Source organism: Massilia sp. BGA-UO-ETr-WB1 (assembly GCF_059567845.1).
The window spans coordinates 1-56766 of the sequence record NZ_JCAQOT010000026.1 but is presented as its reverse complement, the minus strand read 5'-3'; the positions used below and the strand labels follow the sequence as shown (position 1 = coordinate 56766).

The 56766-nt window shown below is 64.9% G+C and carries 51 protein-coding genes and 1 rRNA gene (1 of these 52 only partly in view); 29 read left to right on the top strand and 23 right to left on the bottom strand.

Annotated features, from left to right (window positions below):
• From AC56DV_RS22670 to AC56DV_RS22650, 5 genes are all read left to right on the top strand, one after another.
• A protein-coding gene (locus tag AC56DV_RS22670; RefSeq protein ID WP_496316488.1) for a secretin GspD/PilQ domain-containing protein crosses the window boundary here: on the top strand, positions 1-1099 show its 3' portion. The gene continues 974 nt to the left of window position 1, outside the view; only the last 1099 of its 2073 coding nucleotides appear in the window; its start codon lies beyond the left edge, outside the window; the stop codon is at positions 1097-1099.
• Positions 1096-1572: a type II secretion system protein gene (locus AC56DV_RS22665; protein ID WP_496316487.1), complete on the top strand. Its 477-nt coding sequence runs from the start codon at positions 1096-1098 to the stop codon at positions 1570-1572. The genes AC56DV_RS22670 and AC56DV_RS22665 overlap by 4 nt, the downstream gene beginning before the upstream one ends.
• The gene (locus AC56DV_RS22660; RefSeq protein ID WP_496316486.1) at positions 1566-1952 is read left to right on the top strand and encodes a type II secretion system protein; all 387 of its coding nucleotides are present in this window, start codon (positions 1566-1568) and stop codon (positions 1950-1952) included. The genes AC56DV_RS22665 and AC56DV_RS22660 overlap by 7 nt, the downstream gene beginning before the upstream one ends.
• Positions 1927-2703: a type II secretion system protein gene (locus AC56DV_RS22655; protein WP_496316485.1), complete on the top strand. Its 777-nt coding sequence runs from the start codon at positions 1927-1929 to the stop codon at positions 2701-2703. The genes AC56DV_RS22660 and AC56DV_RS22655 overlap by 26 nt, the downstream gene beginning before the upstream one ends.
• A 232-nt stretch (positions 2704-2935) precedes the next feature.
• Positions 2936-3424 (top strand): FxDxF family PEP-CTERM protein, encoded by a 489-nt coding sequence (locus AC56DV_RS22650; protein ID WP_496316484.1) that lies wholly within the window; start codon positions 2936-2938, stop codon positions 3422-3424.
• Between the two features lie 61 nt (positions 3425-3485).
• Here the strand turns inward: AC56DV_RS22650 and murJ are convergent, their stop codons facing one another.
• Positions 3486-5036: a murein biosynthesis integral membrane protein MurJ gene (gene murJ, locus AC56DV_RS22645; RefSeq protein ID WP_496316483.1), complete on the bottom strand. Its 1551-nt coding sequence runs from the start codon at positions 5034-5036 to the stop codon at positions 3486-3488.
• Positions 5037-5299: 263 nt separating this feature from the next.
• Here murJ and rpsT point away from each other — a divergent pair, with 263 nt between their 5' ends.
• Positions 5300-5566: a 30S ribosomal protein S20 gene (gene rpsT, locus AC56DV_RS22640; protein ID WP_056402684.1), complete on the top strand. Its 267-nt coding sequence runs from the start codon at positions 5300-5302 to the stop codon at positions 5564-5566.
• Between the two features lie 100 nt (positions 5567-5666).
• Here the strand turns inward: rpsT and AC56DV_RS22635 are convergent, their stop codons facing one another.
• Positions 5667-6107, bottom strand: a complete 441-nt coding sequence (locus AC56DV_RS22635; protein WP_496316482.1) for a DUF192 domain-containing protein — start codon at positions 6105-6107, stop codon at positions 5667-5669.
• Positions 6108-6115: 8 nt separating this feature from the next.
• Positions 6116-6679 (bottom strand): pseudouridine synthase, encoded by a 564-nt coding sequence (locus AC56DV_RS22630; RefSeq protein ID WP_496316481.1) that lies wholly within the window; start codon positions 6677-6679, stop codon positions 6116-6118.
• Positions 6680-6778: 99 nt separating this feature from the next.
• Between AC56DV_RS22630 and icd the strand changes: the two genes are divergently transcribed.
• Positions 6779-8032 carry an NADP-dependent isocitrate dehydrogenase gene (gene icd, locus AC56DV_RS22625; RefSeq protein WP_496316480.1) on the top strand — a complete coding sequence of 418 codons (1254 nt, stop codon included), beginning with the start codon at positions 6779-6781 and terminating at the stop codon, positions 8030-8032.
• A gap of 129 nt (positions 8033-8161) precedes the next feature.
• Positions 8162-8377: a type II toxin-antitoxin system MqsA family antitoxin gene (locus AC56DV_RS22620; RefSeq protein WP_496316479.1), complete on the top strand. Its 216-nt coding sequence runs from the start codon at positions 8162-8164 to the stop codon at positions 8375-8377.
• A gap of 67 nt (positions 8378-8444) precedes the next feature.
• Here the strand turns inward: AC56DV_RS22620 and cspE are convergent, their stop codons facing one another.
• On the bottom strand, positions 8445-8648 hold the full coding sequence (gene cspE, locus AC56DV_RS22615) for a transcription antiterminator/RNA stability regulator CspE (protein WP_056403455.1): 204 nt from the start codon (positions 8646-8648) through the stop codon (positions 8445-8447).
• Positions 8649-8981: 333 nt separating this feature from the next.
• Between cspE and clpS the strand changes: the two genes are divergently transcribed.
• Positions 8982-9284 (top strand): ATP-dependent Clp protease adapter ClpS, encoded by a 303-nt coding sequence (gene clpS, locus AC56DV_RS22610; RefSeq protein WP_056402670.1) that lies wholly within the window; start codon positions 8982-8984, stop codon positions 9282-9284.
• Complete coding sequence (gene clpA / locus AC56DV_RS22605; RefSeq protein WP_496316478.1) at positions 9281-11584, top strand: ATP-dependent Clp protease ATP-binding subunit ClpA; 2304 nt, start codon at positions 9281-9283, stop codon at positions 11582-11584. The genes clpS and clpA overlap by 4 nt, the downstream gene beginning before the upstream one ends.
• A gap of 41 nt (positions 11585-11625) precedes the next feature.
• Here the strand turns inward: clpA and AC56DV_RS22600 are convergent, their stop codons facing one another.
• From AC56DV_RS22600 to AC56DV_RS22585, 4 genes are read right to left on the bottom strand one after another with little or no spacing between them, the layout of a single operon-like run.
• A complete protein-coding gene (locus tag AC56DV_RS22600) occupies positions 11626-12315 on the bottom strand; it encodes an alpha/beta fold hydrolase (protein WP_496316477.1) in 690 nt (229 codons plus the stop codon).
• Positions 12312-13043, bottom strand: coding sequence for a LytR/AlgR family response regulator transcription factor (locus AC56DV_RS22595; protein WP_496317271.1), 732 nt, complete (start codon positions 13041-13043; stop codon positions 12312-12314). Before AC56DV_RS22595 ends, AC56DV_RS22600 begins: the two co-directional genes overlap by 4 nt.
• Complete coding sequence (locus AC56DV_RS22590; protein WP_496316476.1) at positions 13043-14080, bottom strand: sensor histidine kinase; 1038 nt, start codon at positions 14078-14080, stop codon at positions 13043-13045. Before AC56DV_RS22590 ends, AC56DV_RS22595 begins: the two co-directional genes overlap by 1 nt.
• A complete protein-coding gene (locus AC56DV_RS22585) occupies positions 14080-14961 on the bottom strand; it encodes an alpha/beta fold hydrolase (RefSeq protein WP_496316475.1) in 882 nt (293 codons plus the stop codon). Before AC56DV_RS22585 ends, AC56DV_RS22590 begins: the two co-directional genes overlap by 1 nt.
• Before the next feature lie 167 nt (positions 14962-15128).
• Here AC56DV_RS22585 and AC56DV_RS22580 point away from each other — a divergent pair, with 167 nt between their 5' ends.
• On the top strand, positions 15129-18485 hold the full coding sequence (locus tag AC56DV_RS22580) for a S41 family peptidase (protein ID WP_496316474.1): 3357 nt from the start codon (positions 15129-15131) through the stop codon (positions 18483-18485).
• 1 nt (position 18486) lies between these two features.
• Here AC56DV_RS22580 and prpR read toward each other — a convergent pair whose 3' ends face one another.
• Positions 18487-20154, bottom strand: coding sequence for a propionate catabolism operon regulatory protein PrpR (gene prpR / locus AC56DV_RS22575; RefSeq protein WP_496316473.1), 1668 nt, complete (start codon positions 20152-20154; stop codon positions 18487-18489).
• Positions 20155-20314: 160 nt separating this feature from the next.
• On the opposite strand from prpR, the gene prpB reads away from it, so the two are divergent.
• From prpB to AC56DV_RS22540, 7 genes are all read left to right on the top strand, one after another.
• Positions 20315-21205 carry a methylisocitrate lyase gene (gene prpB / locus AC56DV_RS22570; RefSeq protein ID WP_496316472.1) on the top strand — a complete coding sequence of 297 codons (891 nt, stop codon included), beginning with the start codon at positions 20315-20317 and terminating at the stop codon, positions 21203-21205.
• A 28-nt stretch (positions 21206-21233) separates the two neighbouring features.
• The gene (prpC, locus tag AC56DV_RS22565; RefSeq protein ID WP_496316471.1) at positions 21234-22385 is read left to right on the top strand and encodes a bifunctional 2-methylcitrate synthase/citrate synthase; all 1152 of its coding nucleotides are present in this window, start codon (positions 21234-21236) and stop codon (positions 22383-22385) included.
• 14 nt (positions 22386-22399) lie between these two features.
• Positions 22400-24994, top strand: coding sequence for a Fe/S-dependent 2-methylisocitrate dehydratase AcnD (gene acnD / locus AC56DV_RS22560; protein WP_496316470.1), 2595 nt, complete (start codon positions 22400-22402; stop codon positions 24992-24994).
• 2 nt (positions 24995-24996) lie between these two features.
• Complete coding sequence (gene prpF, locus AC56DV_RS22555; RefSeq protein ID WP_496316469.1) at positions 24997-26187, top strand: 2-methylaconitate cis-trans isomerase PrpF; 1191 nt, start codon at positions 24997-24999, stop codon at positions 26185-26187.
• Positions 26188-26292: 105 nt separating this feature from the next.
• Positions 26293-26601, top strand: coding sequence for a DUF485 domain-containing protein (locus AC56DV_RS22550; RefSeq protein WP_496316468.1), 309 nt, complete (start codon positions 26293-26295; stop codon positions 26599-26601).
• Complete coding sequence (locus AC56DV_RS22545; RefSeq protein WP_496316467.1) at positions 26598-28271, top strand: cation acetate symporter; 1674 nt, start codon at positions 26598-26600, stop codon at positions 28269-28271. The genes AC56DV_RS22550 and AC56DV_RS22545 overlap by 4 nt, the downstream gene beginning before the upstream one ends.
• 178 nt (positions 28272-28449) lie before the next feature.
• Positions 28450-31734, top strand: a complete 3285-nt coding sequence (locus tag AC56DV_RS22540; RefSeq protein WP_496316466.1) for a sensor domain-containing protein — start codon at positions 28450-28452, stop codon at positions 31732-31734.
• A gap of 1 nt (position 31735) precedes the next feature.
• Here the strand turns inward: AC56DV_RS22540 and xth are convergent, their stop codons facing one another.
• The gene (gene xth / locus AC56DV_RS22535) at positions 31736-32503 is read right to left on the bottom strand and encodes an exodeoxyribonuclease III (RefSeq protein WP_496316465.1); all 768 of its coding nucleotides are present in this window, start codon (positions 32501-32503) and stop codon (positions 31736-31738) included.
• Between the two features lie 36 nt (positions 32504-32539).
• Entirely contained in the window at positions 32540-33430 is an 891-nt protein-coding gene (locus AC56DV_RS22530; protein ID WP_496316464.1) for a LysR family transcriptional regulator, read from the bottom strand.
• A gap of 124 nt (positions 33431-33554) precedes the next feature.
• Between AC56DV_RS22530 and AC56DV_RS22525 the strand changes: the two genes are divergently transcribed.
• From AC56DV_RS22525 to AC56DV_RS22510, 4 genes are all read left to right on the top strand, one after another.
• Entirely contained in the window at positions 33555-34235 is a 681-nt protein-coding gene (locus AC56DV_RS22525) for a type 1 glutamine amidotransferase domain-containing protein (RefSeq protein WP_496316463.1), read from the top strand.
• Positions 34232-34525, top strand: coding sequence for a putative quinol monooxygenase (locus AC56DV_RS22520; RefSeq protein WP_496316462.1), 294 nt, complete (start codon positions 34232-34234; stop codon positions 34523-34525). The genes AC56DV_RS22525 and AC56DV_RS22520 overlap by 4 nt, the downstream gene beginning before the upstream one ends.
• Before the next feature lie 408 nt (positions 34526-34933).
• Positions 34934-35347, top strand: a complete 414-nt coding sequence (locus AC56DV_RS22515) for a phiTE_015 family protein (protein WP_496316461.1) — start codon at positions 34934-34936, stop codon at positions 35345-35347.
• 79 nt (positions 35348-35426) lie between these two features.
• Positions 35427-35879: a hypothetical protein gene (locus AC56DV_RS22510; RefSeq protein WP_496316460.1), complete on the top strand. Its 453-nt coding sequence runs from the start codon at positions 35427-35429 to the stop codon at positions 35877-35879.
• Between the two features lie 82 nt (positions 35880-35961).
• On the opposite strand, the gene AC56DV_RS22505 is transcribed toward AC56DV_RS22510, so the two are convergent.
• Complete coding sequence (locus tag AC56DV_RS22505; RefSeq protein ID WP_496316459.1) at positions 35962-37455, bottom strand: leucyl aminopeptidase; 1494 nt, start codon at positions 37453-37455, stop codon at positions 35962-35964.
• A 60-nt stretch (positions 37456-37515) separates the two neighbouring features.
• Between AC56DV_RS22505 and lptF the strand changes: the two genes are divergently transcribed.
• From lptF to AC56DV_RS22490, 3 genes are read left to right on the top strand one after another with little or no spacing between them, the layout of a single operon-like run.
• The gene (gene lptF / locus AC56DV_RS22500; RefSeq protein ID WP_496316458.1) at positions 37516-38658 is read left to right on the top strand and encodes an LPS export ABC transporter permease LptF; all 1143 of its coding nucleotides are present in this window, start codon (positions 37516-37518) and stop codon (positions 38656-38658) included.
• Positions 38658-39827, top strand: a complete 1170-nt coding sequence (gene lptG / locus AC56DV_RS22495; RefSeq protein ID WP_496316457.1) for an LPS export ABC transporter permease LptG — start codon at positions 38658-38660, stop codon at positions 39825-39827. The genes lptF and lptG overlap by 1 nt, the downstream gene beginning before the upstream one ends.
• Positions 39827-40243, top strand: coding sequence for a sirohydrochlorin chelatase (locus AC56DV_RS22490; protein ID WP_496316456.1), 417 nt, complete (start codon positions 39827-39829; stop codon positions 40241-40243). The genes lptG and AC56DV_RS22490 overlap by 1 nt, the downstream gene beginning before the upstream one ends.
• A 15-nt stretch (positions 40244-40258) precedes the next feature.
• Here AC56DV_RS22490 and AC56DV_RS22485 read toward each other — a convergent pair whose 3' ends face one another.
• From AC56DV_RS22485 to AC56DV_RS22450, 8 genes are all read right to left on the bottom strand, one after another.
• On the bottom strand, positions 40259-40999 hold the full coding sequence (locus AC56DV_RS22485) for a hypothetical protein (protein ID WP_496316455.1): 741 nt from the start codon (positions 40997-40999) through the stop codon (positions 40259-40261).
• A gap of 52 nt (positions 41000-41051) precedes the next feature.
• Complete coding sequence (locus AC56DV_RS22480) at positions 41052-43115, bottom strand: M13 family metallopeptidase (protein WP_496316454.1); 2064 nt, start codon at positions 43113-43115, stop codon at positions 41052-41054.
• A 70-nt stretch (positions 43116-43185) separates the two neighbouring features.
• Complete coding sequence (cobA, locus tag AC56DV_RS22475; protein ID WP_496316453.1) at positions 43186-43920, bottom strand: uroporphyrinogen-III C-methyltransferase; 735 nt, start codon at positions 43918-43920, stop codon at positions 43186-43188.
• Positions 43921-43923: 3 nt separating this feature from the next.
• Entirely contained in the window at positions 43924-45231 is a 1308-nt protein-coding gene (locus tag AC56DV_RS22470; RefSeq protein WP_496316452.1) for a sulfate adenylyltransferase subunit 1, read from the bottom strand.
• Positions 45231-46178, bottom strand: a complete 948-nt coding sequence (cysD, locus tag AC56DV_RS22465; RefSeq protein ID WP_496316451.1) for a sulfate adenylyltransferase subunit CysD — start codon at positions 46176-46178, stop codon at positions 45231-45233. Before cysD ends, AC56DV_RS22470 begins: the two co-directional genes overlap by 1 nt.
• A 38-nt stretch (positions 46179-46216) precedes the next feature.
• A complete protein-coding gene (locus AC56DV_RS22460) occupies positions 46217-46933 on the bottom strand; it encodes a phosphoadenylyl-sulfate reductase (protein WP_496316450.1) in 717 nt (238 codons plus the stop codon).
• 16 nt (positions 46934-46949) lie between these two features.
• Positions 46950-47525, bottom strand: coding sequence for a DUF934 domain-containing protein (locus AC56DV_RS22455; protein WP_496316449.1), 576 nt, complete (start codon positions 47523-47525; stop codon positions 46950-46952).
• Entirely contained in the window at positions 47518-49209 is a 1692-nt protein-coding gene (locus AC56DV_RS22450) for a nitrite/sulfite reductase (protein WP_496316448.1), read from the bottom strand. The genes AC56DV_RS22455 and AC56DV_RS22450 overlap by 8 nt, the downstream gene beginning before the upstream one ends.
• A 178-nt stretch (positions 49210-49387) precedes the next feature.
• Between AC56DV_RS22450 and AC56DV_RS22445 the strand changes: the two genes are divergently transcribed.
• The 3 genes from AC56DV_RS22445 to AC56DV_RS22435 all read left to right on the top strand — a co-directional run bounded on the left by AC56DV_RS22445 (position 49388) and on the right by AC56DV_RS22435 (position 52174).
• Complete coding sequence (locus AC56DV_RS22445; RefSeq protein WP_496316447.1) at positions 49388-50329, top strand: CysB family HTH-type transcriptional regulator; 942 nt, start codon at positions 49388-49390, stop codon at positions 50327-50329.
• Between the two features lie 2 nt (positions 50330-50331).
• Entirely contained in the window at positions 50332-50982 is a 651-nt protein-coding gene (locus AC56DV_RS22440; RefSeq protein ID WP_496316446.1) for a class I SAM-dependent methyltransferase, read from the top strand.
• A gap of 220 nt (positions 50983-51202) precedes the next feature.
• Entirely contained in the window at positions 51203-52174 is a 972-nt protein-coding gene (locus tag AC56DV_RS22435; protein WP_496316445.1) for a porin, read from the top strand.
• Positions 52175-52238: 64 nt separating this feature from the next.
• Here AC56DV_RS22435 and AC56DV_RS22430 read toward each other — a convergent pair whose 3' ends face one another.
• The 3 genes from AC56DV_RS22430 to AC56DV_RS22420 all read right to left on the bottom strand — a co-directional run bounded on the left by AC56DV_RS22430 (position 52239) and on the right by AC56DV_RS22420 (position 55305).
• Entirely contained in the window at positions 52239-53012 is a 774-nt protein-coding gene (locus AC56DV_RS22430; protein WP_496316444.1) for a sensor histidine kinase, read from the bottom strand.
• A 91-nt stretch (positions 53013-53103) separates the two neighbouring features.
• Entirely contained in the window at positions 53104-53880 is a 777-nt protein-coding gene (locus AC56DV_RS22425; protein ID WP_496316443.1) for a LytR/AlgR family response regulator transcription factor, read from the bottom strand.
• Between the two features lie 63 nt (positions 53881-53943).
• Positions 53944-55305: a sensor histidine kinase gene (locus AC56DV_RS22420; protein WP_496316442.1), complete on the bottom strand. Its 1362-nt coding sequence runs from the start codon at positions 55303-55305 to the stop codon at positions 53944-53946.
• A 460-nt stretch (positions 55306-55765) separates the two neighbouring features.
• Between AC56DV_RS22420 and AC56DV_RS22415 the strand changes: the two genes are divergently transcribed.
• A 16S ribosomal RNA gene (locus tag AC56DV_RS22415) occupies positions 55766-56766 on the top strand; the annotation flags it as partial.

Sequence of the window (56766 nt, the reverse complement as noted above, 5' to 3'; positions counted from 1 at the left end):
GGCGCTGCAGGACGTGGCCGAGCCGGAAGTGATGCTGGAAGTGGAGATCCTGGAAGTGAAGCGCACGCGCCTGATGGAGCTGGGCGTGGCCTGGCCGTCCAGCGTCACCTTCGGCCCGCTGATTTCCTCCGGCGGCACGGTGCTGACGATTAACGATTTGAACCACCTGAACCAGCGCAGCATCGGCGTGTCCGCCGTCAACCTGACCGCCAACGCCAACAAGACCGACGGCGACAGCAAGCTGCTGGCCAATCCGCGCATCCGCGTGCGCAACAAGGAAAAGGCCAAGATCCTGATCGGCGACAAGGTGCCGGTGATCACCACCACCATTTCGCCCGGCACCGGCGGCTTCGCCAGCGAGTCGGTCAGCTACGTGGACGTGGGCCTGACCCTGAACGCCGAGCCCACCATCTACCTGAACAACGAAGTGGCGATCCGGGTGGCGCTCGAGGTCAGCAACCTGGTGAGCCAGGTGGAGACCAAGTCCGGGACCAAGGCTTACCAGATCGGCACGCGCCAGGCCACCACCATGCTGCAGCTGAAGGACGGCGAGAACCAGGTGCTGGCCGGCCTGATCAACAATGAAGACCGCAGCAACGGCAGCAAGGTGCCGCTGTTCGGCGACGTGCCCATCCTGGGCCGCCTGTTCGGCAGCACCACCGACGACAAGCAGAAGACGGAAATCGTGCTGTCGATCACGCCGCGCCTGATCCGCAACATCCAGCGCCCTGAAGCGGCCAGCGCCGAGTTCTCGGCCGGCACCGAGGGCAACTTCCGCCGCCGTCCCGATCCGGCCGTGCGCACCACGGTGACGCTGCCGCTGGGCGCGCCCAGCGTGCCCGCTGCGCCGGTGCGTCCCGGCGCGCCGCAACTGCCGCCGCAGCCTGGCCAGCAAGGGCAGGGCGCCCAGCCGCTGACGGTGCCCGCGCCCGGCCAGCCGGTGGCCCCTGGCGCGGAGGCCGGCGCCGCGCCGACGCCGCCGGCCTCCGCGCCGGCCGGCGTGCCGCTGTCCACCTCGCAGCCCGGCCCCGCCACCAGCGTGGCCCAGCCCGAACCCGCCGCGCCGATCCCGGCGCCGCCGCAGCCGCCCGCAAAATGAACGCACGGCGCCGTGGCTTCACGCTGATCGAACTGCTGGTGACGCTGGCCATCCTGGGCCTGCTGGGCACGCTCGTGGTGCCGGTGGCCCAGGTGACCATACAGCGCCGCAACGAGCAGGAGCTGCGCCGCTCGCTGCACGAGATCCGCCAGGCCATCGACGCCTACAAGCAAGCCTACGACGACGGCCGGGTGGCCCGGAGCACCGTCAGCACCGGCTACCCGAAGAACCTGGAGCTGCTGGTGGAGGGCGTGCAGGACCAGAAAAACCCCAAGCGCAGCAAGATCTATTTCTTGCGCCGCATCCCGCGCGACCCGTTCAGCGCCGAGCCGGACGCCTCCGACGCGCAAACCTGGGGCATGCGCAGCTACGCCAGCGACGCCGACCAGCCGCGCGAAGGGGAGGATGTGTACGATGTCTATTCCCTGTCCGAGAAAACCGGCCTGAACGGCGTGCCCTACAAAAAATGGTAACGATGACCAAAGCCCAACGAGGATTCACGCTGATCGAACTGCTGGTGGTGCTGGGCATCGTCGCGCTGTTGCTGACGCTGGCCGTGCCGCGCTATTTCCCCAGCGTCGACAGCGCCAAGGAAACCATCCTGGCCGACAACCTGCGCAGCACCCGCGCCACCATCGACCAGTACTATGGCGACACCGGCCGCTACCCCGATACGCTGGAACAGCTGGTGGAGAAGAAATACTTGCGCGCCGCGCCGGTCGACCCCATCACCGAAAGCAGCACCACCTGGATCCTGGTGCCGCCGGAAGACGGCAGCAAGGGCGGGGTGGCGGACCTGAAGAGCGGAGCGCCCGGCAATGACCGCCATGGCAAGCCCTACGCGGACTGGTAGGCCGTCCGGCCGCCGCCGCGCGTGGCACGGCCGCGCCGGCTTCACTTATATCAGCCTGATCATCCTGGTGGCCATCATCGGCCTGGTGGGCGCCACCGCCGTCAAGCTGGGCGCGGTGATGCAGCGCAGCGCAGCCGAGCGCGAGCTGCTCAACATCGGCGCCCAGTTCAGCGACGCGCTGCAAAGCTACGCCAAGGCCACGCCGCCCGGCCAGCCGACCCAGCCGCCCTCGCTCAAGGAGCTGCTGCTCGATCCGCGTTTCCCGGCCGTGCGCCGCCACCTGCGCAAGATCTTCGTCGACCCCATGACCGGCAAGGCCGAGTGGGGCGTCTCCTACGTGTCGGGCACCACCGGCGTGGTGGCGGTATACAGCCTGTCGGACGCCAAGCCGGTCAAGATCGGCAACTTCCCGGCCCGCTTCCAGGGCTTCGAGGGCAAGCAGCGCATCGCCGACTGGAAATTCGTCAGCGCCGGGGACGCGCAGCCGCTGCCGGGGCAGCCGCCCACCAGGCCGCCGCCGGGCCAGCAGCCGGGCCAGCCTTTACAGCCGGGCCAGATGCCGCCCGGCGCTCCGCCCGCGCCCGGCGCCGGCACGCCGCCGGCGATGCCTGTGCCGCCGGCCGAGCCGCCCGCCGAACCGGCCGAGCCGCCGGAGCCGCCCGCACCGCCCGAATCGGCTACGCGGCCCGAGCCGGCTGCCGACGAGGCTAAAACGGACGACTCCAAGCCCGATCCGGAACCGCCGCCCTAAGCTCAAAAGTCAATAAAAAAGCCCGGATGCCTCTGCATTGCGGGCTTTTTTATTTATGGAAATATTGCTGTGCAACATAATAAATATACTTGCATAAATTACTTTATTGCTGGAAATTAAATATAATCAAAAGAACAAGACTTTTAATGGTTTTATGCTATCCTGCTTTCGCAGTCCCGATCAACGTTGGTTGGCTCCTCGACCAATAACATCAACTTTTTAAGGATAACCTATGAAATTGAAACTTATTGTTGCGAGCCTGTTGGCCGCAGCATCCTTCGGCGCCACGGCGGCTGATCAGCTGGTAATTCTGGATGACAACCCGCTGGCGAACAACTTCTTCCAATCCGTCAAATCCCCGGTCGATGATGTACTGTCGGGCGGTTCCGACGTGATCACTTTTGGCGGCCTGGCACCAGGCCTGTACGAGATCGTTGTGACGATCAGCGGCCAGAACCTGACCTTCGACGGCACCCTGTCGAACCTGAACGGCACCACCGGCAGCGTCTTCAGTGACGGCAAGCTGCGCTTCTTCGGCGTTGAACACAGCGGTGCTGCACCATTCGTGCTGAACCTGTTCGGCACCGGTGCAGTGGGCGCCAAGTACAGCGGCGAAGTGAGCGTGACGGCCGTACCGGAACCAGCTACCTACGGCATGCTGCTGGGTGGCCTGGGTATCCTGGCCTTCCTGGCTCGCCGCAAGAAAAATACCGACGCCTGAGGCGGGATCAAGCATAAAAAAAACCCGCGCAAGCGGGTTTTTTTATTTTGGAAAGCAGGTTTTACTTTCCGCGGCGCTTGAAGTCGCGGAAGCGGAAGCCCATAATAAATAACGCCAGGAAATAAATTGCAGCGCAAATAGTTATTAATAGAAATAATGCGCCTGCCCGCAGGAAAGGTTGCTGGCCCATTGCAAGCCAGTCGATTTTTGTTGCACCGAACCATGCCGCCGCGCCCATGAAACCGACAGCAACCAATAGTTTCAAATAAAACTTCCCCCAGCCAGCTTTCGGCTGGTACGCGCCGCGCTGGCGCAAGCCCCGGTACAGGAAAGCGGCGTTGATGCAGGCCCCCAGTCCGATGGAAAGCGCCAGTCCGGACACGGCGATGTAGGGAACAAACAACAGGTTCATCAGCTGCGTGGCGATCAGCACGCCGATCGCAATTTTCACCGGCGTGCGGATGTCTTGCTTGGCGTAAAACGCCGGCGCCAGCGTTTTCACCAGGATGATGCCGATCAGGCCGGCGCTGTAGGCCATCAGCGGCTGGGCCGACATGACGGCCGCCTCGGCGGTGAATTTACCGTAATGGAACAGGGTGCTGATCAGCGGCACGGCCAGGGTCGCCATGCCCACCGCCGCCGGCAGCGCCAGCAGGAAGGTCAGGCGCAGGCCCCAGTCCAGCAAGTCCGAATATTCCTCGTGGTCGGCGTCGGCATTGGCCTTGGCCAGGCTGGGCAGCAGGATGGTGCCCAGCGCCACGCCCAGCATGGCGGTCGGGAATTCCATCAGCCGGTCCGCGTAGGACAGCCAGGAAATGCTGCCCTCGGCCAGGCGCGAGGCGATGCTGGTATTGATCATCAGGCTGATCTGCGCCGCCGACACGGCGAACACGGCCGGTCCCATTTTCTTCAGCACGCGCCGCACGCCGCCGTCGCGCAAGCCCACCATGGGGTTCAGGTACAGGCGCGGCAGCATGCCGATGCGGACCAGCGCCGGCACCTGGATCGCCACCTGCAGGATGCCGCCCACGAACACGGCGATGGCCATGGCGTAGATCGGCTGTTCCAGGTGCTGCGCCAGGAACAGCGAGGCGGCGATGAAGCTCAGGTTCAGCAGCACCGGCGTGAACGCCGGGATCTTGAACTGGCGCCAGGTATTCAATATGCCGCCGGCCAGCGCCACGAAGGACATGAAGGCGATATAGGGGAACATCAGCCGCGTCATCCATACCGAGGCGTCGAACGCTTCCGGCGTGGTGCGCAGGCCGGTGGCGATCAGGTAGACGAACAGCGGAGCGCCTATAATACCGAGCGCGCTCACCAGCACGGTGGCCCACACCAAGGTGGTGGCCACGTGGTCGGCCAGCTGCTTGCTGGCTTCCTGCCCGTGCTGGTTCTTGTATTCGGCCAGAATGGGCACGAAGGCTTGCGAGAAGGCGCCCTCGGCGAACAGCCGGCGCAGCAGGTTGGGGATGCGGAAGGCGACAATGAAGGCGTCGGTGTAGGCGCCGGCGCCGAAAGCGCGCGCGAACAGGCTTTCGCGCAGCAGGCCGGTGACGCGGGACAGCATGGTCATGCTGGAAATGGCGGCGAGGGTTTTGAGCAGGTTCATGGGCGGCGATTATAGCGGGCGCGTCCGCCGCGCAGGCTTAAGGGCCCGTGAAAGTGCTGCAAAAAGAGCAATTTGCCATTTTGGGAATTGCCCTGTCGCCAAAAGCCCGCTATAATTTAAGGCTGTACAGATTTCAGTATCGCAGACACTAATGTTTTGCCAGCGTCCCTTGGCTTACATGGTTAGGCAGACAGACTGAACAAACACCTGTTTGGCAAACGCTATTGTTTGCAAACGAACTTTGACAACGATTAGGAACCACCATGGCAAATACCGCACAAGCGCGCAAACGCGCTCGTCAAGCAGTCAAGCAAAACGCTCACAACTCGGCTCAGCGTTCGACCCTGCGCACCGCAATCAAGGCAGTACGTAAAGCGATCCAGGGCGGCGACAAAGCTGCTGCTACCGCAATCTTCCAGGCGTCCGTGTCGACCATCGACAGCATCGCCGACAAGAAGATCATCCACAAAAACAAGGCAGCTCGCCACAAGAGCCGTCTGGCCGCTGCTCTGAAAGCACTGGCAGCCTAATTGTGCTGGCGGCGCTTGCGCCGCCGCGTAGTAAGGCAGGATGTAAGCAGGAAACCCGCATGGCGCAAGCCATCGCGGGTTTTTGTGTTTTCTGCGCGCCTCAGCGCTGCGGCTGCGGCAGGTGCTCCACCTTCATGCCGGGCTTGATGTGGCGCTGCCGGAACCAGCCCACGTTCATCTGCAGCGCGTAGCGCACCGCCGCGCCGCCGGCCGAGCAGTGGCTGTCCAGCGTGTTGGCGCGCATATTCTCGATATTGACGATGCGCCCGTCGGCGTCGATGAAGGCCACCGACAGCGGCAGCGGCGTGTTTTTCATCCACAGGCAGTGCGCGCCGGCCTTGTCGAACACCAGCAGCATGCCGCTGTTGGACGGCATGGCCTCGCGGTGCATCAAGCCTTGCCGGCGCTGTTCCTCGCTGGCGGCCACTTCCGCGCTGACGCGCTGCCCGCCCACGCTCAGCTGGGCGCTGCCGAACTGCTGGCCCTGCGCCGGGACGGCAGCCGCCGCCAGCAGGGCGGCGCAACTCAAGATAGTCTTCATGCGGCCGCTCAGCGAACTTTCAGGTCCTGCGGCCGCACTTCCATCCACTCGCCCGGCATCAGGGGATGGCTGGCCAGCGAAATGCCGCCGATGGCGCTGCGCACCAGCCGCAGGGTAGGGTGGCCGATGGCGGCCGTCATGCGCCGCACCTGGCGGTTCTTGCCTTCCTGGAGCGTGATGGCGAGCCACGCGGTGGGCGCATCCGCACGGCTGCGGATGGGCGGATTGCGCGGCCACAGCCAGCCCGGCTCGGCGATGCGCACCGCCTGGCACGGCTTGGTGGTGAAGTCGCCCAGGTCGAGCGGCGCCTGCAGGCGCGCCAGCGCGTCCGCGTCCGGCACGCCTTCCACCTGCACCAGGTAGACCTTGGCCTCCTTGCGCTCGGGGTGGGCGATCTCGTGCTGCAGCTTGCCGTCGTCGGTGAGCAGCAGCAGGCCTTCGCTGTCGGCGTCCAGCCGGCCGGCCGGATAGACGTTGGGCACCTTGACGTAGTCCGCCAGCGTTTCGCGCTCCGGCTGCGGGGAAAACTGGCACAATACCTGGAATGGTTTATTGAATAAGATTAGCGGCATAGACGAATTGTACCGTGCGCCCGGCAAAATACTGGTGCATAATGCGTAACACACGTCTTATGTCTTATAGAAGACCTGCTCACCCACTCGGAGATCACGATGTTTCAACATATCAAAGTTCCAGCTGACGGCCAGAAAATCACCGTCAACGCCGATTTTTCCCTGACCGTACCCGACAATCCCATCATCCCCTTCATTGAAGGCGACGGCACCGGCGTGGACATCAGCCCGGTCATGATCAAGGTGGTGGACGCGGCGGTGGCCAAGGCCTACGGCGGCCGGCGCAAGATCAGCTGGATGGAAATCTACGCCGGCGAAAAGTCGACCAGCGTGTACGGCCCGGACGTGTGGCTGCCGGAAGAGACGCTGAAAGTGCTGAAGGACTACGTGGTCTCCATCAAGGGCCCGCTGACCACCCCGGTCGGCGGCGGCATCCGCTCGCTCAACGTGGCGCTGCGCCAGGAGCTGGACCTGTACGTCTGCCTGCGCCCGGTGCGCTACTTCAAGGGCGTGCCGTCGCCGGTGCGCGAGCCGGAGAAGACCGACATGGTGATCTTCCGCGAAAACTCGGAAGACATCTACGCCGGCATCGAATACCAGGAGGGCAGCGAGAGCGTGAAGAAGCTGATCGATTTCCTGGTCAAGGAAATGGGCGTCAAGAAAATCCGCTTCCCGGACACCTCGGGCATCGGCATCAAGCCGGTCTCGCGCGAAGGCACCGAGCGCCTGGTGCGCAAGGCCATCCAGTACGCCATCGACAATGACAAGCCATCGGTGACCATAGTCCACAAGGGCAACATCATGAAGTACACCGAAGGCGGCTTCCGCGACTGGGCCTACGCGCTGGCGCAGAAGGAATTCGGCGCCGAGCTGATCGACGGCGGCCCATGGTGCAAGTTCAAGAATCCGAAGACCGGCCGCGACATCATCATCAAGGACTCGATCGCCGACGCCTTCCTGCAGCAGATCCTGCTGCGTCCGGCCGAGTACAGCGTGATCGCCACCCTGAACCTGAACGGCGACTACATTTCCGACGCGCTGGCGGCGCAAGTGGGCGGCATCGGCATCGCGCCGGGCGCCAACATGTCCGACTCGGTGGCCATGTTCGAAGCCACCCACGGCACCGCGCCCAAGTACGCCGGCAAGGACTACGTGAACCCGGGTTCGCTGATCCTGTCCGCTGAAATGATGCTGCGCCACATGGGCTGGACCGAAGCGGCCGACCTGATCATCTCGTCCACCGAGAAAGCCATCGCCTCGAAGAAGGTCACCTACGACTTCGCGCGCCTGATGGAAGGCGCGACCCAGGTGTCGTGCTCCGGCTTCGGCGACGTGATGATCGACAACATGTAATTTGCAAGCCTGGCGGCGGCGCTGCCAGCCGGGCTGCAGGGCCCCGCACTCCCCGCGAGTGCGGGGCCTTTTTCATTGGTGTATGCTGATGCTATAGGACAACAGAATCAGACAACTCAGGAGCAGTGTATGCAGTGTCCATTTTGCGGCGAAGGCTCCCTGGTGCACCAGACCAAGGACATGCCGTACACCTACGAGGGTCAATCGACCGTGATCCCCAACGTGACGGGCGACTTTTGCGGCGCCTGCGGCGAGTGCGTGTTCACCGACAAGGAGAGCAAGCGCATCGGCGACGCCATGCTGGCCTTCAACAAGGAAGTGAACGCAAAGAACGCCGCGGCGTAGCTTGCCAACAACGGACGAAAAAAAACCCCACGATTGCGGGGTTTCTCACTTCCAGAAAAGCGATTGCTTACATCGACTGGATGTTGGAAGCTTGCTTGCCTTTAGGGCCTTGGGTGACTTCGAACTGAACTTTTTGACCTTCTTTCAGGGTCTTGAAGCCATTCATGTTGATCGCGGAGAAGTGTGCGAACAAATCCTCGCCGCCATCATCAGGAGTGATGAAGCCAAAGCCTTTGGAGTCATTGAACCACTTAACGGTACCAGTTGCCATAAAAAAAACTTTCAATAAAAACGAATCACACGAGCCATAAAAGCAAGAAGCTTCCTGCCCCCTCCTCGACGCCTCACTTCTTATCAACATGTACATTTCTGCACAAGTCGATATCGCATTGTTGGCGGAACAATTTTTAATGTCAAGCGCTTTCGCAGCCCCATTAGTATTTTTCTTGCAACAGCCGCGCAGCCCGTCCGAAAAGCAACTCTTGATTTCGGCGCCGTGGACGCCATCTGCGCCAAGTCGGGAAAACGCGTAAGATGGAATACAAATGGATTTACATCCATAAAGCACGTTGCAACAACACCGAAAGCATTAGAATATAAGCGTATGGCAACCAAGCATGACACCGAACAGCTGCTGGAACGGCAGACGCTAAAACCGCCTCCCCTGTATCAGGTGGCGTTGCTGAATGACGACTACACCCCGATGGAGTTCGTGGTGGCTATCATTCAGGAGTACTTCAACAAGGACCGTGAGACGGCCACCCAAATCATGCTGAGCGTGCACCGCTACGGCAAGGGCGTGTGCGGCGTCTTCTCGAAGGATATCGCGAGTACCAAAGTGGAGTTTGTATTAACGCATGCACGCAAGGCAGGCCACCCCCTGCAGTGTGTGATGGAGGAAGTATGATTGCGCAGGAACTGGAAGTAAGTTTGCACATGGCGTTTGTCGAAGCTCGGCAGGCACGGCATGAATTCATCACGGTAGAGCATCTGCTGCTGGCGTTGCTGGACAACCCGTCGGCAGCCGAAGTGTTGCGTGCGTGCGCAGTCAACATCGAGGACCTGCGGAAAACCCTGACCAACTTCATCGGCGACAACACGCCGACCGTGCCGGGCACGGGCGAAGTGGATACCCAGCCGACGCTGGGCTTCCAGAGGGTGATCCAGCGCGCCATCATGCACGTGCAGTCCGCTTCCAACGGCAAGAAGGAAGTCACCGGCGCCAACGTGCTGGTGGCCATCTTCGGCGAGAAGGATTCGCACGCGGTCTACTACCTGCACCAGCAGGGCGTGACCCGCCTGGACGTGGTCAACTTCATCTCGCACGGCGTGCGCAAGGACCAGCAGACCGACGCGGCCAAGGCCTCGGAAGGCGTGGAAGAGGGCGCCCCCGGCGCCGAGGGCCAGCAGAAGGAAAGCCCGCTCGACCAGTTCACGCAGAACCTGAACAAGGCCGCCGCCGACGGCAAGATCGATCCGCTGATCGGCCGCGAAGAGGAAGTGGACCGCGTGATCCAGATCCTGTGCCGCCGCCGCAAGAACAACCCGCTGCTGGTGGGCGAAGCCGGCGTGGGCAAGACCGCCATCGCCGAAGGCCTGGCCTACCGCATCACGCAAAGCGACGTGCCGGAAATCCTGCAGAACGCCGTGGTCTACTCGCTGGACATGGGCGCGCTGCTGGCCGGCACCAAGTACCGCGGCGACTTCGAGCAGCGCCTGAAGGCCGTGCTCAAGCAGCTCAAGGACAATCCGAACGGCATCCTGTTCATCGACGAGATCCACACCATCATCGGCGCCGGCTCGGCCTCGGGCGGCACGCTGGACGCGTCCAACCTGCTGAAACCGGCCCTGGCCAACGGCCAGCTGAAATGCGTCGGCGCCACCACCTACACGGAGTTCCGCGGCGTGTTCGAAAAAGACCACGCGCTGAGCCGCCGCTTCCAGAAAGTGGACGTCAACGAGCCTACCGTCGAACAGACCGTGCAGATCCTGCGCGGCCTGAAGTCGCGCTTCGAGGAGCACCACGGCGTGAAGTACTCCGCCTCCGCGCTGTCGACCGCAGCCGAACTGGCGGCCCGCTTCATCAACGACCGCCACCTGCCGGACAAGGCCATCGACGTGATCGATGAAGCCGGCGCCGCGCAGCGCATCCTGCCGAAGTCGAAGCAGAAGAAAACCATCGGCAAGACCGAGATCGAGGAAATCATTTCCAAGATCGCGCGCATCCCGCCGCAAACCGTCAACCAGGACGACCGCAGCAAGCTGCAAACCATCGACCGCGACCTGCGCAACGTGGTGTTCGGCCAGGACCCTGCCATCGACGCGCTGTCGTCCGCCATCAAGATGGCGCGCGCCGGCCTGGGCAAGACCGACAAGCCGATCGGCTCCTTCCTGTTCTCCGGTCCGACCGGCGTCGGCAAGACCGAGGTGGCCAAGCAGCTGGCCTTCATCCTGGGCATCGAACTGATCCGCTTCGACATGTCCGAGTACATGGAGCGCCACGCCGTGTCGCGCCTGATCGGCGCGCCGCCGGGCTACGTCGGTTTCGACCAGGGCGGTTTGCTGACCGAAGCGATCACCAAGAAGCCGCACGCGGTGCTGCTGCTGGACGAGATCGAGAAAGCGCACCCGGACATCTTCAACATCCTGCTGCAGGTGATGGACCATGGCACGCTGACCGACAACAACGGACGCAAGGCCGACTTCCGCAACGTGATCATCATCATGACCACCAACGCGGGCGCCGAGAGCTTGCAGAAGACGTCGATCGGCTTCACCACCACCAAGCAGGCGGGCGACGAGATGGCCGACATCAAGCGCATGTTCACGCCTGAGTTCCGCAACCGCATCGACGCCACCATCAGCTTCCGCGCGCTGGACGAGGAAATCATCCTGCGCGTGGTGGACAAGTTCCTGATGCAGCTGGAAGAGCAGCTGCACGAGAAGAAAGTGGAAGCCGTGTTCACCGAGGCGCTGCGCAAGTTCCTCGGCAAGAAAGGCTTCGACCCGCTGATGGGCGCGCGCCCGATGTCGCGCCTGATCCAGGACATGATCCGCAAGGCGCTGGCCGACGAACTGCTGTTCGGCCGCCTGGTGTCCGGCGGCCGCGTGACGGTGGACCTGGACGAGAAAGACCAGGTGAAGCTGGAGTTCCCGGAATCGGACGCCGCGCCAAGCCCGCCGCCCGAAACGGTCGAAGTCGAGTAAACGGTGAAGTAGGATCCGAACCCGCCCCCGAGGCGGGTTTTTTACGTCCCGGCGCCCAGCCAGCCCCGCATCAGCCGCGCCAGCGCGGCCGGCTGCTCCAGCGGAATCAGATGCCCGCTGCGCTGCACCACTTCCAGCACCGCGCCCGGGATGCCGTCGCGCAGTTCCTCGGCCTGCACCGGGGAGCGCAACTGGTCCTGCGCGGCCGCGATCACCAGGCTAGGGCAGGCGATCCCGCCCAGCCGCTCCATGTCGCCGCGCTCAAGCAGCGACTGCCGCAGGAACACCTCGCGCCCCAGCCGCTCGCCCATGGCTCGCACGCGCGCAATCAGCTCGGCGTCGCCCGCCAGGTCCGGATGCAGCGAGGTGACGATGGCGCCCTTGCTCAGTCCACGGAACGGCCCTGGCGGCGTGTTCAGCGCTGCCTTGGCACGCTGCTCGCGGGTGGTCTGCGAGTCCGGGCGGGCGGAGGTCGCGATCAGGATCAGCGACTGCACGCGCTGCGGCGCCAGCCGCGCCATCTCGCGGGCGATATACCCGCCCATCGAAAAGCCGGCCAGCGCAAAGCGCGGCGGACAGGCCGCCAGCACATGGCGCGCCATCTCCTCCACGGTGGCGCCTTCGCGCAGGCTGCCGTGGATGACGGGCGTGTCCGCGCCGAGCAGGGGCAGCACGTCGTCCCACAGGGTGTCGTCCAGCATGTAGCCGGGAATCAGGACCAGGGGCGTCATAAGCTCGACAGGGTTTTGAATTGGGCGGCGCGGCGGCGCGAGACTTCCACTGCCGGGCCGTCCCGCAGCGCGAGGTCGAGCCCGCCGGCGTCGTTCGGCGCCACGCTGCGCACGTGGTCCAGGTTCACGATGTGGCGGCGGCTGGCGCGGAAGAAGCGCTGCGGATCGAGCTTTTCCTCCAGCTGCGTCAGGGTGCGCAGCATCAGCGGCTGCTGGCCGTCGAAGTACACGCGGGTGTAGTTGCCTTCGGACTCGAACAGGCGAATGTCGTGCAGGCCGACGAACCAGCAGCGCTCGCCGTCCTTGATGAAGAGTTTTTGCGGCGCGGGACGAAGCAGGGCGCCATCGGCCGGAGCCGTCCCTGCCGCTGCGCTGCCGTGGCGGCGTTGCACCGCGCGGGCCAGTGCCGCCGCCATGCGCGCGGACTGGATCGGCTTCTGCAGATAGTCCAGCGCGTTCACTTCAAAGGCTTGCAGCGCGTAGCGGTCGAACGCGGTGGTGAAAATTATGTCGGGCGTATTGTCCAGCGAGGCAAGCAGATCGAAGCCGCTGCCGCCCGGCATCTGCACGTCCAGCAGCAGCAGGTCCGGCTGCAGGGCCGCGATCTGCGCCAGCGCATCGGCCGCGCTGACCGCCTCGCCGACGACCTCCATCTCCGGGTGCGCCGCCAGCAGGCGCCGCAGCTCGGCGCGTGCCAGCCGCTCGTCGTCCACCAGCAGCACGCGCATCACGCCGCCTCCGGCAAGGTCAGCGTGGCGCGCACCAGGCCGCCGGTTTCCGCCAGTTCCAGGGTGGCGCCGTTGCCCACTGCCAGCGCGAGCCGCTTGCGCGCGTTGCTCAATCCAATTTGCGTAGAACTGCTGAATTGGCGCAGCGCGCCGGTGTTGGCGATTTCGATGCGCACGCTGCCGCCCTCGCGCCGCGCGCTGATGGTGATGTCGCTGCCGGTGGTGCTGCTCTCCACGCCGTACTTCACCGCGTTCTCCACCAGCGTCTGCAGCGCCATCGGCGGCACCTGCACCGTTTCCGTGCCGGCCTCGATATGCAGGCTGGCGCGCAGCCGCTCCTCGAAGCGGATCTGCTCGATCGCCAGGTAGGCTTGCACCGCCTCCAGCTCCGCAGCCAGCGTCACCGTATTGGCCTGGCCCGATTGCAGCGCGTAACGCATCAGGCTTGCCAGCTGGTCTATCATCTGCGCCGCCGCGTCGCGGTCCTCGTAGATCAGGCCGCGCACGCTGTTCAGGCTATTGAAGAAGAAGTGCGGATTCACCTGCGCCTGCAGCGCGCGCAGTTCCGCGTCCATGGCGCTCACCTGCAGCCGCAGTGTCTCCGCCTCGAAGCGCGCCGCGCGGCCAATGGCTTTCACCATCAAGTAGAACACGGTCCAGCTGACGAACACCAGCGCCCAGAAGATCAGCGCCATCGGCAGGAAGCCGAGGTTTGCCGGCGTCGAGTTCTGGATCAGCTTGATGCCCAGCGTGACGCTGCATGCCTGCAGCGGCGACAGCACCAGCGCCGGCACGGCAAACATCTGCCAGCGGATGCGCGGCGCGTGCCAGCCCCGGCGCTTGAACAGCCAGCGCCAGGCGTGCGACAGCAGCAGCCCGCTGGCGGCGGACCACACGGTGGTCAGCATCACGCCCTTCATGTGCAGCGCCCAGCTGTAGGTGGCCAGCACGAACAGCAGGATGCAGAGCCAGCCGATCAGCTGGAATGTCCAATACCAGTTGAGGCGCGCGATCCAGGGGCGGGTGGAGTGGTTCATTACATTGGATTCAAAAATTGGTCGATGCGAGCATACATCCAATCGGGATCGTCGTACATGATGAAGTGGCGCGCGGTGTCGGTCAGCTCGATTCTGACGTTGGGCAGCAGCCGGTACTGGCTTTGATACATGCCTTCAATCGCACTGCGGGGCAGCATGCCCTTGTGGGCTGCCCAGCCGGCCAGCAACAGCGTCGGCGCGGTCACGCGCGCCAGGTCCGGACGCAGGTCATGCGACAGCATCTGGTACATCGAGGTGGCCATGGCCTTGCGGTCCGACTTCTGGCCCCAGCCCACAATGCGCTCGACGTCCGCGGCGGAACTCACCATGGTGCCCGCAGTGCGGCGCTGCTGCGTTGCGAATGAAGCGTCGTCGGCCTGCAGGGTGCGGTCGCGCACTTGCGCAGCCGCTGCCTCCAGCTGCTCCGGCGTCATGTTCGGCACCTGCGTGGCCGCCAGCGCGGGCAGCATATCCACCACCACCACGCGGCCCACCTGCGCCGGGTGGTCCGCCGCCAGCTTCAGCGCCAGGTAGGCGCCCATGCTGTGGCCGATCAGTACCGGCTGTTCCATCTTGTGCTCGGCGATGTAGTCCGACAGCTGCCGCTCGGCCGCTGGCAGCAGCGGCGCCTCGATGGCGGGCGTGCCCGCGAAGCCGGCCAGCGTCAGCACATGGCACTGGCGCTTGTCGCAGAAGCGCTGCACGGTGCCGTCCCACACTTCGCCCGGCGAAGCCAGGCCGGGGATCAGGATCACGGGCGCGCCGCTGCCGGTCACTTTTACGGTGAAGGCTGCAGCGCCGGCGGCGGCAATGGAGGCGCCGCTGGCCGACAGCAGCGCGGCGCCGGCGAGCAGGGTGCGGGAGATCAGGCGTTTGAACATGGTGCGTTTCCTCTGTTGGTTGCGATGAAAGCCATGCTAACGGCGCCCTGTGCGGCCGCCCACTGGCTTGGGATGAACGGCGAAAAATGAGGATGAACGGCGTAGCGGGGTGGTGTATATTTGCCAACCAGGTATTGCCATGATCCCAACCACCGAGCGAGCCACACTTGAAAAGACACAGCCTCAGAACCACCATCGCCCCGCTGGCCGCCGCCGGCGCCATGCTGCTCTCGCCATCCGCCGCAGCGCTTCCCAACACCAGCGACACCCGCATGCTGAGCGAGCCCGCCGTATCGGCGCGCCATATCGCCTTCATGTACGCGGGCGACCTGTGGCTGGCCAGCCTGGACGGCAGCGCGCCGCGCCGCCTGACGTCCGACGTGGGCGAAAAATCCAATCCCGTGTTCTCGCCCGATGGGAAGCTGCTGGCCTACACCGCGCAGCTGGACGGTAACGCCGACGTCTACGTGCTGCCGGTGGAGGGAGGCGTGCCCAAGCGCCTGACCTACCACCCCGGCCCGGACATCGCGCAAGGCTTCGCCCCGGACGGCAAGGCCGTGCTGTTCACGTCCCCGCGCGCGGCCTTCAACAACCGCTACCGCAAGCTGTTCACGGTGCCGGTGAGCGGCGGCGTGGAGACCGAGCTGGAAATCCCGAACGCCGCGCGCGCGGCCTATTCGCCGGACGGCAAGCGCGTGGCCTACAACCCGTTCTCGCCCGCGTTCACGCAATGGAAGCGCTATCGCGGCGGCACCAACTCCATCCTGTGGCTGTACAGCTTCGGCGACAAGTCGGTGGAAAAAATTCCGCAGCCCGCCACGCACGCCAACGACGTCGACCCGGTGTGGATCGGCGACACGGTCTACTTCCGCTCCGACCGCAGCGGCGAGTTCAACCTGCACGCCTACGACCTGAAAACCAAGGCCGTGCGCCAGGTCACCAACCACCGCGATTTCCCGGTGCTGAACATCGCCGCCACCGGCAGCACGCTGGTGTACGAGCAGGCCGGCTATCTGCACACGCTGGACCTGGCCAGCGCCAAATCGAACAAGCTCACCATCGGCGTCAGCACGGACCTGGGCCTGTCGCGCGAGCGCTGGGTACGCGGCGGCAAATACATCCGCAACGCCTCCATCTCGCCGTCCGGCGCGCGCGTGGCGTATGAGTTCCGGGGCGAGATCGTCACCATTCCGGCCGACAAGGGCGACGTGCGCAACCTGACGCAGACGGCGTCCGCGCACGAGCGCAATCCGGCCTGGTCGCCGGACGGCCGCTCGGTGGCTTACACTTCCGACGAATCGGGCGAATACGAACTGCACATCCGCCAGCAGGACGGCAAAGGCGCGGTGAAGAAATTCAAGCTGGCCGGCGCCGGCTATTACGACAACCTGGTGTGGTCGCCCGACTGCAGGAAGATCGCCTACACCGACAACGCGTGGACCATGTACGTGCTGGATGTGGCCACCGGCGCCACGAAGAAGGTGGCCGCCGAGCCGCTGTACGGCGTGAACAAGACGCTGCGCGCAGCCTGGGCGCCCGACTCGCGCTGGATCGCCTACACGCTCAATTCCATGAGTTACACGCGCTCGGCCTACATCTATTCGCTGGAACAGAATAAATCGCATGCGGTGACGGACGGCCTGTCCGACGTGGCCAATCCGGTATTCGACAAGAGCGGCAAATACCTGTACTTCTTCGCCTCCACCAACGCCGGCCCAAGCAACAACTGGTTCTCGCAGCAGAATGAGGACAACCTGGTCACGCGCACCATCTGGATGGCCGTGCTGCGGCGCGACCTGCCGTCGCCGCTGATCAAGGAGAGCGACGAGGAGAAGGGCGCGCCGCCATCGGCCCCGAAAGAGCCTGAGAAAAAAGACACGGCGAAGGACGCCGCCAAGGCCGCCAGGGCCGAAGCCGAAGCGGCCGAACCGCCCAAGGTCGATCCCAAGACCGGGCGCGACGATCCGAAGGTGGCGCTGGCCGTGGTGGCGCCGATTTCCATCGATTTCGACGGCATCGAGACCCGCATCATCGACCTGCCGGTGCCCGCCGCGCAGATCTCCGACCTGGAAGCCGGCGCCGCCGGGCAGATCTTCTTCATGCGCGAGGCGGACGGCAAGAAAGCCGTGCAGCGCTTCGACCTGAAGGACCGCAAGACTGAAACCCTGGTGGCCGAAGTGGACGGCTACGACATCTCGGCGGACGGCAAGAAGCTGCTCTACAAGCATAAGGAAAACTGGGTGATGGGCTCGGCCACCGGCAAGATGCTGCCGGCCGGCGAAGGCCGCATCAAGGTCGACAACATTGAAGTGAAAGCCGAGCCGCGCGCCGAGTGGGTGCAGATCTTCAACGAAGCCTGGCGCATCAACCGCGACTTCTTCTACGACCCCGGCATGCACGGCGTCGACTGGAACAGGATGCGCGCCAAGTACGCCGCCTTCCTGCCCGAACTGTCCAGCCGCGCGGACCTGAACCGGCTGATCCAGTGGATGTGCAGCGAACTGGCGGTGGGCCACCATCGCGGCGGCGGCGGCGACAACTTCGTCGAAAGCCGCGCCGTGCCGGGCGGCCTGCTGGGCGCGGACTACGAGATCGCCAACGGCCGTTACCGCTTCAAGAAGGTGTACGGCGGCCTGAACTGGAACCCCACGCTGCGCGCGCCGCTCACCGAGCCGGGCCTGAACGTCAAGGCCGGCGAGTACCTGCTGGCGGTGGAAAGCCGCCCGCTGCTGCCGCCGACCAATCTGTACAGCGCATTCGAGAACACCGCCAACAAGGCCATCGACATCACGGTCGGCCCGAATCCGGACGGCAGCAAGTCGCGCACCATCACCGTGGTGCCGGTGGCGAACGAGGACGCGCTGCGCAACCGCGACTGGGTGGAAGGGAACATCCGCAAGGTGCACGCCGCCACCAACGGCCGCGTGGCCTATGTCTACGTGCCGAATACGGCGGGCCTGGGCCACACCTACTTCAAGCGCTACTTCTTCCCGCAGGCCGACAAGGACGCCGTCATCATCGACGAGCGCTTCAACGGCGGCGGCAGCGTGGCGGACTACTACATCGAGATCCTGCAGAAGAAGGAGATCGCGTGGTGGACCATGCGCTACGGCGCCGACATGAAGACGCCGTCGGCCTCCATCCAGGGCCCGCGCGCCATGCTGATCGACGAGACGGCCGGCTCGGGCGGCGACCTGCTGCCGTGGATGTTCCGCAAGAACCAGATGGGACCGCTGATCGGCAAGCGCACCTGGGGCGGGCTGGTGGGCATCCTCGGCTTCCCGGTGCTGATGGACGGCGGCTTCATCACGGCGCCCAACCTGGCGTTCTGGACCCGCGACGGCGGCTGGGGCGTGGAGAACGAAGGCGTGGCGCCGGACATCGAGGTCGAGCAGACCCCGGCGCTGGTGATCGCGGGCCGCGATCCGCAGCTGGAGAAGGCGATCGAGGTGATCAAGGCCGAACTGGTGAAGAATCCGCCGGTGCGGCCTGCGCGTCCAGCCTTCCCGGACAAGAGCAAGTAGTCTAGGTGTCCTGCTCGGCGCGCAGGCGGCGCCACAGCGTGGTGCGGCTGATGCCGAGGTAGTCGGCGGCTGCGTCGCGGCGGCCGCCGAAGCGGGCCAGCACGGCGCCGGCGCTTTCCTGGCCGCCTGCGCCGCCGGCGGCCGGCAGGGCCGCGCCGGTGGCGGTTGCCGCCGCGCCCGCGGCGCCGGCCGCTGCCATGCCGGCGCTGCCCTGCAGCTCGGGCGCGACGCCCAGCACGAAGCCGGGCGTGAGCGCCTGCAGCGGCTCGGCGGCCAGGAACAGCGCCAGCCGCTCGGTCAGGTTGCGCAGTTCGCGCACATTGCCCGGCCAGCCGTAGCGCAGCAGCAGCGGGGCGCAGGCGCCCAGTTCGGCGTGCAGGTTGGGATGCGGCCGCGCGCCCAGCGCCGCCAGCGCGTTCTTGAGCGACCACTCGGCCAGCGGCACGATATCGTCGGCGCGCTCGCGCAGCGGCGGCAGCGCCAGGCGCAGCACCGCCAGCCGGTAGAACAGGTCGGCGCGGAAGCGGCCTTCGCGCACGCGCTGCTCCAGGTCGCAGTGGGTGGCGCTGATGATGCGCACGTTAATGGCGATCGGACGCGTGCCGCCCACCCGCACCACTTCGCGCTCCTCCAGCACCCGCAGCAAGCGCGTTTGCAGCGCCAGCGGCATCTCGCCGATTTCGTCCAGGAACAGCGTGCCCCGGTTGGCCGCCTCGAACAGTCCCGCGTGCCCGCCGCGCCGCGCGCCGGTGAACGCGCCTTCCTCGTGCCCGAACAGCTCGGACTCCAGCAGCGACTCGGCGATGGCGCCGCAATTCACCGCCACGAAGGGCTGGTTCGCCCCCAGCGCGCGCGGCGCCTCGCGGTGGATGGCTTGCGCCACCAGCTCCTTGCCGCAGCCGGTTTCGCCCTGGATCAGCACCGTGGCGGGGGACTTCGCGTACAGCACCACGGCCTGCCGGGTTTTCTCCATGGCGGCCGATTCGCCGCGCAGGTCGTTCAGGCCATGGCGCGCGCGCAGCGTGTCCGCCACCACGCCCACGCGGCTGCGCGCGCGGTTCGATTCCAGCTGGGTCAGGCGCGCCATTTCCAGCGCGTCGTCGAAGGCGCGCCGGATCGAGGCGGCCGAGTACATGAACACCGCCGTCAGCCCGGCTTCCTCGGCCAGGTCCGCGATCAGGCCCGCGCCGACGATGGCGCGCACGCCGGACGCTTTCAGGTCGTTGATCTGGGCCCGCGCGTCCTCCTCGGTGGCGTAGGTGCGCTGCGCCACGTCGAAGCCGAAGGTGGCGGTGAACTCGGCCAGCTCGGTCATCTTGTCCTGGTAGGTGATGACGCCGATGCGCTCGGACACCCGCCGCGCCCGCGCCAGCGCCTGCATCACGTCGAAACCGCTGGCCTTGGCGATCACCACCGGCACCGACAGCCTGCCTTTCAGATAGGCCGCGTTGGACCCGGCCGCGATCACCGCGTCGCAGCGCTCGGTGGCCATGCGCTCGCGGATGTGGCGCGCCGCTTCGTCGAAGCCGAGGTTGATCGGTTCGATGGTGGCCAGCTCGTCGTATTCCAAGGTGATGTCGCGGAACAGCTCGGACAGGCGCGACACGGCCACCGTCCAGATCACGGGTTTATCGGCGGCGTCGAAGGGCAGGGGGGAGGCGGGGCGCATGTTTCAATTATATTGCATGCGCGTTTCGATGTTTCATGTTGTTTCATCGTGAAACATGTCCGGGCACGCGCCATAGCGGCAAGTGCTTGATTTTGCGGTGTTTCATCTGCTGGCACGGCATTTGCTGTAGTGGCTGCAACCTAACTTGAAAGGGCATCACATGAGCCAATACTCCGCAGGCGCCGCGTTCCGCAAAGCCGTCCAGGAAGAGTCCCCGCTGCAGGTCGTCGGCGCCATCAACGCCAACCACGCCCTGCTGGCGAAGCGCGCCGGCTTCAAGGCCATCTACCTGTCCGGCGGCGGCGTCGCTGCCGGTTCGCTGGGCCTGCCCGACCTCGGCATTTCCAACCTGGACGACGTGCTGACCGACGTGCGCCGCATCACCGACGTGTGCGACCTGCCGCTGCTGGTGGACGTGGACACCGGCTTCGGCGCCTCCGCCTTCAACGTGGCGCGCACCGTCAAGTCCATGATCAAGTTCGGCGCCGCCGCCATGCACATCGAAGACCAGGTGGGCGCCAAGCGCTGCGGCCACCGCCCGGGCAAGGAAATCGTCTCGAAGGCCGAGATGGTGGACCGCATCAAGGCCGCCGTGGACGCCCGCACCGACGAGAACTTCGTCATCATGGCCCGCACCGATGCGCTGGCAGTCGAAGGACTGGACGCCTCCATCGAGCGCGCCGTGGCCTGCGTGGAAGCCGGCGCCGACATGATCTTCCCGGAAGCGATGATCTCGCTGGACATGTACAAGCAGTTCGCCAAGGCGGTGGGTGTGCCCGTCCTGGCCAACATCACCGAATTCGGCTCCACCCCGCTGTTCACCGTGGATGAGCTGCGCACGGCCGACGTGGGCCTGGTGCTGTACCCGCTGTCCGCCTTCCGCGCCATGAACAAGGCCGCCGAAAACGTCTACGGCGCGATCCGCCGCGACGGCACCCAGCAGGGCGTGCTGGACACCATGCAGACCCGCCAGGAGCTGTATGAGCGCATCAATTATCACGATTTCGAACAGAAGCTGGACGCACTGTTCGCGGCGAAAAAAAATAGCTAACGATATCTGAGATACCTGGAGACCCCAAATGACCGAACAAGCCCCAACCTTCAAGCCTAAAAAATCCGTCGCCCTGTCCGGCGTCACCGCCGGCAACACCGCCCTGTGCTCGGTCGGCAAAACCGGCAACGACCTGCACTACCGCGGCTACGACATCCTGGACGTGGCCACCACCAGCGAGTTCGAAGAAATCGCCTTCCTGCTGGTGCACGGCAAGCTGCCCACCGAATCCGAACTGCGCGGCTATAAGGCCAAGCTGAAATCGCTGCGCGGCCTGCCGCAGGCGGTCAAATCGGCGCTGGAAGCGCTGCCCGCGTCGGCCCACCCGATGGACGTGATGCGCACCGGCTGCTCCGTGCTGGGCTGCGTGCTGCCGGAAAAGGACGACCACAACGTGCCCGGCGCGCGCGACATCGCCGACCGCCTGATGGCGTCCTTCGGCTCCATGCTGCTGTACTGGTACCACTACAGCCATAACGGCAAGCGCATCGAAGTGGAAACCGACGACGACTCCATCGGCGGCCACTTCCTGCACCTGCTGCACGGCGAGAAGCCGCGCGAATCGTGGGTGAAAGCCATGCACGTGTCGCTGATCCTGTACGCGGAACACGAGTTCAACGCATCCACCTTCGCCAGCCGCGTCATCTCCGGCACCGGCTCCGACATCCACTCGGCCATCACCGGCGCCATCGGCGCGCTGCGCGGCCCGAAACACGGCGGCGCCAACGAATTCGCGTTCGAGATCCAGAAGCGCTACGAGAACGCCGACGAAGCCGAAGCGGACATCCGCAAGCGCGTGGAAAACAAGGAAGTGGTGATCGGCTTCGGCCATCCTGTCTACACCATCTCCGATCCGCGCAATGTGGTCATCAAGGACGTGGCGCGCAAGCTGTCCGAAGAAGCCGGTTCGACCAAGATGTTCGCCATCGCGGAGCGCCTGGAATCGGTGATGTGGGAAATCAAGAAGATGTTCCCCAACCTGGACTGGTTCTCGGCTGTTTCGTACCACATGATGGGCGTGCCGACCGCCATGTTCACGCCGCTGTTCGTCATCTCGCGCACCTCCGGCTGGGCCGCGCACATCATCGAGCAGCGCATCGACAACAAGATCATCCGCCCGAGCGCGAACTACGTCGGCCCGGACGACCTGAAATTCGTACCGATCAAGGACCGCAAGTAATCATGGACATCCCGATGAATACCGCATTCCGCAAGCCCCTCCCGGGCACCAAGCTGGACTACTTCGATGCGCGTGCCGCGGTCGACGCCATCCAGCCCGGCGCGTACGACAAGCTGCCGTACACCTCGCGCGTGCTGGCCGAAAACCTGGTGCGCCGCTGCGACCCGGCCACGCTGAACGCCTCGCTGTCCCAGCTGATCGAGCGCAAGCGCGAGCTGGACTTCCCGTGGTTCCCGGCGCGCGTGGTGTGCCACGACATCCTGGGCCAGACCGCGCTGGTGGACCTGGCCGGCCTGCGCGACGCCATCGCCCTGCAGGGCGGCGACCCGGCGCTGGTCAACCCCGTGGTGCCGACCCAGCTGGTGGTGGACCACTCGCTGGCGGTGGAGTGCGGCGGCTTCGACCCGGACGCCTTCGACAAGAACCGCGCCATCGAAGAACGCCGCAACGAAGACCGCTTCGACTTCATCAACTGGACCAAGAAGGCGTTCAAGAACGTCGACGTGATCCCGCCCGGTAATGGCATCCTGCACCAGATCAACCTGGAGCGCATGTCGCCGGTGGTGCAGGTGCAGAACGGCGTGGCCTACCCGGACACGCTGGTCGGCACCGACTCGCACACCCCGATGGTGGACGCGCTGGGGGTGATCGCCATCGGCGTGGGCGGCCTGGAAGCGGAGAGCGTGATGCTGGGCCGCGCTTCGTGGATGCGCCTGCCGGACATCATCGGCGTGGAGCTGTTCGGCAAGCCGCAGCCGGGCATCACCGCCACCGACACGGTGCTGGCGCTGACCGAATTCCTGCGCAAGGAAAAAGTGGTGTCGTCCTATCTGGAGTTCTTCGGCGAGGGCGCATCCCACCTGACCCTGGGCGACCGCGCGACGATCTCCAACATGGCGCCCGAATTCGGCTCCACCGCCGCCATGTTCTACATCGACGACCAGACCATCAAGTACCTCAAGCTCACCGGCCGCGACGCCGCGCTGGTGGACCTGGTGGAGGTGTACGCCAAGGAGACCGGCCTGTGGGCCGATGAGCTCAAGCACGCCGAGTACGAACGCGTGATCCGCTTCGACCTCTCGACGGTGGTGCGCAATATCGCCGGCCCGTCCAATCCGCACAAGCGCGTGCCGACCTCCGAGCTGGCCGCGCGCGGCATTTCGGGCGTGGTGGAAAACGAGCCGGGGCTGATGCCCGACGGCGCCGTCATCATCGCCGCCATCACCAGCTGCACCAACACCAACAACCCGCGCAACATGATCGCCGCCGGCCTGCTGGCGCGCAACGCCAACAAGCTGGGCCTGAGCCGCAAGCCGTGGGTGAAAAGCTCGCTGGCGCCCGGTTCCAAGGCCGTCACGCTGTACCTGGAAGAAGCGCACCTGATGCGCGAACTGGAGCAGCTGGGCTTCGGCGTGGTCGCTTACGCCTGCACCACCTGCAACGGCATGTCCGGCGCGCTGGATCCGGCAATCCAGAAGGAAGTCATTGAACGCGACCTGTACGCCACCGCCGTCCTGTCCGGCAACCGCAACTTCGACGGCCGCATCCACCCCTACGCCAAGCAGGCCTTCCTGGCCTCGCCGCCGCTGGTGGTGGCCTACGCCATCGCCGGCACCATCCGCTTCGACATCGAAAAAGATGTGCTGGGCGTGACGGCCGACGGCAAGGAAATCCGCCTGGCCGACATCTGGCCGAGCGACGAGGACATCGATGCGCTGGTCGCCGCCGGCGTCAAGCCGGAGCACTTCCACAAGGTCTACATTCCGATGTTCGCCAAGCAGCCCGACGACGGCGTGAAAGTGAGCCCGCTGTACGACTGGCGCCCGCAGACCACCTACATCCGCCGCCCGCCGTACTGGGAAGGCGCGCTGGCCGGCGCGCGCAGCCTGTCGGGCATGCGCCCGCTGGCGGTCCTGGGCGACAACATCACCACCGACCACCTGTCGCCGTCGAACGCCATCATGCTAGACAGCGCGGCCGGCGAGTACCTGGCCAAAATGGGCTTGCCGGAAGAGGACTTCAATTCCTACGCCACCCACCGCGGCGACCACCTGACCGCGCAGCGCGCCACCTTCGCCAATCCAACGCTGAAGAACGAAATGGTGCTGGAAGACGGCAAGGTGAAAGCCGGTTCGCTGGCGCGCATCGAGCCGGAAGGCAAGGTCACGCGCATGTGGGAAGCCATCGAGACCTATATGGAGCGCAAGCAGCCGCTGATCATCATCGCCGGCGCGGACTACGGCCAGGGTTCCTCGCGCGACTGGGCCGCCAAGGGCGTGCGCCTGGCCGGCGTGGAGGCGATCGCGGCCGAAGGCTTCGAGCGCATCCACCGCACCAACCTGGTGGGCATGGGCGTGCTGCCGCTGGAGTTCCTGCCGGGCGTGAACCGCCTGACGCTGGGCATCGACGGCACCGAGACCTTTGACGTGAAAGGCGAGCGCACGCCGCGCGCCACGCTCACGCTGGTGATCCACCGCCGCAACGGCGAGAGCGTCGAAGTGCCGGTGATCTGCCGCCTGGACACGGCCGAGGAAGTGTCGATCTACGAAGCGGGCGGCGTGCTGCAGCGCTTCGCGCAGGACTTCCTCGAATCGGCAAAGGCTGCATGACCATGGCGCACCAACCTCAAATCAAGATCGCCGCCACGTATATGCGCGGCGGCACCAGCAAGGGCGTGTTCTTCCGGCTGCAGGATCTGCCGCAAGCGGCGCAGGTCCCCGGCAAGGCGCGCGACGCCTTGCTGCTGCGCGTGATCGGCAGCCCGGACGCCTACGGCAAGCAGATCGACGGCATGGGCGGCGCCACCTCGAGCACCAGCAAGTCGGTGATCCTGTCGAAAAGCGCCAGGCCGGAGCACGATGTCGACTACCTGTTCGGCCAGGTCGCCATCGACAAGGCCTTCGTCGACTGGAGCGGCAACTGCGGCAACCTGTCGGCGGCGGTTGGCGCCTTCGCCATCAGCGGCGGGCTGGTGGATGCAGGCCGCGTGCCGCGCGACGGCGTGGCCGTGGTGCGCATCTGGCAGGCCAACATCGGCAAGACCATCATCGCCCATATCCCCATGAGCAATGGCGAAGTGCAGGAGACCGGCGACTTCGAACTGGACGGCGTCACCTTCCCTGCGGCCGAAGTGCAGCTCGAGTTCATGGACCCGGCGGCGGACGAGGAGGGCGCTGGCGGCTCCATGTTCCCGACCGGGAACCTGGTCGACGAACTGGAGGTGCCGGGCGTCGGTACCTTCAAAGCCACCATGATCAACGCCGGCATTCCGACCATCTTCGTCAACGCCGAAGACATCGGCTACACCGGCACCGAGCTGCAGGACGCCATCAACGGCGACAGCAAGGCGCTGGCGCGCTTCGAAACCATCCGCGCGCACGGCGCGCTGCGCATGGGCCTGATCCAGCATATCGATGAGGCGGCGCAGCGGCAGCACACGCCCAAGGTGGCCTTCGTGGCGCCGCCGGCGGCTTACGTGGCCTCCAGCGGCAAGCAGGTTGCGGCGGGCGATATCGACCTGCTGGTGCGCGCGCTCTCGATGGGCAAGCTGCACCACGCCATGATGGGCACCGCCGCGGTGGCCATCGGCACGGCGGCGGCGGTGCCGGGCACGCTGGTCAACCTGGCGGCCGGCGGCGGCGCGCGCAGCGCGGTGCGTTTCGGCCATCCATCGGGAACCTTGCGCGTCGGCGCCGAAGCGGCCCAGGCTGGCAATGAATGGAGCGTCACCAAGGCCATCATGAGCCGCAGCGCGCGCGTGCTGATGGAGGGCTGGGTGCGGGTGCCGGGCGACGCGTTCTGAGTTTTTTTCACGATGCGTAAGGGGCCGGTAAGTCTGGCGGTTTACTGTGGATGCAAGCTCTGGGAAAAGAGCACCGTCCACATATCAAACCACAGGAGACAAGCCGTGCACGACGATCTGGTTCAACAAATCAAGCGCGACCCCAGCTACCATCAGCTGGTCAAGTCGCGCTCCCGTTATGGCTGGGCGCTGACCGCGCTCATGATGCTGGTCTACTACGGCTACATCTTGCTGATCGCTTTCAACAAGGAATTCCTTGCCGCGAAAACCGGCGCCGGCGTGATGACCTGGGGCATGCCGATCGGCTTGCTCGTCATCGTGTTCACGGTGCTGGTCACGGCAGTCTACGTGCGCCGCGCCAACGGCCAGTTCGACGAGCTGACCCAGGCCATACAAGAACGGGTGCAAGCATGAACGCCGCGCAACGCAGCCTTTGCTGGCTTGGCGCGCTGGCGCTGCTGGGCGCCAGCGGCGCGGCGCTGGCGGCCGGGGCCGACCTCGGCCAGGCCGAGCGCCAGCCCACCAACTGGACCGCTATCGTGATGTTCGGGGCCTTCGTCGTGTTCACGCTGTTCGTCACCAAGTGGGCCGCCGCCAAGACCAGGTCGGCGTCCGACTTCTACACCGCCGGCGGCGGCATCACCGGTTTCCAGAATGGCCTGGCCATCGCCGGCGACTACATGTCGGCCGCCTCCTTCCTCGGCATTTCCGCCGCAGTGTTCCTGAACGGCTACGACGGCCTGATCTACGCCATCGGCTTCCTGGTGGGCTGGCCCGTGATCACCTTTCTGATGGCGGAGCGCTTGCGCAACCTGGGCCGCTTCACGTTTGCCGACGTTGCCGCCTATCGCTTCAAGCAGGCGCCGATCCGCATTTTCTCGGCGTCCGGCACGCTGGTGGTGGTGGCCTTCTACCTGATTGCGCAGATGGTCGGCGCCGGGCAGTTGATCAAGCTGCTGTTCGGCCTGGAATACTGGATCGCAGTGGTGCTGGTCGGCTCGCTGATGATGATTTACGTGCTGTTCGGCGGCATGACCGCCACCACCTGGGTGCAGATCATCAAGGCGGTGATGCTGCTCGGCGGCGCCAGCTTCATGGCCATCGTGGTGCTGGCGCAGTTCAATTTCAGCCCGGAAGCGCTGTTCGCAAAATCGGTTGAAGTGCACGCCAAGGGCGACGCCATCATGGGCCCCGGCACCTTCATCAAGGATCCGGTGTCGGCGATTTCCTTCGGCATGGCGCTGATGTTCGGCACCGCCGGCCTGCCGCACATCCTGATGCGCTTCTTCACCGTGCCGAGCGCGAAGGAGGCGCGCAAGTCGGTGTTCTGGGCCACCACCTGGATCGCCTACTTCTATGTCCTGACCTTTATCATCGGCTTCGGCGCCATCGTCTTGGTAAGCACCAATCCCGAGTTCAAGGACGCCGCCGGCAAACTGCTGGGCGGGAACAACATGGCGGCGATCCACCTGGCCAAGGCCGTGGGCGGCGACGTCTTCCTCGGTTTCATCTCTGCGGTGGCCTTCGCCACCATCCTGGCAGTGGTGGCCGGCCTCACCTTGTCGGGCGCGTCGGCCGTCTCGCATGACCTGTACGCCACCGTCTTCAAGAACGGCAAGGCCAGCAGCACCAGCGAGCTGCGGGTGTCGCGCCTGACCACCATCGTGCTGGGCGTGGTGGCCGTGGTGCTGGGCATCGTGTTCGAGAAACAGAACATCGCCTTCATGGTGTCGCTGGCGTTCGCCATCGCCGCCTCGGCCAACTTCCCCGTGCTGTTCATGTCGGTGCTGTGGAAGGACTGCACCACGCGCGGCGCCACCGTCGGCGGCTTCATCGGCCTGATCTCCGCCGTGGTGCTGACGGTGCTGTCGAAGTCGGTGTGGGTGGACGTGCTCGGCAACGCCAGCGAAGTGTTCCCGTACGCCTCGCCGGCCATCTTCTCGATGCCGGCCGGCTTCCTCGGCATCTGCGTGTTCTCGCTGCTGGACAAGAGCGCCCGCGGACGCATCGACCGTGCCGGCTACGAGGCGCAGCAGATGCGCTCCGAGACCGGCATCGGCGCCGCCGGCGCCACCGCGCACTGACACGCCGGGCCGCTTTTCGGCGTATTGTTGTAACTATGCCCGGCCAGACCGGGCATAGTCGCTTTTAGAGGGCGTTGTCGGGCTGTCCGGTGGCTATAACGGCGGTTTGTGGTTTATGATCTGCCACTACGCTGCCGCAGGAGACAGGCATCGTTTCTAACAAGGTGCCAAGGTGTACATGAGTCGTATTCCGCCCCATCCGGATTCCCTGGCCGAGGCTTTGCTGCTGATCGGGCTGCCCGCCTGCGCGTGCGGCGGCGATGGGCTGGTGCTGGCCGCCAGCCCGGAACTGGACCTGCTGCTCGGCTTTGCCGCCAAGGGGCGCCCGGTAGCCGACGTGTTCGCGCGCCACGTGCGCAGCGACAGCATGGAGCGCCTCAAGCAGGCCCAGTCTCAGGTCCAGGATGCCGGCACGGGCGCGCGGCAGTGGGAAAGCTGCCTGGCGCACGCCGGCGGCCAGTACATCCCGGTGCAGGCCACGCTCAAACCGCTGCCCGGCGAAGGCGCGGCCGGCGGCGCCATTATCGTGTTCCATGACACCAGCGGCTTCCAGCGCGACCAGCGCGCGCTGCGCAAGACGCTGCTGGAACAGCAGGCCATCCTCGAAAACGCGGCGGTCGGCATCATCTTCGGCAAGGCCGGCTTCATCATCGAATGCAATATCCGCGCAGCCGAAATGTTCGGCTACGCGCGCGACGAAATGGAAGGCGCCAGCGGCAATATACTGTACGCCACGGACGAGATCCGCCTGCGCGTGGCCGAGCAGTCGCGCCCCTTGCTGCTGCAGGGCCAGTCCTACAAAGCCGAAGTGCAGCTGCGGCGCAAGGACGGCGCGCTGTTCTGGGGCCGCATCTATGGCCGCTCGCTGGATCCGTCCGACATGGGCGAGGGCACGGTCTGGATCGTGGAGGACATCAGCGAGCAGCGCGCGGCCGAGGAAAGCATGCGCAAGCTGCTGATGGAGCAGAAGGCCATCCTGGACAATGCCTCGGTCGGCATCCTGTTCACCAAGTCGCAAACGCTGTTGAACTGCAATCCGCGCATGGCGGAAATGTTCGGCTACACGCGCGAGGAGATGTATGGCCGGCCGTCGGTGGAGGTGTTCCCGTCGCCGGAAGCGTATGCGGCGTTCGGCCGCGAGGCCGGCCCGCTGCTGGGCAGCGGCCAGCCGTTCGAGAAGAAGGAATTCCAGTTCAAACGCAAGGACGGCAGCCTGCTGTGGTGCCGCGTGCGGGCACAGGCGATCAGCCACGAAGGCGGCGACGGCGGCACCATCTGGATCCTGGAGGACATCACGCGCTCGCGCGAGACGCAGATGGAAGTCGAAGCCATCATGACCAATGCGTCGATCAGCATCCTGTTCACCAAGAACCGCGTCATCACGCGCTACAACCGGGGCTTCGCCGAGATGTTCCGCTACGACGGCGACGAGGGCCTGGGCCTGCCTGGCATGTCGCTGTACCCGTCGCAGGACGCCTATGAGCGCCTGGGCGCGGCCGCCACGCCCTTCCTCATGGTGGGCAAACCCTTCCTGACCGAAGTGGAAATGCGGCGCAAGGACACCACCACCTTCTGGGCCCAGCTGATCGCCTACGTGGTGAACCCGGACGACCCCAGCCAGGGCACCATTTGGATCGCCGAGGACCGCACCGAACAGAAGCTGGCCGAGAGCTCGCTGCGCAACGCGCTGCTGGAGAACCAGGCCATCCTGGACAGCGCGGTGCTGGGCATCTCGGTGTGCGAGGGCGGCCGCAACCTGCGCTGCAACGCCAAGATGGAAGAACTGTTCGGCTATGCGCCGGGCGAAATGAACAACCTGAGCGTGCAGTCCTTCTACCCGGACCTGCTGGCCTGGGACGCGGCGCGCAAGCAAACCGCGCGCGACTTCCAGGCCGGCCGCGTCAACACCTCGGAACACCAGCTGGTGCGCAAGGACGGCAGCCGCTTCTGGGCGCGCCTGTCCGGCCGCCCGTTCGACATGGCGCAGCCGAACGGCCGCTCGGTGTGGCTGGTGGACGACATCACCGAGCGCCGCGCCGACGCCGAAGCGGTGCGCCAGGCGCGCGACGAACTGGAAGTACGGGTGCTGGAGCGCACCGCCGAACTGGCCGGCGCCAACGCCCAGCTGCAGGGCGAGATCGTCGAGCGGCGCCAGGCCGAGGCGCGGGTGCACCACATGGCCTACCACGACAGCCTGACCGGCCTGCCCAACCGCGCGCTGCTGGCCGACCGCCTGGACCGCGCCATGCTGGCCGCGCAGCGCTCGGACCGGCGCCTGGCCGTGATGTTCCTGGACCTGGACCGCTTCAAGACCATCAACGATTCGCTCGGCCACCTGACCGGCGACCAGCTGCTCAAGGAAGTGGCCAGCCGGCTGTGCCGCGCGGTGCGCGCCAGCGACACCGTGGCGCGCCTGGGCGGCGACGAATTCGTGGTGCTGGTGCCGGGCATCCGCTCCATCGAGGAAGCCAGCCGCGTGGCCGAGAAGATCATCGAGGCGCTGGCCGTGCCGTTCCCGCTGGAAGGACGCATGCTGCACATTACGCCGTCGATCGGCATCTGCGTGTTCCCGGACGACGGCGAGGACGTGGAAACGCTGATGCGCCACGCCGACGGCGCCATGTACCACGCCAAGGCCTCGGGCCGCAACAACTACCAGTTCTTCACGCAGAAGATGAACGTGTCGGCGGCGCAGCACTTCGAGCTGGAGAACAGCCTGCGCAGCGCGCTGGCGCTGGGCCAGTTCGAGCCGCACTTCCAGCCCATCATGGACATCGCCACGCGCCGCGTGCACGCCATGGAAGTGCTGCTGCGCTGGCGCCGGCCGGGGCAGGGCCTGGTGATGCCGGACAGCTTCATTCCGCTGATCGAGGAGAACGGCATGATCGTGCCGATCGGCGAATGGGTGATGCGGCGCGCCTGCGAGCAGAGCATGGAATGGCTGAAGATGGGCTTGCAGCCGGTGCCGCTGGCGGTGAACCTGTCGGCGCGCCAGTTCATGCACCGCGGCCTGGTCGAATCGGTGCGCCGCATCCTGGACGAAACCGGCATCGACCCGGCCATGATCGAATTCGAGATCACCGAGACGGCGCTGATGCAGCACGGCGAGCACACCCTGGAGATCCTGGGCCAGATCAACGCCATGGGCATCCGCCTGTCGATCGACGATTTCGGCACCGGCTATTCCAGCCTGGCCTACCTGAAGCGCTTCCCGGTGAGGAAGATCAAGATCGACCGCGCCTTCATCAAGGACCTGGAGGAAAGCGCGGAAGACCGCGCCATCGTGGCGGCCATCATTGCGCTGTCGGACAGCCTGCAGATGCCGGTGGTGGCGGAAGGGGTGGAGACGGAAGGGCAGTTCGCCCTGCTGCAGCGCCAGGGCTGCCGCTACGCGCAGGGCTATCTGTTCTCGCAGCCGGTGCCGCATGAAAACGCGCAGCACATGCTGGAGCGCAGGACGTAAGTCAGTCGCTCAGCGTGGCGATCACCGGCGCGTGGTCGGACGGCTGCTCCCACTTGCGCGGCGCGCGGTCCACCACGCAGGCGGTGCAGCGCGCGGCCAGCGGCGGCGACAGCAGGATATGGTCGATGCGCACGCCCTTGTTCTTCTGGAAGCCCAGCATGCGGTAGTCCCACCAGCTGAAGGTCTTCTCGGCCTGCTCGAACATGCGGAACGAGTCCGCCAGGCCCAAGGCGAACAGCGCCTGCAGCGCGGCGCGCTCCGGTTCCGAGCACAGCACCTGGCCGGCCCACAGCACCGGATCGTGCACGTCGCGGTCGTCCGGGGCGATGTTGTAGTCGCCCAGCACGGCCAGGTTGGGGTACAGCGCCGCTTCCAGCTCCAGCCAGTGGCGGAACGAGGCCAGCCAGCCCAGCTTGTATTCGTATTTGTCGGTGCCCACGGCCTGGCCGTTCGGCACGTAGGCGCACACCACGCGCACGCCGTCTATGGTGGCGGCCAGGATGCGCTGCTGCGCGTCCTCGTAATGCGGGTTATTGCGCACCACCTCCGTCATCGGCAGCTTGGACAGGATGGCCACGCCGTTGTAGGTCTTCTGGCCGCTGAACACCACGTGGTAGCCGGCCGCCTCGATCGCCGCCGTCGGGAATTTGTCGTCCGTCAGCTTGGTCTCTTGGATGCACAGCACGTCGACCGGGTTTTCCTCCAGCCATTTCAGGACGTGGGGCAGGCGGACGTTGAGCGAGTTGACGTTCCAGGTGGCGAGTTTCATTTGCGGGATCTTTTCGTGTAAATCGGATCCGGCATTCTAACCGAATGCGCCCAGCAGGAAATCGCGCAGCAGCTGCGCGCTGGGGCCGATGCGCTGCGAGTGCACCAGGTAGATCTCCAGCGGCGCGGTCTGCACCTCCGGCAGCACGTGGACCAGGTCCCCCGAGGCGATCAGCGCCGCCGCGTCGTAGGCGGGCAGGCGCGCCACCCCTTCGCCGGCCAGCACGAAGGCCAGCCGTGCGGCCGCGCTGTCGGTCACCACGTCGCCGCGCACCGGGATCTGCACCTCCTGCCCGCCGGCGCGCGCCGTCAACATGCGCTGGGTGGGCGGATACGCCACCCAGCGGTGCTCGCCCAGTTCCTCCACCGTGGCCGGTGCGCGGTAGCGGCGCAGGTAGGCCGGCGAGGCGCACAGCATGGTCCGCTCGCGCACCAGGCGGCGCGCAATGAGCGCGGAGTCGGCCAGCGGCCCGGCGCGCACGGCCAGCTCTATCCCGTGCTGCACCAGGTCCACATTGGCGTCGTTCATGGCCACGTGCAGGCGGATCGCCGGGTAGCGGCGGCGGAACTCCAGCAGCACCGGCAGGATGCACTTGTTGCCGAAATGGTGGGAGCAGGTGATGCGCACCTCGCCGCGCGGTTCGGCGCGCAGCAGTTCCATGCCCCGGATGCCGTCGTGCGCCTCGTCGAGCAGGCGTTCGCAGTGCACCCGGAACGCTTCGCCGGCGGGCGTGAGGCTGAAGCTGCGCGTGCTGCGCTGGGCCAGCGGCACGCCCAGCCGCCCTTCCAGCGCGCGGATGTGGTGGCTCACCACGGCCCGCGTCAGGCCGAGCGCGCGGGCGCCGGCGGCGAAGCTGCCGCAGCGCACCACCGTCGCAAACACGGCCATGGCGCGCAATTCGTCGAGGATGGGGGATGGCTCATTCATGGCGAGATTGTATTAAATAGTTTGACACTGAGTCATCTTATCAGGATCTACCCAGCGCCTTCTTCCGTTCGTATAGTTGATCCATGCCAGCAGGGTGCTGGATCTGTTCTCCAAGGAGCTTGCCATGAACGTGAAACATGTACTGTTTGTTTTGACAAACGCGGCCGAAATCGGTCCCCACAAACGCGCCACGGGATACTTCTTCCCTGAAGTCGCCCACCCCTTCGAAGTGTTCGACCAGGCCGGCCTCGCGGTGGAATTCGCATCTCCGCTGGGCGGCGAGCCGCCGCACGACGGCTATGACGAGAACGATCCGGCGCAGCGCGCCTTCCTCGCCAGCCCGGCCATCCGCCGCATGGCGCACAGCCGCAAGCTGTCGGAAGTGGACGTGGCCGACTATGACGCCATCTTCTTCCCTGGCGGCCTGGGCCCGATGGTGGACATCGCCACCGACCCGGACGTGAAGCAGGCCGTGGCCCGCGCCTGGAACGCCGGCAAGCTGGTGGCCGCTGTCTGCCACGGTCCCGCCGCCTTCCTGGGCGTGACGCTGGAAGACGGCACGCCGCTGGTGCGCGGCCGCAAGCTGACTTCCTTCTCCAACGAGGAAGAAGCCGGCTACGCCCAGGCTGACGTGCCGTTCAGCCTGGAAGACGCGTTGCGCGCCGAGGGCGCCGAGTATGCATCGGCCCCGGTGTGGCAGGAGAACGTGGTGGTGGACGGGCGGCTGCTGACGGGGCAGAACCCGGCATCGGGCGGCCAGCTGGCCAGGGCCATGGTCGCTGCACTGCGCGGAGAAGCCCAATGAGCGCGCCGGGCCAAATCACCGTGGCCGCGCGCTGGCAGGTGAAAGAGGGGCGCCTGGACGACGTGCTCGCCATCCTGGCAGAGCTGGCGCCGGCGTCGCTGGCGGAAGCGGGCTGCCTGGGCTACGAGGTGTACCGGGGCGTGGATGCGCCCGGCAGCCTGCTGCTGCTTGAGCGCTACCGTGACGAGGCTGCGCTGGAGGCGCACAGGCAGTCCAGCCACTACCATGCGCTGGTGGTGGGGCGCGTGTTGCCGCTGCTTGCCGACCGGCGCGTGGAAATTTTCCGCTAGTAATGAAGAGAATCCGGACCAGCCCGCACCCGCGGGCTTTTTTCTTTTTTCACTCCGGCAGTCCTATTGTGTTGGCGGAAATTTCTCAACGCGGCAAACTACGCGCTGGCAAAAAAGCCAGTGGAATCGAACTATTGATCAGCAAGCTGTTTGCAAAATGTAACAATATGAAAAATAATTGCCGATAGTGCTTCATTGTTATCAAATTGGTACTAATATTCCATAAACGGCAGCCGAAAACAGAAATATACTTAAAGAACCCGGGATGACACTGAATTTTCCATGAGGCAACACTTTTGATGCAAAAAAAGTTAGAATTGTGTTGGAAGGCATCAATAAATGGTACTATTGGGAAATAGTTGTTGTTTAAACAGTGAGATATGCGCGAAGCATTTGTAAAGGACTGAAATGCGATCTGCATTTGAAGCATGGGCGCAGCGCGATGGCCACATTGTGCGCCGCCGCGAAGACAAGCCAGAAGAGTATCTGGTATTCGAAACGCAACGCCGCTGGGTGATCTGGCAGGCGGCGCTGGAGCACGGCAAAACGCCGGCGGGGCGAAAGACGGCAGCGCAGAAGGAAGCGGCTGCCGCCGAAAAAGCCGCCGCTACGCGTTCGGCGGGCTTGCAGCGCGCGCCGGCCTTGGGCCAGGACGAGGCGGTGGTTCGCAACCAGGTGCTCAATGAGGTACTGGACGCGTTTTCGCGGCTGAATGGCGAATCCGGCATGGAGGACATTCTCCAGGTGATCCAAAGCCTGAAGCAGCCTGCCAAGCCGAAAGCCGTGGAGCGCGCGGTGGATAGCAAGGCTATCGAGCGTTAATACGCCGTCGATGGGCCCCGGATGGGCAGCACCGCCAGGTGCTGCCTCGGGACTCTGCCGCCTTGCCTAAAGGACTGATATGTCCCGGATAGCCGTTGCCGCCGTATTTGCCGGTTCGGCCACCATGGCCCTGCTGGCCGGATGCGGCACCCTGACCGAATCCCCCAGCCAGCGCGTGCTGGTGCAAACTGTGCTCGACCACCGCGAGGTGGCGGGCGTGGGCTGCATCCTGCAGAACGACGCCGGCAAGTGGTTCGTCACCACGCCTGCGCGCGTGGCCATCCGCAAGAGCAAGGGCCAGCTGCGCGTGGACTGCCGCCTGGACAACGCGGCCTGGGCCGACGAGAAAATCTATTCCAAACAGAACAGTACGCTGTGGGGCAATATCGCCTTCACGGCCGGTCTTGGCATTGTGGTCGACCGCAATACGGGGCAGGGCTTCGACTATCCGGACGTGCTGACGGTGGAGATGAAGCGCTTCGACGCGGGTGACCCGCGCGCGGGGCCGGACGCGGGACGCGCGGTGTACTGATTCAATAAGCTGATCCAATAAAAAACGGGCCTTGCGGCCCGTTTTTGCTTTTAAGCGCGCTGTTATTCAAGCGCGCTGTTTCTTAAGCGCGATTAATCAGGAAGTTCGCCAGCAGCGGCACCGGACGGCCGGTGGCGCCTTTTGCGCTGCCCGATTTCCAGGCGGTGCCGGCGATGTCCAGGTGGGCCCAGTTGTACTTGCGGGTGAAGTTCTCCAGGAACGCCGCCGCCGTGCACGAGGCGCCGCCCGGGGTGCCGATATTGGCCAGGTCGGCGAAGTTGGACTTCAGCTGCTCGTTGTACTGTTCGCCGATCGGCAGGCGCCAGGCGGTGTCGCCGCTGGCCTTGCCCGCCGCCAGCAGCTCGGCCGCCAGCGCGTTGTGGGCGTCGTCGTCGCGCGTGAACAGGCCGCTGTTGTGGTGGCCCAGGGCCACGATGCAGGCGCCGGTCAGGGTGGCGATGTCGATCACGGCGGCCGGGTTGAAGCGCTCGGCGTAGGTCAGCGCGTCGCACAGCACCAGGCGGCCTTCGGCGTCGGTGTTCAGGATCTCGATGGTCAGGCCGTTCATGGAGCTGACGATGTCGCCCGGTTTGGTGGCGCGGCCGGACGGCATGTTTTCGCAGGCGGCGATGATGCCCACCACGTTCGATTTCAGGCCCATCTCGCCGATGGCGCGGAAGGTGCCCAGCACCGAGGCGGCGCCGCACATGTCGTACTTCATCTCGTCCATGCCGGGGCCGGCCTTGATCGAAATGCCGCCGGTGTCGAAGGTGATGCCTTTACCGACCAGCACCACCGGCGCGTCCTTGGCCTTGCCGCCCTTGTGTTTCAGGACGATGAACTTGGGCGGCTGCTCGCTGCCGTTGGTGACCGACAGGAAGCTGCCCATCTTCAGCGCTTCGAGCTGCTTGCGGTCCAGGATCTCGACGTCGAAGCCGTGGTCCTTGGCCAGTTTCTTGGCGGTGTTGGCCAGGTAGGTCGGGGTGCAGACGTTGGCCGACAGGTTGCCCAGGTCCTTGGTCAGTTCCATGCCGTTGGCGATCGCGATGGCCTGCGCCAGCGCCAGCTTGTTGGCGGCGCTGTTGGCCACGGCCAGGGCCAGCTTCTTCACGCCGGCCGGGGCCGGGTCCTTCTTGCTCTTCTGGCTGTCGGTGCGGTAGATGCTCTCGCGGCCGGCCTGCACCACGGCGCGGATGGCCCACGCTGCGTCGCGCTCTTTCACTTCTTCCAGCGGTAGTGCGATAATGGCGTCCGCCGCGCCCAGGGAGGAAAACGCCTTGACCGCAGCCTGCACGCCGGAGGCGAAGCTTTTCTCGCTGACGGCTTCGTCGGCGCCCAGGCCGATCAGCAGCACGCGCTCGGCGGCGGCGCCCTTCAGGCCGCGCAGCAGCAGGGCCGTACCTGGCTTGCCGGTAATGTCGCCGGACTTCAGCGCAGCCGTGATCTCACCCGCACTGTCGAGGGCCTTGGCCGCTTGCGAAAGCTTCTTGTTTTCGAATACCGCGACGGCGATGCAGCCGGTCTTGGCGGACGCAATGGTGTTTTTTGCGTCGAATGCTTTTATGCTAAAGTCCATTAGATTTCTCCGTGTAGGCTTGGTTCTTACTTAACTTGACGACCGAATTATAAACTTCGAATGATTTTTCAACGTGCCCTTCAACGCGAGTTGGCCAGTGCTGCCGGGGCAACCTTCACGGTGCTGTTCTCCCTTATCGTCACCTGGGCCCTGATCAATATCCTCGGCAGGGCCGCAGGCGGCAGGGTCGCATCGAGCGACGTGATCGCGCTGATAGCGTTCGCGGCCCTGAATTATCTGCCAACTGTCCTGATCCTCACCAGCTTTATTTCAGTGCTGATGGTGGTCACCCGCAGTTACCGCGATTCCGAGATGGTGGTGTGGTTCGCCTCCGGCCTGAGCCTGGCGCGCTGGATCCGTCCGGTGGTGACCTTTGTCCTGCCCATCGTGCTGGTGACCGGGGTGCTCAGCTTCTACGCCACGCCGTGGGCCAAGCAGAAGAGCAGCGAGTACGCCCAGCGTTTCCAGAAGCGTGAAGACCTGCAGCAGGTGTCGCCCGGCCAGTTCCGCGAATCGGCCTCGGCCAACCGCATCTTCTTCGTCGAAGGCGTGTCCGGCCAGAGCGCCGTGGTGCACAACGTGTTCGTCAACACGGTGGACGAGAAGGGCACCGCCACCGTGGTGGCCAAGGAAGGCGTGATCACCACCACGCCCGAGGGCGACCGCTACCTGGTGCTGAAGAACGGCCGCCGCTACCAGGGCACGCCCGGCAGCGCCGACATGCAGACCATGGAGTTCGAGCGCTACAGCATGCGCGTGGCCAGCAAGGCGCAGGACCTGGGCGGCGCGCAGGGCGTGGACGCCATGCCGAGCGCGGAACTGTTCAAGGGCACCGGCCCCATCATCCAGGGCGAAATCCTGTGGCGCATCGCGCTGCCGATCACCTGTTTGCTGCTGCCGCTGCTGGCCATTCCGCTCGGCTTCGTCAACCCGCGCGCGGGCAGTTCCTCCAACCTGATCGTGGCCCTGCTGATCTTCTTCAGCTATAACAACCTGGTCAAGGTGCTCGAGGCCAGCGTGCGCGAGGGCCGCCTGAGCTTTGCGCTGTCGTGGTGGCCGCTGCACCTGTGCCTGGCCATCGTCGTGGCGCTGCTGTTCGTGTGGCGCCTGAACGTGAACCACCGCTATCACCCGCGCGTGCTGTGGGCCGCGTTCAAGCGCGGCAAGCAGGTGCCTGCGCAAGTGCCCAAGGAAGTGAAGTAATGAGTATCCTGCAACGCTATTTCGCCACATCGATCGCGCAGGCGGTGTCCTTTGTGCTGCTGGCGCTGCTGGGCCTGACGGCCTTCATGGACCTGACCGGCGAATTGCCGTCGGTGGGCAAGAACGGCTACAGCCTGCAGCATGCGGTGCTGTACGTGGCCATGATGGTGCCGGAGCAGATCTACCGCGTGCTGCCGGTGGCCACGCTGATCGGCACCATCTACACCATGGCGCAGCTGGCCTCGTCGTCGGAATTCACCATCATGCGCGCGGCCAGCCTGTCGACCCGCATGGCGATCGGCATGCTGTTCAAGATCGGCGTGGTGATCGTGGCGGTGGCCTTTATTTTCGGCGAGCTGATCGTGCCGCGCACCTCGCCGCTGGCGGAAAAGGTGCGCCTGACGGCGCAGGGCGCCGCCGTGTCGGCCGAGTTCCGCTCCGGCCTGTGGACCAAGGACATCATCAAGAGCGAGGGGCTGACCGGCACCGTGCTGGGCTCGCGCTTCTTCAATGTGCGCGAGGTGCGCCCGGACGGCCAGCTGCTCGACGTGAAGCTCTATGAGTTCGACAACAGCTTCCGCCTGCGCGCGCTGATCCAGGCCAAGCGCGCCACCTTCCAGGGCAACAGCGTGTGGCGCCTGCAGGATGTGACCGAGAGCCGCTTCAGCAACCCGGCGCTGCTGGTGGCCGGGGCCACGGCCACGGCGCAGAACCACTTTGCCCAGGAAACCAGCCAGATCGACGTGGTGCAGCTGGCCTCGCGCGACCTGGTGTCCGAGATCACGCCCAAGATCCTGTCGGTGTCGCGCCGCGATCCCGAGCGCATGTCGGCCAATGAACTGGCGGTGTACACCCGCCACCTGCAGGAAAACAAGCAGGAAACCAAGGTGTTCAAGGTGGCGTTCTGGAAGAAGCTGCTTGATCCGCTGGCCATCTTCGTGCTGATGGCGCTGGCGCTGCCGTTCGCCTATCTGCACGCCCGCAGCGGCGGCGTCAGCCTGAAGGTGTTCGTCGGCATCATGATCGGCGTGAGCTTCCTGCTGGTGAATACCCTGTTCTCGCACGTGGGCATACTGAGCACCTGGCCGCCCTTCCTGACGGCGGCAGCGCCCAGCGTGCTGTATCTGCTGCTGGCCATCGGCGCGCTGTGGTGGGTGGAGAGACACTGATGACGTCCAAAATTGCAGCCAACAAGGCAATGATCCTGTTCGCGCACGGCGCGCGCGCCGCCAGCTGGGCCGCGCCCTTCGAGCGCCTGCGCGGCATCACGCAGGCGCGCCTGCCCGATGTCGACGTGTCGCTGGCGTTCCTGGAATTGATGTCGCCGCGCCTGCCGGAGCGGGTGGCCGAACTGGCCGCCGCCGGCGTGGCGGAAGTGGCGGTGGTGCCGATTTTCCTCGGCCAGGGCGGCCACGTGCTGCGCGACCTGCCGCTGATGCTGGATGAACTGCGCGCGGCCTATCCTGCCATCCGCTTCAGCGTGGCCGAAGCGGCGGGGGAAAACCCGGCAGTGCTGAACGCCATCGCGGACTATTGCGTCGGCGCGCTGCAGGATGCGGCCGGCGGCGCGGGCACTGGCGCCTAAGCGGGCCGCTGAACTTTACGCTTCGCCGTCCGCTTCCGACTGGGCGGCCATGGCGGCCAGCGTGGAGCCGGGCTGCTCTAGTTCGCGCTGGATGATGGCGCGCAGGCCGTCCGAGCGGATCTCGTCCAGCGCCAGCTTCTGCATATTGTCCGCTTCGCCCTTTTCCTCCAGGCCGTTCAGCACGGCCAGCACCAGGCGCACTTCCTTGGCGTAGTTGAGCACATAGGCCAGCAGCGTCGGCGCGGCCGATGCGGGCTGGCTGGCCAGCGCGTCGGCGCCGTCGTTCAGGCGCGCGGCCAGGGCCTGGATGCGGCCGGAAGGCGAGGGCAGGAAGCGGCGCGCCAACTGGAAGTCTTCGCACTTCACCAGCGCCGTCATGGCCAGCTCGGCGCACTGTTCGGCCAGCGCCGAATCCACCTCGTCCAGTTTCAGGAACAGCGCATGGGTGGCGCCCACTTCGCGCAATGCCTCGTTGATGGCGGCCACCTCGCGGAAACGCTCCACGGTGGCGGCGCCCAGCAGCATGCGCGACGATTCGCGGTCGCGGATGCTGTGCAGCGCTGCGCGCGCGGGCGGGAAGGCGTCGGCCAGATAGATCCAGTCGCGCAGGGCGAACGACAGGCGCACGCCGCGCCACTCGGGCGATACCTCCAGCGCATGCTCATGCAGCCAGAGGTGGTCCTTCAGCGCGTCCTGGTAACGGCCGGCGAGGCGGGCTTCGCGGGCGCGTTCAAATACTTCATTCGGCTGCTGCATATCACCTCCTTGAAAATCGAAGGCGACATTTTAACAGGCGCCGCCGCTGGGCCTACCACACCCGGCAGATCTTCTCCTTGGGCTTGACCATGGCTTGGCCGGGCTTGCAGGCGAAGGCCTTGGCAAATTCCGGCATATTCACCACCACGCCGTTGATGCGGTACTTGCCCGGCGAATGCGGATCGGTCATCGCGTGCAGGCGCAGGCTTTCCGGCCGCTCGCTCTGGCAGGTCCACTGCGCCGTGCCGACGAAGAAGCGCTGCTCGGGCGTCAGGCCCTCGCGGTTTGCCAGCACCTTGCCGGCGATTTCCGTTTTCCACGCCATCCAGGCCAGTATCAGGCCGCCCAGGTCGGCCGCGTCCTCGCCCAGCGTCAGCTTGCTGTTGATCTTGATGTCGTCCACCACGGTGTACTGCGCGTACTGGTCCACGATGCACTGCGCGCGCTGCTTGAAGGCCTTGGCGTCCTGCTTGGCCCACCAGTCCTTCAGGTTGCCCTTGGCGTCGAACTGGCGGCCCTCATCGTCGAAGCCGTGGATCAGTTCATGGCCGATGGTGCCGCCGGTGTTGCCGTAATTCGGCGCGTCGTCCATCTTGCCGTCGAACAGCGGCGGCTGCAGCACGCCCGCAGGGAAATTGATGTCGTTCATCTGCGGGTTGTAATAGGCGTTCACGGTGGGCGGCGTCATGCCCCATTCGGAGCGGTCCAGCGGCTTGCCGATCTTGTCCAGCTGGCGCCGCACCTCGAAGGCGGTGCCGCGCACCACGTTGCCGGCGAAGTCGCCGCGCTTGACGTTGTAGGCGCTGTAGTCGCGCCAGTTGTCCGGGTAGCCCACCTTGTTGGCCACTGCGTGCAGCTTCTCGCGCGCCTTGGCCTTGGTCGGTTCGCTCATCCACGTCAGCGAGTTGATGTCCTGCTCCATGGCGGCCTCGATCTGGCGCGTCATGTGCAGCGTTTTTTCCTTCAGCTCGGGACTGAAGGCGCGGCTGACGAATTCCTGGCCCAGCGCCTCGCCCAGCTGCTGGTCCACCAGCTGCACGCAGCGCTTCCAGCGCGGCTTCTGTTCCGGCGTGCCGAGCAGGGTCTTGTGATAGAAGGCGAAGTTCTCGTCCACGAAGTCCTGCGACAGGAAGGGCGCCATGGCGCGTGTGGTGTGCCACCGCAAATAGGTCTTGATGTCGTCCAGGCTCAGTTGCTGCAAGCCCTTGTTCAGCGCGCGCAGATAGGCCGGTTCGTTGGCGTTGAAGCTGTTTACGCCTGCCACGCCGGCCGCCTGCAGGTAGTCCTTCCAGCTGAAGGCGGGCGTCATCGCCTGCAGGCCTTTCAGGTCGGTCTTGTGGAACATCTTGTAAGGATCGCGCTGGTCCACGCGCGACAGCGAGGCTTTCGCCAGCGCCGTTTCAAAGCGCAGGATGGCGGCGGCCCGCCTGGCCGCCGGCGGCGCGTCGCCGGCCAGCTGCAGCGAGCGGGCGATGTGCTCCAGGTACTGCGCGCGGATGGCTTTCGACTTGGCGTCGTTCTTCAGGTAGTAGTCGCGGTCCGGCAGCCCGGCGTCGGCGGTGCCGGCGAAGGCGATCACCTGGGTGGAGTCGGCCAGGTCCTGGTTGGACGAGAAGCCGAACAGCATGCCGCTGGCCACGTCCGTGTGCAGCCGGGCCAGCACGCGCGGCAGGTCCTGCTTGCTGGTCATGCCGGCAATCAGCGCCAGGTATTCCTGCAGCGGCGCGGCGCCGCGCTGGTTGACGGTCTGCTCGTCCATGCAGGCTGCGAAGTAGTCGCCTATCTTTTGCTGGGACGCGTTGCGGCCGCTCTCCTGCGCCGCCAATGCGGACAGGATGCCCCACAGGAAGCGCTGGTTGTCCTGCGCGGCCTTGCCGTACACGCTCCACGAGCTCTGGTCGGCCGGTATCGGGTTGTTCTTGATCCAGCCGCCGCAGCTGTACTGGTAGAAGTCCTCGCAGGGATCGGCACTCTTGTCCATGGCGGTGACGTCCAGGCCGGGCGTGTAGGGCAGGGCGGTCAGCGGCGCGTCGTTGGCGGCGGGGGCCTGGGCCGGGGCTTGGCCATAAGCGGCGCAGACGGCAAAGGCTAGCAGGACAGGGACGAGATTGCGCATGAAGTGCTCCGGTGAGTCGAAGCAGCTATTCTACGGCGGGGATTGTCGGAATGGCAACCGGTGCGGTTGCTCAGTCGGCGGCCTGGTGCGGGCGGCGCGCCATGGCGTGGCCCAGCATCACCAGCACCGGGCCGTGCGACGGCTCCAGGCCGTGGGCCAGTGTGTCCAGCGTCAGGCGCAGGATGCGCTGGTCGGGTCGGCTGACATTCTCGATGACCACCACCGGCGTCTCGCCCAGCCGGCCCTGGTCCAGCAGGCGCTGCGCGGTGATGATGGCTTCGCGCCCGCCCATGTACTGCACCAGCGTGTCGCTGTCCGGCATGTCCACGTCGGCCGGGTGCTCGGGCGCGGTGCTGGAGGTGAAGAAGGCCACGCTGCGCGCCACGCCGCGCTTGGTGAGCGGCTGCTTGGTGGCCGCCGCCGCCGCCACGGCGGTGGTGATGCCGGGGACGACTTCGACCTCGATGCCGGCTTCCTCCAGCGCGCGCAATTCCTCGTCGGCGCGGCCGAACAGCATCGGGTCGCCGCCCTTCAGGCGCACCACCAGCTGGTGGCGGCCGGCGTTGTCCACCAGCTGCGCGTTGATGGCGTGCTGCGCGGTGGAGCGCTGCCCCGAGCGCTTGCCGACCGAGATCTTCTCGGCCTGCGGGCACAGCTCCAGCATCTCCTCGGTCACCAGCGCGTCGTGCAGCACCACGTCGGCTTGCGCCAGCAGGCGCGCGCCGCGCATGGTGATCAGATCCTGCGCGCCGGGGCCGGCGCCGATGAGATAGACCTTGCCGAATTTGGGGACAAGCGCGGACATCGATCAGGCCAGGCGGATCATGCCTGCGGCCACGGTCTGGTGGGTGACTTCATCGATCAGGATGAAGGCGCCCGTCGCGCGGCTGTCGGTATAGTCGTCGGCGGCCAGCGGCTGCTGCACGGTCAGCGCGATGCGCGCCACGTCGTTCAGCTTGAGCGCGTCCGCGTCGCGGCGTTCCTGGGTGTTGATGTCCAGCAGCGACTCGATCCTGGTGATCTTGGCGGCGGTCTGCTTGGTGCCGTGCTTGATCCAGTACTTGCGGCGCAGGTCCAGCGCGTCTTCCGACAGCCAGCACACGTCCGCGTTCAGGTTCTTCAGCAGGGTGGCCGGCTGCTCGCTGCTGGCCAGCAGGTCGCCGCGCGAAACGTCCAGGTACTCGTTCAGCAGCAGGGTCACCGACTGGCCGGCCGATGCCGACTGGTGCGAGCCTTCCAGCGTCAGGATGTCCTTGACGGTGGCGGCCTGGCCCGAAGGCTGCACCACCAGCTGGTCGCCCACCTTTACGCTGCCGGCTTCGATGCGGCCCATGTAGCCGCGGAAGTCGTTCGCTTCGTGGCCATTGTGGCGCGCCACCAGCTGCACCGGGAAGCGGAACGGCGCGTTGTGCGCTTCGTCGTACACCGACAGCGATTCCAGCAGCTCGATCAAGGTCGGGCCCTGGTACCACGGCATGTTCTCGCCGGCGTCCACCACGTTGTCGCCGCTCAGGGCCGACAGCGGGATAGGCGTGATGTCCTTCAGGCCCAGCGACTGCGCGAATTCCTGGTAAGCCTTGACGATGCGGTCGTAGATCGCCTGGTCGTAGTTCACCAGGTCCATCTTGTTCACGGCCACCACCACGTGCTCGATCTGCAGCAGGTGGGCGATGGTGGAGTGGCGCTTGGTCTGGATCAGCAGATCCACGCCGCCGTCTTCGCGCAGCTTCACTTTCGACACGTCGATCAGGATGATGACGGCGTCGGCGGTGGAGGCGCCGGTGACCATGTTGCGGGTGTACTGCTCGTGGCCCGGGGTGTCGGCGATGATGAACTTGCGCTTGGGCGTGGCGAAGTAGCGGTAGGCCACGTCGATGGTGATGCCCTGTTCGCGTTCGGCTTCCAGGCCGTCCGTCAGCAGCGACAGGTCGATGGTGTCGCCCACGGTGCGCTTGTTCTTGGCGCGCGACACGGCGGCCAGCTGGTCGGCGAAGATGCCCTTGCTGTCGAACAGCAGGCGGCCGATCAGCGTGCTCTTGCCGTCGTCCACGGAGCCTGCGGTGATGAAGCGCAACAGGCCGGCTTGCTTGTCAGTGTTTTCAATGCGTGCGTTCATCAGAAGTAACCTGCTTTCTTGCGTTTTTCCATGGAGGCTTCGGAGGTCTGGTCGTCCATCCGGGTGGCGCCCCGTTCAGTAATCTGGGTGACGGCCGTTTCGGCGATGATCGCTTCCACCGTTTCCGCGTCCGACGACACCGGGCAGGTGCAGGAGATGTCGCCCACGGTGCGGAAGCGCACCACTTGCGTTTCCACGGCTTCGCCGTCGCGCGCCGGGGTCAGGTCGGTCAGCGGCACCAGCAGGCCGTTGCGCGGGATCACCTGGCGCTCGTGCGCGAAGTAGATCGGCGGCAGCGCCAGTTTTTCGCGGGCGATGTACTGCCACACATCCAGCTCGGTCCAGTTCGAGATCGGGAACACGCGCATGTTCTCGCCCGGATGCACGCGGGTGTTATACAGGTCCCACAGCTCCGGACGCTGCGCCTTCGGGTCCCACTGGCCGAATTCGTCGCGGAAGGAGAAGATGCGCTCCTTGGCGCGGGCCTTTTCCTCGTCGCGGCGGGCGCCGCCGATGCAGGCGTCGAACTTGTGTTCGGCGATGGTCTCGAGCAGCGTCACCGCCTGCGCGGCATTGCGCGAATCGGTTTGCGGATTGCGCAGGCGCACGGTGCCCTTCTTGATCGAGTCCTCCACCGAGCCCACGATCAGGCGCTCGCCCAGTTCGGCCACGCGCTGGTCGCGGAAGGTGATCACTTCCTGGAAGTTGTGGCCGGTGTCGATGTGCACCAGCGGGAACGGGAATTTACCGGGGCGGAAGGCCTTCTCGGCCAGGCGCAGCAGCACCACGGAATCCTTACCGCCCGAGAACAGCAGGGCGGGGTTGCTGCATTCTGCGGCCACTTCGCGCAGGATGTGGATCGCTTCCGATTCCAGCGCGTCCAGGTGGCGGGCGTTCACGTCGCTCAAGCCTATGGTGGAGGCGTAACGGTCAACTACAGTGTTCATGGTGCTTGCCTATTCTTGTGTTGGTGACTGGCGCTTGATTACGCCGCCACGGATTTGATGCGTATCAGCTTGCCGTCTACCACGTGCAGGCCGCATTCCTTCGATTCCGGATTCTCCCACCACCAGCGGCCGGCGCGCACATCCTCGCCCGGCTCGATGGCGCGGGTGCAGGGTTCGCAGCCGATCGACGGGTAGCCCTTGTCATGCAATGCATTGTAAGGCACCTGGTTTTCGCGCAGGTAGTTCCACACGTCCTGCTCCGACCAGTCTGCCAGCGGATTGAACTTGGTCATGAAGTGGGCCGGATCGTCCTCTTCAATCATCAGCGAGGTGCGGGTGGCCGACTGCGCGCGGCGCTGGCCGGTGATCCAGGCCCGGTTGCCGGCCAGGGCGCGGCCCAGCGGCTCCACCTTGCGGATGCGGCAGCATTCCTTGCGCATCTCCACGCTGTCGTAGAAGGCGTTCAGGCCGTTCTGCGCCACGTAGGCCGCCACCGCTTCCGGCTGCGGGCGGTACAGCGCGATCTGGTAGCCGTAGGTCTCTTTCACCTTGTCCAGCATGGCCAGCGTTTCCGCGTGCAGGCGGCCGGTCTCCAGCGAGAAGATGGTGATCGGCAGCTTGGCCTTCAGGATCAGATCGGTCAGCACCATGTCTTCGGCGGCCAGGCTGGACGCGAACACCGCCGGCGTGAAGTCGCGCACGATGCGTTCCAGGGTCTGCTGCGTGGACTGGATCAGGGTATTCAGCTCGCTCATGGCTGGCTCCCGCGCTTCAGATGCCGTAGCCGGCGTCGCCGGTGGCGGCGACGTTGGCGGCGGGCGTGGCGCGGGTATGGCGGCGGAACAGCGGTACCTTCTGGTCCACCGACGCCTGGTAGGTCTCCGAGAAATCGGACAGGCCTTTCAGGGCGTCGTGGATGTTGCGGTCGGCGCGCACGTCGTAGGCGTTGAAGCCCACGCGCTGCATCGAGAACAGCTGGTCGCGCAGCACGTCGCCGATGGCGCGCAATTCGCCGGCGTAGGCCAGGCGGGTGCGCAGGTTGTAGGCGAGGGAATAGCCGCGGCCGTCGGTGAATTTGGGGAAGTCCACCGCCACCACGGCGAAGGCGTCCAGCTCGCCCTTCAGCGTTTCGGGACGCTCGTCCGGACCGAACCACACGCCGATCTCGCCGGCCGCGCGGCGCGCCGCCAGCGCGGCGGACTGCGCCTGCCAGGTGGCCAGCGGCACGATGGTTTTGCCGGCCGGGACAGCCAGCGCCGCGGCGTCTTCGCCTTCGGCGGCGCGCAGCACGGTCCAGTCGTCGCCGACGACTTCACGGCCCTTGATGATCAATTTTTGTTCAGACATATTCATCTTCTCCAACCAGGCGGCCCGCATCGGCAATCGGCGTGGCGTATACATATTCCTTGAACGGCGCGACGCCGAGGCGCTGCACGGTGTCCACGAAGCGCTCCGCTTCGTGGCGCTCGCGCACATACACTTCCAGCAGGCGGCCGATCACTTCCGGCATCTGCAGCGCGGAGAACGACGGGCCGATGATCTTGCCGATGGCCGAATCATTGCCCTGCGCGCCGCCGATCGACACCTGATACCATTCGCTGCCGTCCTTGTCCACGCCCAGCACGCCGATGTTGCCCACGTGGTGGTGGCCGCAGGCGTTGATGCAGCCCGAGATATTCAGTTCGATGTCGCCGATGTCGTGCTGGAAGTCCAGGTTGTCGAAGCGCTCCGCGATGGCGGCGGCGATCGGCAGCGACTTGGCGTTGGCCAGCGAGCAGAAGTCGCCGCCCGGGCAGCAGATCATGTCGGTCAGCAGGCCGATGTTGGGCGTGGCCAGGCCATGCGCCTTCACTTCCTGCCACAGCGCGAACAACTGGCTCTGCTCCACGTCCGCCAGCACGATGTTCTGCTCGTGCGTCACGCGCAGTTCGCCGAAGCTGTAGCGGTCCGACAGGTCGGCCATGAAGTCCATCTGCTCGGCGGTGGCGTCGCCCGGCGGCACGCCGGTCTTCTTCAGCGACAGCACCACGGCCGCGTAGCCGGGCTGCTTGTGCGCCTTGACGTTGCGCTTGAGCCAGTTGGCGAAGGCCTTGTTGTCGGCATGCGCGGCCAGCGGGTCGATCGCCGCCAGCGCCTTGTACGGGTGCGGCTCGAAGTAGGCCACCACGCGGTCGATCTCTTCCTGGGTCAGCGTTTCGGCGTTGCCCTTCAGGTCAGCCCACTCCGCTTCCACCTGGCGCGTGAACTCCTCCGCGCCGATGGCCTTCAGCAGGATCTTGATGCGGGCCTTGTACTTGTTGTCGCGGCGGCCGTACTGGTTGTACACGCGCATCACCGCTTCGATATAGGTCAGCAGGTGTTCGCGCGGCAGGAACTCGCGGATCACCGTGCCCAGGATGGGAGTGCGGCCCATGCCGCCGCCGACCATCACCTTGAAGCCGATTTCCCTGTTCTCGTTGTAGACCACGGTCAGGCCGATGTCGTGCACGGCGATGGCGGCGCGGTCTTCCACGGCGCCGTTGACGGCCACCTTGAATTTGCGCGGCAGCGCGATGAACTCGGGGTGGAAGGTCGACCACTGGCGCAGGATTTCGCAGTACGGGCGCGGATCGATGATCTCATCGGCCGCCACGCCGGCGAATTCGTCGGTGGTGGTGTTGCGGATGCAGTTGCCCGAGGTCTGGATGGCGTGCATCTCCACCGAAGCCAGGTCGGACAGGATGTCCGGGGTCTGTTCCAGCTCGATCCAGTTGAACTGGATGTTCTGGCGCGTGGTGAAGTGGCCGTAGCCGCGGTCGTACTTGCGCGCGATGTGCGCGAACATGCGCATCTGCTTCGATGCCAGCAGGCCGTAGGGCACAGCGATGCGCAGCATGTAGGCATGGCGCTGGTAGTACAGGCCATTCTGCAGGCGCAGGGGCAGGAACTCGGCTTCCGTCAGCTCATCGGCCAGGCGGCGGCGCACCTGGTCGCGGTATTGCGCGATGCGTTCGCGGACGATGAGGTGGTCGTATTGATCGTATTGATACATGTCATTCCTAAAAAAATCGCTTGCCGGCGGGGCTGGCTCTTTCAAAGTATCCCAAACTAGCGACAATGGTAATAAACTTCATCTTTATTCCAAACGACTTAGTCTTTATTTGCTTATATACGTATTGGGTATAAGCATGAGCGTAAAATAGAGCTAGAGCAGCCCCAACGAGAGAACAATGAATCTTCATCAACTGCGCTTTGTCCGTGAAGCAGTACGCCAGAACTACAACCTGACAGACGCCGCCAAGGCCCTGTTTACGTCCCAGCCGGGGGTATCCAAGGCCATTATCGAGCTGGAGGAAGAGCTGGGCGTTGACATTTTCACGCGGCACGGCAAGCGCATCCGCGGGCTGACCGAGCCGGGGCGGCTGGTGCTGTCGTCGGTGGAACTGATCATGCAGGAGATCGACAGCCTGAAGCGCATCGGCAAGGAATACGCGGCGCAGGACAGCGGCAGCTTCACCATCGCCACCACCCACACCCAGGCGCGCTACACGCTGCCGAAGGTGGTGCAGGCCTTCATGCTGAAGTTCCCCAAGGTGCGCTTGTCTTTATTGCAAGGCAACCCGCGCCAGATCGCCGAGATGGTGCAGCGCGACCAGGCCGACCTGGCGATCGCCACCGAATCCATCGCCGGGGTTGACAACCTGATCACCTTGCCGTGCTACCAATGGGAGCACGTGGTGGTGGTGCCGCCCGACCACCCGCTGCTTAAATCGAAGACGCTGACGCTGGAGGAGATTGCCGCATTCCCGCTCATCACCTATGATGGCGCCTTCGCCGGCCGCAGCAAGATCGACCACGCGTTCTCGCTCCGCGGCCTGAAGCCGGACGTGCTGCTGGAAGCGATCGACGCGGACGTCATCAAGACCTACGTCGAGCTGGGCATGGGCGTGGGCGTGATCGCCGGCATGGCCTTCGATCCCGAGCGCGACCGCAGCCTGCGCGCCATCCCGGCCGGCCACCTGTTCGGCATGAACGTGTCGCGGGTGGCGGTCAAGCAGGGCGCCTACCTGCGCAGCTACATTTACACCTTCATCGAACTGTTGGCCCCCACGCTCAACCGCAAGTTGATCGAGCAAGCCATGAACGGTGAAAAAGACACTTACGAGTTGTAATTATGAAGACCCAACAAGAATATTACGCGGCCGTCGCCGCCACCTACGACCTGCAATACGAACGTCCCGAAGTGGAAGAAGACCTGGAAGCGCTGCACGAGGCGCTGTCCGAACTGCTGAACGGCCACAAGGTGCTGGAACTGGCCTGCGGCAGCGGCTACTGGACCGAAGTCATCGCCGACGTGGCCGATTCGGTGCGCGCCATCGACAACAGCCCGCAAATGCTGGCCGCCGCCGCCGAGCGCGGCCTGGACGAAGACTTCGTGCAGTTCACCGAGGGCGACGCCTTCAACCTGCCGGCCGACATCGTCCCCGGCGAATACACGGCCTGCTTCGCGGCCGGGCTGTGGTCGCAGGTGCCGCGTTCCAGCCAGGACAAATACCTGGCCCATCTGCGGTTGAAGCTGGGCAAGGACGTGCTGCTGGTCCTGCTCGACAACAACTACGTGGAAGGCTACAGCGAGCCCATCGCGCGTACCGACCTGGACGGCAACAGCTTCCACATCCTCACCGACACCAAGGGCGAGCGCTACGAAGTAGCGCAGAGCTACCCGTCCGACAGCTGGCTGCGCAAGCGCCTGTCCGGCGCCGCCAAGGAAGTGCGCGTCGAGCGCCTGGAACACTACTGGCTCGCCACCTGCCGCCTGAAGTAAATCCCTTTCCGAAAAGACAAATGGGGTCAGGGTTAATTACACGGTTTGTATACGTTCCGTGTAATTAACCCTGGCCCCATTTTGCTATCTGGAAAAGCACGATTCGTTGTGGAAATGCAACAGCTTGTTGATGTCATATTGTTGAAGCATTTGTTAGGCAAGATTCGTCCCGTCAAGTTTTCAAGCGACGCTTTCCTCAACAAACAACATGGATCATCAAGTGAAAAAACTTACTCTGGCAGCACTGCTCATCGGCGGCTTCGTATCCGCAGCGCAAGCGCAATCGAATGTCACGGTCTACGGTGTTGTCGATCTGGGCCTGGCAAAGACTTCCGGCCAGTCGGTTATCGAGCGTGAAAACCACGCTTCGCGCCTCGGCTTCCGCGGCACCGAAGATCTGGGCGGCGGTCTGTCGGCCATCTTCAACCTGGAAAACGAGATCCTGGCCGACACCGGCGCCCAGAAGGGCAATCTGTTCGACCGCCAGGCTTGGGTAGGCTTGAAGGGCGCCTTCGGTACCGTCTATATGGGCCGCACCAAGGACATCATCGACGGCGCCATCGGCCGCATCGAACCGTTCGGCGCCGACGGCGTGATCGGTAAAGTCAACGAGCCGATGATGCGCGGCGGCGTGGGCCAGTCCCGCGTGTCGAACGCGGTCACCTACCAGACCCCGAGCTATAACGGCCTGGTGTTCAGCGCGCAAGCCGTGCTGAGCGAAGTCAAGGACGCCGACAGCGGCTTCAGCGGCCTCGTCACCTACGACAACGGCCCGATCAGCGTGCACGCCGGCTACCAGCGCGCAGCGCAAAGCGTCGCCAATTCGCCGATCAAGCCCACGCTGTGGAGCATCGGCGGCGCCTACAAATTCGGCGCCTTCAAGCTGACCGCCGGCTACACCAAGGGCGACACCGACCAGGTCGTCACCAACGCCGCCAACGGCGAATACGACAGCTTCCTGATCGGCGGCGTCTACACCGTCGGCAACGGCGACTTCAAGGCCGTGTACGGCAAGCAGGAGCGCGACTACGTGAAGTCGGGCAAGGCCATCAGCGGCGAAGAGACCGTCAAGGAAATGGGTATCGGCTACGACTACCACCTGTCCAAGCGCACCGACCTGTACGCTTACGCAGGCCGCGAAAAAGTGAAATCGCTGACCTCCTACCAGGTTGGCATCTCGCACAAGTTCTAAGCTGCGGCAAGCCAGGCTTGATGAAGGGCGCCCTGCGGGGCGCCTTTTTTCGTTCAGGGTTCGTTCAGGGCGGCAGCGGCAGTTCCACCGTGATGCGCGTGCCGCCGCCGCTGCCGCCGTCGTTGCCGCCGCCCTGGATGTCGATCTCGCCGTCCAGCGCCCACACGCGCTCGCGCATGCCGAGCAGGCCGAAGGAGTGCGCCTTGTTCAGGTCGTCAGGCGAGATGCCGCGCCCGTTGTCCTCTATCTGCAGGTGCAGCCGGCCGTCGCGGCGGCGCACCGAGATCCGCACCTGGCTGGCGTGCGCGTGGCGCGAGATATTGGTCAGCGATTCCTGCACAATGCGGAACGCGGCGGTGCTGTAGCGGTCGTCGAGTATCAGCTCGTTTTCCTGCGCGTCCAGCTGGCAGGCGATGCCGTGGCGCTGGGAGAATTCCTGGCGCAGCGTTTGCAGCGCGTAGTACAGGCCGCCTTCGTCCAGCGCGTGCGGCCGCAGGTTGGTGGCGATGCGGCGCAGGGAGGTGATGGCGCGCTGCAGCAGCTTGTCCATCGAGCGCATCTGGCGCGTGGCCTGCGGCGTGGCGGCGGGCTGCTGCTGCAGCAGGCTCAGGTCCACGCGCAGCGTGGCCAGCAGCTGGCCCAGGTCGTCATGCAGCTCGCGCGCGATATGGGCGCGTTCTTCTTCGCGGATGGTTTGCAGGGCGGCGGACAGGTCGCGCAGCTGTTCGTAGGAAATGGCGCGGTCGGTGGCGCGCCGGCCGGGCGCCTGGCAGTCGCGGCGCGAGCGTTCGCTGGCGGGCTTGGGCCGCCGCCGCGGCGGTTTGCCGTGCTTTTCCATGTGCGCATCCCCGTGGCCGGGGAGCCGGCCTTAGGTTACACAATAGGATAGCCGCCGCGCCGGGCATTGATCTGGCGCAGGGCGGCGCGGATTACATTTGCTTGAACAGGTGCAGGAAGCTGCGCGAGACCTCGAGCTTGTCGGAACGGTCCTTGATCAGCACCAGGTGGCGGCCGCGGATGTCGCGCGTCACGCCTTCAATGGCGTTGACATTGACCAGCGTGGCGCGGTGGATCTGCCAGAACAGGTCCGGGTCGAGCTCCTCGGCCAGGTCGCGCACCGGCTTGCGGATCAGCGCTTCGTACTTGGCGGTCTGCACGCAGGTGTATTTTTCGTCGGAGCGGAAGAACAGGATTTCCTCGACCGGGATCATGCGCAGGTCCTGGCCGATGCTGGCCTGGATCCACTGCAGATAGGTCTTCTTGGGCGCAGCGATCTTTTCGGCCAGCTGCGACAGCATGGCCGTCACGCTGGCGTTCACGTCCGCGCCGCCTGCACCGCCGGCCGGCGCGTTCAAGCGGTGCTTCAGGCGCTCCACCGTGATCTGCAGGCGCTCCGGCTCGGCCGGCTTGAGCACATAGTCCACGGCGCCGCGCTCGAACGCTTCCACCGCGTGCACGTCGTAGGCGGTGACGAACACCACGTTGCTCTTGTTGCCGATGGCGGCGGCCGCTTCCATGCCGCTCTTGCCGGGCATGCGGATATCGAGGAAGGCGAAGTCGGGCTTGAGCTGGTCGACCAGGTCGATCGCTTCTTCGCCGTTCTTCGCTTCGCCGATGATGTCCAGCTCGGGCCACACCTGGCCCAGGCGCAGGCGCAACTGGTCGCGCATCAGTCTTTCATCGTCGGCAAGAATTGCAGTTGGCATAGTCGAAGGCGTGTTAAAAAGTGAGTGCTAATTATTCAACGAATCGGCGGCTGGCGCAATCGATTACTTGGCGGCCAGCGCGTAGGGCACTTCGATGGTGGCGATGACGCCGCTCGGCTGGTTGGGCTCGATATTCAGCGCCCCCTGGCTGCCGTGCAGCAGTTTCAGGCGCTCGCGGATATTGCTCAGGCCCAGGCCGGTGCCGTCGCTGGGCTTGGCGCCGAAGCCCAGGCCGTCGTCCGCCACGATTACGCGCAGCTTGTTGTGCGCCACTTCGGCCCGCACCCGCAAGGTGCCGCCTTCGGGCTTGCCTTCCAGGCCGTGCTTGATGGCGTTCTCCACCATCGATTGCAGCATCATGGGCGGGAAGGCTGCGGTGCGCAGACCGTCCGGCACATCGAAGTCGATGGTCAGGCGCTCTTCCATGCGCATTTTCAGCAGGGCCAGGTAGGCGGCCACCATGTCGGCTTCGCGGCCCAGGTTGGTGATCAGGTTGCTGTCGCGCATTTGCGGCAGCACGGCGCGCAAGTATTTGATCAGGCTGCGCTGCATGGCCGAGGCGCGCGGCGGATCGGTCTCGATCAGGTGTTCCACCGAGGCCAGCGTATTGAACAGGAAGTGCGGCTCCACCTGCGCCTGCATCATCTGCATCTTCGCTTCGCTCAGCTGGCGCTGCATGGATTCGCGCTCGGCGGCGGCGTTGGCGGACTGGGTTTGCGCCTCGGCGCGCTTTTTGCCGCCCATCAGCGCCTTGGTGGCGAACAGGGCCAGCACCAGCAGGGAGACGAAACTCTTGAACCAGGTGGATGCCTGCTTGTGGTAGCGCGACACTTTCTGCTCGGCGGCATCGTCCACTGCCTCTTCGATGGCGTTGGACAGTTCTTCGCCGATCTGCGGCGGCAGTTCGATGTGGACTTCCTCGCCGGGCAGCACCGGGGAGGCCGGCGCAGCAGGGGCGCGGGCGGCGCGGCCAGCCCGGCCGGCGGCCTCGGCTTTGCCGGCCGGTGCGGCAGGGGCTGCAGGAGGCTCGGGTAGCGCGGCGGGCGCGGGCGCTTCGGCATGTTCGGGCGGCTCGGGCAGGGCTGGGGCGCCGGCCTCGCTGCCTTCTTCGCTGCCGGACGGCGGCGCTTCCTTGCGGATTTTGCTGCCGCGCGGGTTGAAGTGGATGCCGCTGTCGTCGATCAGGATATTGGTGTCGCCGCCGGGACGGGAGCGCTTGCGCTCCTTGGTCACGTATTCCTCGTCCGGGCGCGAGGAGAACAGTTCGTCCTGCAGGATGGAGCCGGCGATCAGGGCCAATGCCGCAAACAGGAAGAACTTCCACCAAGACAATTGGGTGACCCAGGTAGCGGTCGCGTCGAAGCCTTTGTGCAGCCAGGCGAGGATGGTCTTCAGCGTGTCTTGGACTTTGGGTTGCGGAAACATGTAGTGCCTTCAATTTCTCGGATGGTGCAACTGTACGCAAAGTGGCCCGGATCCGCCACGGCCTTGCGACAGTCTGCACAAATCGGGGAGTGGACGGCGTGGGCTTGCGGAAATGCAGGGTCTCGGTTATAGTTCTGTCCCCGCGCTGCCGAGCACTGCTTGCAGCGTAGGAGTGAAGAAGCGCAGTGCGCTTCTGAACGGAAAAGAAGGGGTTGACGAGCTGCACGAAACATCGCATAATCTCGCCTCTCTGCTGCTGAACAAAACGCTTCAGCAACAACGCAGAATTCTTTAAAAATTTACAATCGATAAGTGTGGGCGTTTGATGATGAGGCCCGCAGCGCAAGCTGCGAAACTCAAATTATTTAAACGCTCAACGAAAAACAAACGTGACCTCGAAAGAGGAATCGTCAGTTATTTTGAAGAGCGACCAAGTCAGCAATGACTTTAAACAGAGATTGAACTGAAGAGTTTGATCCTGGCTCAGATTGAACGCTGGCGGCATGCTTTACACATGCAAGTCGAACGGTAACAGGGAGCTTGCTCCGCTGACGAGTGGCGAACGGGTGAGTAATATATCGGAACGTACCCAAGAGTGGGGGATAACGTAGCGAAAGTTACGCTAATACCGCATACGATCTATGGATGAAAGCAGGGGACCGCAAGGCCTTGTGCTCCTGGAGCGGCCGATATCTGATTAGCTAGTTGGTAGGGTAAAGGCCTACCAAGGCATCGATCAGTAGCTGGTCTGAGAGGACGACCAGCCACACTGGAACTGAGACACGGTCCAGACTCCTACGGGAGGCAGCAGTGGGGAATTTTGGACAATGGGCGCAAGCCTGATCCAGCAATGCCGCGTGAGTGAAGAAGGCCTTCGGGTTGTAAAGCTCTTTTGTCAGGGAAGAAACGGGCGTGGCTAATATCCATGTCTAATGACGGTACCTGAAGAATAAGCACCGGCTAACTACGTGCCAGCAGCCGCGGTAATACGTAGGGTGCAAGCGTTAATCGGAATTACTGGGCGTAAAGCGTGCGCAGGCGGTTTTGTAAGTCTGTCGTGAAATCCCCGGGCTCAACCTGGGAATGGCGATGGAGACTGCAAGGCTAGAATCTGGCAGAGGGGGGTAGAATTCCACGTGTAGCAGTGAAATGCGTAGAGATGTGGAGGAACACCGATGGCGAAGGCAGCCCCCTGGGTCAAGATTGACGCTCATGCACGAAAGCGTGGGGAGCAAACAGGATTAGATACCCTGGTAGTCCACGCCCTAAACGATGTCTACTAGTTGTCGGGTCTTAATTGACTTGGTAACGCAGCTAACGCGTGAAGTAGACCGCCTGGGGAGTACGGTCGCAAGATTAAAACTCAAAGGAATTGACGGGGACCCGCACAAGCGGTGGATGATGTGGATTAATTCGATGCAACGCGAAAAACCTTACCTACCCTTGACATGGAAGGAATCC

Coding starts and splice junctions, on each gene's coding strand:
- AC56DV_RS22665 (WP_496316487.1), top strand. CDS start 1,096: ATGAACGCACGGCGCCGTGGCTTCACGCTGATCGAACTGCTGGTGACG.
- AC56DV_RS22660 (WP_496316486.1), top strand. CDS start 1,566: ATGGTAACGATGACCAAAGCCCAACGAGGATTCACGCTGATCGAACTG.
- AC56DV_RS22655 (WP_496316485.1), top strand. CDS start 1,927: ATGGCAAGCCCTACGCGGACTGGTAGGCCGTCCGGCCGCCGCCGCGCG.
- AC56DV_RS22650 (WP_496316484.1), top strand. CDS start 2,936: ATGAAATTGAAACTTATTGTTGCGAGCCTGTTGGCCGCAGCATCCTTC.
- murJ (WP_496316483.1), bottom strand. CDS start 5,036: ATGAACCTGCTCAAAACCCTCGCCGCCATTTCCAGCATGACCATGCTG.
- rpsT (WP_056402684.1), top strand. CDS start 5,300: ATGGCAAATACCGCACAAGCGCGCAAACGCGCTCGTCAAGCAGTCAAG.
- AC56DV_RS22635 (WP_496316482.1), bottom strand. CDS start 6,107: ATGAAGACTATCTTGAGTTGCGCCGCCCTGCTGGCGGCGGCTGCCGTC.
- AC56DV_RS22630 (WP_496316481.1), bottom strand. CDS start 6,679: ATGCCGCTAATCTTATTCAATAAACCATTCCAGGTATTGTGCCAGTTT.
- icd (WP_496316480.1), top strand. CDS start 6,779: ATGTTTCAACATATCAAAGTTCCAGCTGACGGCCAGAAAATCACCGTC.
- AC56DV_RS22620 (WP_496316479.1), top strand. CDS start 8,162: ATGCAGTGTCCATTTTGCGGCGAAGGCTCCCTGGTGCACCAGACCAAG.
- cspE (WP_056403455.1), bottom strand. CDS start 8,648: ATGGCAACTGGTACCGTTAAGTGGTTCAATGACTCCAAAGGCTTTGGC.
- clpS (WP_056402670.1), top strand. CDS start 8,982: ATGGCAACCAAGCATGACACCGAACAGCTGCTGGAACGGCAGACGCTA.
- clpA (WP_496316478.1), top strand. CDS start 9,281: ATGATTGCGCAGGAACTGGAAGTAAGTTTGCACATGGCGTTTGTCGAA.
- AC56DV_RS22600 (WP_496316477.1), bottom strand. CDS start 12,315: ATGACGCCCCTGGTCCTGATTCCCGGCTACATGCTGGACGACACCCTG.
- AC56DV_RS22595 (WP_496317271.1), bottom strand. CDS start 13,043: ATGCGCGTGCTGCTGGTGGACGACGAGCGGCTGGCACGCGCCGAGCTG.
- AC56DV_RS22590 (WP_496316476.1), bottom strand. CDS start 14,080: ATGAACCACTCCACCCGCCCCTGGATCGCGCGCCTCAACTGGTATTGG.
- AC56DV_RS22585 (WP_496316475.1), bottom strand. CDS start 14,961: ATGTTCAAACGCCTGATCTCCCGCACCCTGCTCGCCGGCGCCGCGCTG.
- prpR (WP_496316473.1), bottom strand. CDS start 20,154: ATGCGCCCCGCCTCCCCCCTGCCCTTCGACGCCGCCGATAAACCCGTG.
- prpB (WP_496316472.1), top strand. CDS start 20,315: ATGAGCCAATACTCCGCAGGCGCCGCGTTCCGCAAAGCCGTCCAGGAA.
- prpC (WP_496316471.1), top strand. CDS start 21,234: ATGACCGAACAAGCCCCAACCTTCAAGCCTAAAAAATCCGTCGCCCTG.
- acnD (WP_496316470.1), top strand. CDS start 22,400: ATGAATACCGCATTCCGCAAGCCCCTCCCGGGCACCAAGCTGGACTAC.
- prpF (WP_496316469.1), top strand. CDS start 24,997: ATGGCGCACCAACCTCAAATCAAGATCGCCGCCACGTATATGCGCGGC.
- AC56DV_RS22545 (WP_496316467.1), top strand. CDS start 26,598: ATGAACGCCGCGCAACGCAGCCTTTGCTGGCTTGGCGCGCTGGCGCTG.
- AC56DV_RS22540 (WP_496316466.1), top strand. CDS start 28,450: ATGAGTCGTATTCCGCCCCATCCGGATTCCCTGGCCGAGGCTTTGCTG.
- xth (WP_496316465.1), bottom strand. CDS start 32,503: ATGAAACTCGCCACCTGGAACGTCAACTCGCTCAACGTCCGCCTGCCC.
- AC56DV_RS22530 (WP_496316464.1), bottom strand. CDS start 33,430: ATGAATGAGCCATCCCCCATCCTCGACGAATTGCGCGCCATGGCCGTG.
- AC56DV_RS22525 (WP_496316463.1), top strand. CDS start 33,555: ATGAACGTGAAACATGTACTGTTTGTTTTGACAAACGCGGCCGAAATC.
- AC56DV_RS22520 (WP_496316462.1), top strand. CDS start 34,232: ATGAGCGCGCCGGGCCAAATCACCGTGGCCGCGCGCTGGCAGGTGAAA.
- AC56DV_RS22515 (WP_496316461.1), top strand. CDS start 34,934: ATGCGATCTGCATTTGAAGCATGGGCGCAGCGCGATGGCCACATTGTG.
- AC56DV_RS22510 (WP_496316460.1), top strand. CDS start 35,427: ATGTCCCGGATAGCCGTTGCCGCCGTATTTGCCGGTTCGGCCACCATG.
- AC56DV_RS22505 (WP_496316459.1), bottom strand. CDS start 37,455: ATGGACTTTAGCATAAAAGCATTCGACGCAAAAAACACCATTGCGTCC.
- lptF (WP_496316458.1), top strand. CDS start 37,516: ATGATTTTTCAACGTGCCCTTCAACGCGAGTTGGCCAGTGCTGCCGGG.
- lptG (WP_496316457.1), top strand. CDS start 38,658: ATGAGTATCCTGCAACGCTATTTCGCCACATCGATCGCGCAGGCGGTG.
- AC56DV_RS22490 (WP_496316456.1), top strand. CDS start 39,827: ATGACGTCCAAAATTGCAGCCAACAAGGCAATGATCCTGTTCGCGCAC.
- AC56DV_RS22485 (WP_496316455.1), bottom strand. CDS start 40,999: ATGCAGCAGCCGAATGAAGTATTTGAACGCGCCCGCGAAGCCCGCCTC.
- AC56DV_RS22480 (WP_496316454.1), bottom strand. CDS start 43,115: ATGCGCAATCTCGTCCCTGTCCTGCTAGCCTTTGCCGTCTGCGCCGCT.
- cobA (WP_496316453.1), bottom strand. CDS start 43,920: ATGTCCGCGCTTGTCCCCAAATTCGGCAAGGTCTATCTCATCGGCGCC.
- AC56DV_RS22470 (WP_496316452.1), bottom strand. CDS start 45,231: ATGAACGCACGCATTGAAAACACTGACAAGCAAGCCGGCCTGTTGCGC.
- cysD (WP_496316451.1), bottom strand. CDS start 46,178: ATGAACACTGTAGTTGACCGTTACGCCTCCACCATAGGCTTGAGCGAC.
- AC56DV_RS22460 (WP_496316450.1), bottom strand. CDS start 46,933: ATGAGCGAGCTGAATACCCTGATCCAGTCCACGCAGCAGACCCTGGAA.
- AC56DV_RS22455 (WP_496316449.1), bottom strand. CDS start 47,525: ATGTCTGAACAAAAATTGATCATCAAGGGCCGTGAAGTCGTCGGCGAC.
- AC56DV_RS22450 (WP_496316448.1), bottom strand. CDS start 49,209: ATGTATCAATACGATCAATACGACCACCTCATCGTCCGCGAACGCATC.
- AC56DV_RS22445 (WP_496316447.1), top strand. CDS start 49,388: ATGAATCTTCATCAACTGCGCTTTGTCCGTGAAGCAGTACGCCAGAAC.
- AC56DV_RS22440 (WP_496316446.1), top strand. CDS start 50,332: ATGAAGACCCAACAAGAATATTACGCGGCCGTCGCCGCCACCTACGAC.
- AC56DV_RS22430 (WP_496316444.1), bottom strand. CDS start 53,012: ATGGAAAAGCACGGCAAACCGCCGCGGCGGCGGCCCAAGCCCGCCAGC.
- AC56DV_RS22425 (WP_496316443.1), bottom strand. CDS start 53,880: ATGCCAACTGCAATTCTTGCCGACGATGAAAGACTGATGCGCGACCAG.
- AC56DV_RS22420 (WP_496316442.1), bottom strand. CDS start 55,305: ATGTTTCCGCAACCCAAAGTCCAAGACACGCTGAAGACCATCCTCGCC.